Source organism: Mesorhizobium sp. LSJC280B00 (genome assembly GCF_000502835.1).
Classification (GTDB): Bacteria; Pseudomonadota; Alphaproteobacteria; order Rhizobiales; family Rhizobiaceae; genus Mesorhizobium.
The window spans coordinates 109,403-164,911 of record NZ_AYVL01000014.1; the positions used below are offsets into that span (position 1 = coordinate 109,403).

The 55,509-nt window shown below is 62.8% G+C and carries 59 protein-coding genes and 2 pseudogenes (2 of these 61 only partly in view); 24 read left to right on the plus strand and 37 right to left on the minus strand.

What is annotated here, in order from left to right; genetic code table 11:
• The 10 genes and pseudogenes from X773_RS58860 to X773_RS58900 all read left to right on the plus strand — a co-directional run.
• On the plus strand, positions 1–519 hold the 3' portion of the coding sequence (locus tag X773_RS58860; RefSeq protein ID WP_023677713.1) for a small ribosomal subunit Rsm22 family protein. 450 nt of this gene lie to the left of the window's left edge; only the last 519 of its 969 coding nucleotides appear in the window; its start codon lies beyond the left edge, outside the window; the stop codon is at positions 517–519.
• A gap of 206 nt (positions 520–725) precedes the next feature.
• Positions 726–2,216: a replicative DNA helicase gene (locus tag X773_RS58865; protein ID WP_023677714.1), complete on the plus strand. Its 1,491-nt coding sequence runs from the start codon at positions 726–728 to the stop codon at positions 2,214–2,216.
• Positions 2,217–2,237: 21 nt separating this feature from the next.
• Positions 2,238–2,843, plus strand: a complete 606-nt coding sequence (locus X773_RS58870) for a hypothetical protein (RefSeq protein ID WP_023677715.1) — start codon at positions 2,238–2,240, stop codon at positions 2,841–2,843.
• A pseudogene (gene radA, locus X773_RS58875) lies at positions 2,843–4,268 on the plus strand (DNA repair protein RadA). The gene X773_RS58870 and the pseudogene radA overlap by 1 nt, the downstream one beginning before the upstream one ends.
• 47 nt (positions 4,269–4,315) lie before the next feature.
• Positions 4,316–4,987, plus strand: a complete 672-nt coding sequence (locus X773_RS58880; RefSeq protein ID WP_023677716.1) for a CvpA family protein — start codon at positions 4,316–4,318, stop codon at positions 4,985–4,987.
• Positions 4,988–5,112: 125 nt separating this feature from the next.
• Positions 5,113–6,582 carry an amidophosphoribosyltransferase gene (gene purF / locus X773_RS58885; protein ID WP_023677717.1) on the plus strand — a complete coding sequence of 490 codons (1,470 nt, stop codon included), beginning with the start codon at positions 5,113–5,115 and terminating at the stop codon, positions 6,580–6,582.
• A gap of 26 nt (positions 6,583–6,608) precedes the next feature.
• Positions 6,609–6,899, plus strand: a complete 291-nt coding sequence (locus X773_RS58890; RefSeq protein WP_023677718.1) for a hypothetical protein — start codon at positions 6,609–6,611, stop codon at positions 6,897–6,899.
• Positions 6,896–7,642 carry an SDR family NAD(P)-dependent oxidoreductase gene (locus X773_RS58895; protein ID WP_023677719.1) on the plus strand — a complete coding sequence of 249 codons (747 nt, stop codon included), beginning with the start codon at positions 6,896–6,898 and terminating at the stop codon, positions 7,640–7,642. The genes X773_RS58890 and X773_RS58895 overlap by 4 nt, the downstream gene beginning before the upstream one ends.
• A gap of 144 nt (positions 7,643–7,786) precedes the next feature.
• Positions 7,787–8,092: pseudogene (locus X773_RS0138175) on the plus strand (hypothetical protein); the annotation flags it as partial.
• Positions 8,093–8,222: 130 nt separating this feature from the next.
• Positions 8,223–8,444 carry a hypothetical protein gene (locus X773_RS58900; RefSeq protein WP_023677720.1) on the plus strand — a complete coding sequence of 74 codons (222 nt, stop codon included), beginning with the start codon at positions 8,223–8,225 and terminating at the stop codon, positions 8,442–8,444.
• A 152-nt stretch (positions 8,445–8,596) separates the two neighbouring features.
• Here the strand turns inward: X773_RS58900 and X773_RS58905 are convergent, their stop codons facing one another.
• Positions 8,597–9,103, minus strand: coding sequence for an OsmC family protein (locus X773_RS58905; RefSeq protein ID WP_023677721.1), 507 nt, complete (start codon positions 9,101–9,103; stop codon positions 8,597–8,599).
• A gap of 340 nt (positions 9,104–9,443) precedes the next feature.
• On the opposite strand from X773_RS58905, the gene X773_RS58910 reads away from it, so the two are divergent.
• The gene (locus tag X773_RS58910; RefSeq protein WP_023677723.1) at positions 9,444–10,334 is read left to right on the plus strand and encodes a DMT family transporter; all 891 of its coding nucleotides are present in this window, start codon (positions 9,444–9,446) and stop codon (positions 10,332–10,334) included.
• A gap of 196 nt (positions 10,335–10,530) precedes the next feature.
• Here the strand turns inward: X773_RS58910 and X773_RS58915 are convergent, their stop codons facing one another.
• Positions 10,531–11,385, minus strand: a complete 855-nt coding sequence (locus X773_RS58915) for a LysR substrate-binding domain-containing protein (RefSeq protein ID WP_023677724.1) — start codon at positions 11,383–11,385, stop codon at positions 10,531–10,533.
• 114 nt (positions 11,386–11,499) lie between these two features.
• On the opposite strand from X773_RS58915, the gene X773_RS58920 reads away from it, so the two are divergent.
• Both X773_RS58920 and X773_RS58925 read left to right on the plus strand, forming a co-directional pair.
• Positions 11,500–11,907, plus strand: a complete 408-nt coding sequence (locus tag X773_RS58920) for a 4-oxalocrotonate tautomerase family protein (RefSeq protein ID WP_023677725.1) — start codon at positions 11,500–11,502, stop codon at positions 11,905–11,907.
• Between the two features lie 141 nt (positions 11,908–12,048).
• Entirely contained in the window at positions 12,049–14,271 is a 2,223-nt protein-coding gene (locus tag X773_RS58925; protein ID WP_023677726.1) for an AMP-binding protein, read from the plus strand.
• A 121-nt stretch (positions 14,272–14,392) separates the two neighbouring features.
• Here the strand turns inward: X773_RS58925 and X773_RS58930 are convergent, their stop codons facing one another.
• The 3 genes from X773_RS58930 to X773_RS58940 form a co-directional block, all read right to left on the minus strand.
• On the minus strand, positions 14,393–14,656 hold the full coding sequence (locus X773_RS58930; RefSeq protein WP_023677727.1) for a hypothetical protein: 264 nt from the start codon (positions 14,654–14,656) through the stop codon (positions 14,393–14,395).
• Between the two features lie 249 nt (positions 14,657–14,905).
• Positions 14,906–15,721: a phosphatidylcholine/phosphatidylserine synthase gene (locus tag X773_RS58935; protein WP_023677728.1), complete on the minus strand. Its 816-nt coding sequence runs from the start codon at positions 15,719–15,721 to the stop codon at positions 14,906–14,908.
• 3 nt (positions 15,722–15,724) lie between these two features.
• Positions 15,725–16,423: a phosphatidylserine decarboxylase gene (locus X773_RS58940; protein WP_023677729.1), complete on the minus strand. Its 699-nt coding sequence runs from the start codon at positions 16,421–16,423 to the stop codon at positions 15,725–15,727.
• A 263-nt stretch (positions 16,424–16,686) separates the two neighbouring features.
• Between X773_RS58940 and X773_RS58945 the strand changes: the two genes are divergently transcribed.
• A complete protein-coding gene (locus X773_RS58945) occupies positions 16,687–17,553 on the plus strand; it encodes an SMP-30/gluconolactonase/LRE family protein (RefSeq protein WP_023677730.1) in 867 nt (288 codons plus the stop codon).
• Positions 17,554–17,558: 5 nt separating this feature from the next.
• On the opposite strand, the gene X773_RS58950 is transcribed toward X773_RS58945, so the two are convergent.
• The 4 genes from X773_RS58950 to X773_RS58965 form a co-directional block, all read right to left on the minus strand.
• On the minus strand, positions 17,559–17,906 hold the full coding sequence (locus X773_RS58950; protein ID WP_023677731.1) for a hypothetical protein: 348 nt from the start codon (positions 17,904–17,906) through the stop codon (positions 17,559–17,561).
• A gap of 89 nt (positions 17,907–17,995) precedes the next feature.
• Positions 17,996–19,882 carry an ABC transporter ATP-binding protein/permease gene (locus X773_RS58955; protein ID WP_023677732.1) on the minus strand — a complete coding sequence of 629 codons (1,887 nt, stop codon included), beginning with the start codon at positions 19,880–19,882 and terminating at the stop codon, positions 17,996–17,998.
• Positions 19,883–19,902: 20 nt separating this feature from the next.
• Positions 19,903–20,277, minus strand: coding sequence for a metalloregulator ArsR/SmtB family transcription factor (locus X773_RS58960; protein WP_023677733.1), 375 nt, complete (start codon positions 20,275–20,277; stop codon positions 19,903–19,905).
• Positions 20,278–20,337: 60 nt separating this feature from the next.
• Positions 20,338–21,843 carry a LysM peptidoglycan-binding domain-containing protein gene (locus tag X773_RS58965; RefSeq protein WP_023677734.1) on the minus strand — a complete coding sequence of 502 codons (1,506 nt, stop codon included), beginning with the start codon at positions 21,841–21,843 and terminating at the stop codon, positions 20,338–20,340.
• Positions 21,844–21,957: 114 nt separating this feature from the next.
• Here X773_RS58965 and X773_RS58970 point away from each other — a divergent pair, with 114 nt between their 5' ends.
• Positions 21,958–22,569, plus strand: a complete 612-nt coding sequence (locus X773_RS58970; RefSeq protein ID WP_023677735.1) for a TIGR00730 family Rossman fold protein — start codon at positions 21,958–21,960, stop codon at positions 22,567–22,569.
• A 94-nt stretch (positions 22,570–22,663) separates the two neighbouring features.
• Here X773_RS58970 and X773_RS58975 read toward each other — a convergent pair whose 3' ends face one another.
• Positions 22,664–23,551, minus strand: coding sequence for a LysR substrate-binding domain-containing protein (locus X773_RS58975; protein WP_023677736.1), 888 nt, complete (start codon positions 23,549–23,551; stop codon positions 22,664–22,666).
• A gap of 117 nt (positions 23,552–23,668) precedes the next feature.
• Here X773_RS58975 and X773_RS58980 point away from each other — a divergent pair, with 117 nt between their 5' ends.
• Complete coding sequence (locus X773_RS58980; RefSeq protein ID WP_023677737.1) at positions 23,669–23,959, plus strand: muconolactone Delta-isomerase family protein; 291 nt, start codon at positions 23,669–23,671, stop codon at positions 23,957–23,959.
• A gap of 55 nt (positions 23,960–24,014) precedes the next feature.
• On the opposite strand, the gene rarD is transcribed toward X773_RS58980, so the two are convergent.
• The 7 genes from rarD to cysS form a co-directional block, all read right to left on the minus strand.
• On the minus strand, positions 24,015–24,947 hold the full coding sequence (rarD, locus tag X773_RS58985) for an EamA family transporter RarD (RefSeq protein ID WP_023677738.1): 933 nt from the start codon (positions 24,945–24,947) through the stop codon (positions 24,015–24,017).
• 83 nt (positions 24,948–25,030) lie between these two features.
• Positions 25,031–26,653, minus strand: coding sequence for a citramalate synthase (cimA, locus tag X773_RS58990; protein WP_198023571.1), 1,623 nt, complete (start codon positions 26,651–26,653; stop codon positions 25,031–25,033).
• On the minus strand, positions 26,650–27,606 hold the full coding sequence (pip, locus tag X773_RS58995; protein WP_023677740.1) for a prolyl aminopeptidase: 957 nt from the start codon (positions 27,604–27,606) through the stop codon (positions 26,650–26,652). Before pip ends, cimA begins: the two co-directional genes overlap by 4 nt.
• The gene (locus X773_RS59000) at positions 27,603–28,079 is read right to left on the minus strand and encodes a GFA family protein (RefSeq protein ID WP_023677741.1); all 477 of its coding nucleotides are present in this window, start codon (positions 28,077–28,079) and stop codon (positions 27,603–27,605) included. The genes pip and X773_RS59000 overlap by 4 nt, the downstream gene beginning before the upstream one ends.
• Complete coding sequence (locus X773_RS59005; RefSeq protein WP_023677742.1) at positions 28,076–28,567, minus strand: GFA family protein; 492 nt, start codon at positions 28,565–28,567, stop codon at positions 28,076–28,078. Before X773_RS59005 ends, X773_RS59000 begins: the two co-directional genes overlap by 4 nt.
• A 6-nt stretch (positions 28,568–28,573) precedes the next feature.
• A complete protein-coding gene (locus X773_RS59010; protein ID WP_023677743.1) occupies positions 28,574–28,960 on the minus strand; it encodes a VOC family protein in 387 nt (128 codons plus the stop codon).
• Positions 28,957–30,426, minus strand: coding sequence for a cysteine--tRNA ligase (gene cysS / locus X773_RS59015; RefSeq protein WP_023677744.1), 1,470 nt, complete (start codon positions 30,424–30,426; stop codon positions 28,957–28,959). The genes X773_RS59010 and cysS overlap by 4 nt, the downstream gene beginning before the upstream one ends.
• Positions 30,427–30,840: 414 nt before the next feature.
• On the opposite strand from cysS, the gene X773_RS74630 reads away from it, so the two are divergent.
• On the plus strand, positions 30,841–30,990 hold the full coding sequence (locus X773_RS74630) for a hypothetical protein (protein WP_023677745.1): 150 nt from the start codon (positions 30,841–30,843) through the stop codon (positions 30,988–30,990).
• 56 nt (positions 30,991–31,046) lie between these two features.
• On the opposite strand, the gene X773_RS59020 is transcribed toward X773_RS74630, so the two are convergent.
• The gene (locus tag X773_RS59020; RefSeq protein ID WP_023677746.1) at positions 31,047–31,808 is read right to left on the minus strand and encodes an SOS response-associated peptidase; all 762 of its coding nucleotides are present in this window, start codon (positions 31,806–31,808) and stop codon (positions 31,047–31,049) included.
• 123 nt (positions 31,809–31,931) lie between these two features.
• On the opposite strand from X773_RS59020, the gene X773_RS59025 reads away from it, so the two are divergent.
• The 4 genes from X773_RS59025 to X773_RS59040 all read left to right on the plus strand — a co-directional run bounded on the left by X773_RS59025 (position 31,932) and on the right by X773_RS59040 (position 34,301).
• Positions 31,932–32,357 (plus strand): NUDIX hydrolase, encoded by a 426-nt coding sequence (locus X773_RS59025; protein WP_023677747.1) that lies wholly within the window; start codon positions 31,932–31,934, stop codon positions 32,355–32,357.
• Between the two features lie 48 nt (positions 32,358–32,405).
• Positions 32,406–32,783: a TIGR02301 family protein gene (locus X773_RS59030; protein WP_023677748.1), complete on the plus strand. Its 378-nt coding sequence runs from the start codon at positions 32,406–32,408 to the stop codon at positions 32,781–32,783.
• A 374-nt stretch (positions 32,784–33,157) separates the two neighbouring features.
• Positions 33,158–33,415: a hypothetical protein gene (locus X773_RS59035; protein ID WP_023677749.1), complete on the plus strand. Its 258-nt coding sequence runs from the start codon at positions 33,158–33,160 to the stop codon at positions 33,413–33,415.
• Positions 33,416–33,497: 82 nt separating this feature from the next.
• Entirely contained in the window at positions 33,498–34,301 is an 804-nt protein-coding gene (locus X773_RS59040) for a hypothetical protein (protein ID WP_023677750.1), read from the plus strand.
• A gap of 34 nt (positions 34,302–34,335) precedes the next feature.
• Here the strand turns inward: X773_RS59040 and X773_RS59045 are convergent, their stop codons facing one another.
• A complete protein-coding gene (locus X773_RS59045) occupies positions 34,336–35,667 on the minus strand; it encodes a dihydroorotase (protein WP_023677751.1) in 1,332 nt (443 codons plus the stop codon).
• An 83-nt stretch (positions 35,668–35,750) separates the two neighbouring features.
• Between X773_RS59045 and X773_RS59050 the strand changes: the two genes are divergently transcribed.
• The 3 genes from X773_RS59050 to X773_RS59060 all read left to right on the plus strand — a co-directional run bounded on the left by X773_RS59050 (position 35,751) and on the right by X773_RS59060 (position 39,446).
• Positions 35,751–36,611: a folate-binding protein YgfZ gene (locus X773_RS59050; RefSeq protein ID WP_023677752.1), complete on the plus strand. Its 861-nt coding sequence runs from the start codon at positions 35,751–35,753 to the stop codon at positions 36,609–36,611.
• Positions 36,611–37,243, plus strand: coding sequence for an HD family hydrolase (locus X773_RS59055; protein WP_023677753.1), 633 nt, complete (start codon positions 36,611–36,613; stop codon positions 37,241–37,243). The genes X773_RS59050 and X773_RS59055 overlap by 1 nt, the downstream gene beginning before the upstream one ends.
• A gap of 64 nt (positions 37,244–37,307) precedes the next feature.
• Entirely contained in the window at positions 37,308–39,446 is a 2,139-nt protein-coding gene (locus X773_RS59060; RefSeq protein ID WP_023677754.1) for an EAL domain-containing protein, read from the plus strand.
• 129 nt (positions 39,447–39,575) lie between these two features.
• Here X773_RS59060 and X773_RS78150 read toward each other — a convergent pair whose 3' ends face one another.
• The 18 genes from X773_RS78150 to pyrE all read right to left on the minus strand — a co-directional run.
• Positions 39,576–39,749, minus strand: coding sequence for a DUF3303 family protein (locus X773_RS78150; protein WP_245274738.1), 174 nt, complete (start codon positions 39,747–39,749; stop codon positions 39,576–39,578).
• Between the two features lie 120 nt (positions 39,750–39,869).
• Positions 39,870–41,333 (minus strand): RimK family protein, encoded by a 1,464-nt coding sequence (locus X773_RS59070; RefSeq protein WP_023677755.1) that lies wholly within the window; start codon positions 41,331–41,333, stop codon positions 39,870–39,872.
• Positions 41,330–42,436, minus strand: coding sequence for a peptidase C39 family protein (locus X773_RS59075; protein WP_023677756.1), 1,107 nt, complete (start codon positions 42,434–42,436; stop codon positions 41,330–41,332). The genes X773_RS59070 and X773_RS59075 overlap by 4 nt, the downstream gene beginning before the upstream one ends.
• A 209-nt stretch (positions 42,437–42,645) precedes the next feature.
• Positions 42,646–43,440 carry an anti-sigma factor gene (locus X773_RS59080; protein ID WP_023677757.1) on the minus strand — a complete coding sequence of 265 codons (795 nt, stop codon included), beginning with the start codon at positions 43,438–43,440 and terminating at the stop codon, positions 42,646–42,648.
• Positions 43,437–43,955, minus strand: coding sequence for an RNA polymerase sigma factor (locus tag X773_RS59085; protein ID WP_023677758.1), 519 nt, complete (start codon positions 43,953–43,955; stop codon positions 43,437–43,439). Before X773_RS59085 ends, X773_RS59080 begins: the two co-directional genes overlap by 4 nt.
• Positions 43,956–44,116: 161 nt before the next feature.
• Positions 44,117–44,449, minus strand: a complete 333-nt coding sequence (locus X773_RS73705) for a DUF6572 domain-containing protein (protein WP_051406156.1) — start codon at positions 44,447–44,449, stop codon at positions 44,117–44,119.
• A gap of 36 nt (positions 44,450–44,485) precedes the next feature.
• Complete coding sequence (locus X773_RS59090; RefSeq protein WP_023677760.1) at positions 44,486–47,188, minus strand: DUF2339 domain-containing protein; 2,703 nt, start codon at positions 47,186–47,188, stop codon at positions 44,486–44,488.
• An 84-nt stretch (positions 47,189–47,272) separates the two neighbouring features.
• On the minus strand, positions 47,273–47,548 hold the full coding sequence (locus X773_RS59095) for a PaaI family thioesterase (RefSeq protein ID WP_023677761.1): 276 nt from the start codon (positions 47,546–47,548) through the stop codon (positions 47,273–47,275).
• On the minus strand, positions 47,545–48,333 hold the full coding sequence (gene recO / locus X773_RS59100) for a DNA repair protein RecO (protein WP_023677762.1): 789 nt from the start codon (positions 48,331–48,333) through the stop codon (positions 47,545–47,547). The genes X773_RS59095 and recO overlap by 4 nt, the downstream gene beginning before the upstream one ends.
• A 116-nt stretch (positions 48,334–48,449) precedes the next feature.
• A complete protein-coding gene (locus X773_RS59105; protein WP_023677763.1) occupies positions 48,450–49,538 on the minus strand; it encodes a porin in 1,089 nt (362 codons plus the stop codon).
• A gap of 360 nt (positions 49,539–49,898) precedes the next feature.
• On the minus strand, positions 49,899–50,603 hold the full coding sequence (locus X773_RS59110) for a hypothetical protein (protein ID WP_023677764.1): 705 nt from the start codon (positions 50,601–50,603) through the stop codon (positions 49,899–49,901).
• Between the two features lie 369 nt (positions 50,604–50,972).
• Entirely contained in the window at positions 50,973–51,899 is a 927-nt protein-coding gene (era, locus tag X773_RS59115) for a GTPase Era (RefSeq protein WP_023677765.1), read from the minus strand.
• Complete coding sequence (gene rnc / locus X773_RS59120; protein ID WP_023677766.1) at positions 51,896–52,621, minus strand: ribonuclease III; 726 nt, start codon at positions 52,619–52,621, stop codon at positions 51,896–51,898. Before rnc ends, era begins: the two co-directional genes overlap by 4 nt.
• Before the next feature lie 4 nt (positions 52,622–52,625).
• Entirely contained in the window at positions 52,626–53,375 is a 750-nt protein-coding gene (gene lepB / locus X773_RS59125; RefSeq protein ID WP_023677767.1) for a signal peptidase I, read from the minus strand.
• Between the two features lie 77 nt (positions 53,376–53,452).
• Positions 53,453–53,866 (minus strand): holo-ACP synthase, encoded by a 414-nt coding sequence (gene acpS / locus X773_RS59130; RefSeq protein WP_023677768.1) that lies wholly within the window; start codon positions 53,864–53,866, stop codon positions 53,453–53,455.
• Complete coding sequence (locus X773_RS59135; protein ID WP_023677769.1) at positions 53,863–54,444, minus strand: DUF2062 domain-containing protein; 582 nt, start codon at positions 54,442–54,444, stop codon at positions 53,863–53,865. The genes acpS and X773_RS59135 overlap by 4 nt, the downstream gene beginning before the upstream one ends.
• A gap of 230 nt (positions 54,445–54,674) precedes the next feature.
• On the minus strand, positions 54,675–55,085 hold the full coding sequence (locus X773_RS59140) for a VOC family protein (protein WP_051406160.1): 411 nt from the start codon (positions 55,083–55,085) through the stop codon (positions 54,675–54,677).
• A gap of 42 nt (positions 55,086–55,127) precedes the next feature.
• Positions 55,128–55,509, minus strand: partial view of an orotate phosphoribosyltransferase gene (pyrE, locus tag X773_RS59145; protein ID WP_023677771.1) — the 3' portion only. 197 nt of this gene lie beyond the right edge of the window; the window shows 382 of its 579 coding nt (coding positions 198–579); its start codon lies off the right edge, out of view; it ends in the stop codon at positions 55,128–55,130.

The following is a 55,509-nucleotide window of genomic DNA, read 5'->3' on the forward strand; positions in this document are numbered from 1 at the left end:
GCCGAGCTGGTGACTTCAGCCTATGTGCTGGATGAGATCGCGCCGGCATCGCTGGCAAAACTCGTCGACCGGCTCTGGCAGCTGACCGCAGACACGCTGCTGGTGGTCGAGCCGGGCACGCCGGCCGGCTGGCAGCGTATTCTTGCCGTGCGGCGGCAGTTGATCGAGGCGGGCGCGCACGTGCTTGCGCCCTGCCCGCATGAGGCGCCCTGCCCGCTCGTCGCCCCCGATTGGTGCCATTTCGCCCGCCGCGTCGCCCGCTCGCGCCTGCACCGTCTGGCCAAGGATGCCGAGGTGCCGTGGGAGGACGAGAAATTCATCTTTGTCGCGGCCTCCCGCCATCCGGCCGCTCCGCTTCGAGCGCGAGTGATCGCACCGCCGAAGTCGGGCTCCGGCAAGGTCTTGCTGAAGCTTTGCCAACAGGATGGGGGTGCTGCCGAGCGACTGTTCACCAAGCGCGACGGCGAGACGTTCAAGGCCGCGCGGCGACTGGATTGGGGTGATGCCTTGCCGGAATGACCGGCAGCTATTTTCCTGTTTTGTTCTCGCCCGAGAACGGCTAGGCTCGCCATCTTGATTCGAGTCAATCGAGATTCTTTCCACCGGAAGATCCTGGCTGTGAATCGCGGGCATCAAAGTTGGTTGGTTGGGGACTGATGCAGATAAGTCATCACCGACTTGTCTCGTTCTGATATCGAGAGACGGGGATCAGGACCGGGGACATCATGGCAGAGGCAGCACGAAAATTCGGCGTGGCGGAAACACCGCTCTATCGCGAGGCGCCGAACAACATCGAGGCCGAGCAGGCGCTGCTCGGCGCCATACTGGTCAACAACGATGCCTTCTACCGCGTCTCCGACTTCCTGAAGCCCGGCCATTTCTACGAGCCGCTGCATAGAAAGATCTTCGAGGTCGCGGCCGAGCTCATCCGCATGGGCAAGATCGCGACGCCGATCACGCTGAAGACCTTCCTGCCGGCCGACGAGAAGGTCGGCGACATGACGGTGGCGCAATATGTCGTGCGGTTGGCGGTCGAGGCCGTCACCGTCGTCAACGCCACCGACTATGGCCGCGCCATCTACGATCTGGCGACGCGGCGCGCGCTAATCACTGTCGGCGAGGACATGGTCAACATCGCCTATGACGCGCCGGTCGACATGTCGCCCTCCGACCAGATCGAGGATGCCGAGCGGCGCCTGTTCGAATTGGCCGAAACCGGCCGCTACGATGGCGGCTTCGAGAGCTTCACCGATGCCGTCAAGACCGCCGTCGACATGGCCAATGCGGCTTATATGCGCGACGGGCATTTGTCGGGCGTTGCTACCGGCTTGCGCGATCTCGACCGCCGCATGGGCGGCCTGCAGTCGTCCGACCTGATCATCATTGCCGGCCGCCCCGGCATGGGCAAGACCTCGCTCGCCACCAATATCGCCTTCAACATCGCCGAGGCCTATGTCCCGGCGCAGCAGGCGGACGGCTCGTTCAAGGCGGCCAATGGCGGCGTCGTCGGCTTCTTTTCGCTCGAAATGTCATCCGAACAGCTGGCCACCCGCATTATTTCCGAACAGACGGAAATCCCGTCGTCGAAAATCCGGCGCGGCGAGATCAGCGAGATGGATTTCGAAAAGCTGGTCGCCTGCTCGCAGACAATGCAGAAAATCCCGCTGTTCATCGACCAGACCGGCGGCATTTCCATCGCTCAGCTGTCGGCCCGCGCGCGTCGCCTGAAGCGCCAGCGCGGCCTCGACGTCATCGTTATCGACTATATCCAGCTGATGCAGGGATCGAGCGCGAAATCCTCGCAAAACCGCGTCCAGGAAATCACCGAGATCACCACCGGCCTCAAGGCACTAGCCAAGGAGCTGGCGGTGCCGATCATCGCGCTGTCGCAGCTGTCGCGCCAGGTCGAGAGCCGTGACGACAAGCGCCCGCAGCTTTCGGATCTGCGCGAATCGGGCTCCATCGAGCAGGACGCCGACGTGGTGCTGTTCGTCTACCGCGAGGAATATTATCTGAAGAACCGTGAGCCGAAGCCGGGCACCGACGAATACATCAAGTGGGAACACGAGATGAACGAGATGCGCGGCAAGGCCGAGGTAATCGTCGCCAAGCAGCGCCACGGCCCAACGGGATCGGTCAGCCTCGCCTTCCAGGGCGAATTCACCCGCTTCTCGGACCTCGCCGAGGAGCATCATTTGCCGGATCGGTTCGAGTAGGCATTGTCGCGGAGCAGCCGATTGGACTTTAGCGATATCTACCAAAGGATAAAATTCGAAGAGTATGACATCTCCGAGGATGAACGCGCGCAACTCACTGAATATTTGAGATCTGCCGGGTCAATTTCTCGCACGGAATCGCACGCCGGTTTGCTGGTGTTCTGCTACTCGAGCGAACCGACGCCCGAGAACGTTGAATTGGTGAGGAAATTCCTTGCCAAGCATGTCGAAGACTATACGCGAAGCGCGGCAGTGACCGGCCTCTATCGGATTTGGAAGCTGGGAACGACTCGCGACATCGATGATCTTCTGGGCCTTTTGGCACTTTGGTCAGGGGACTCTCGGCAGAGTACGTCTGTCGCTGCGATCGGGTGTGCATTCCTTCTCATGCATCGGCTTCAGGACCGCCGCCTCTCGTTAGCGCTCAGGCGATTGTTCGAAACGCTGCATGAAGAAGTCAGGCGAGACAATGATTTGGCGGTAAATTTGTTCATCTATGCATGTTGGTCGGCATACGACAATTGGGCTCAGAGCAACGGCCAGCGCCGCACTCATTTCGATACAGTCGAAAATGCTTTGCCGATTTACTGGGATCGTTCCAAATACCTCTTGGAACCAATAAACTGATGGCCAAGTCCCGTATCCAGTTCATCTGTCAGAATTGCGGATCGGTGCATCAGCGCTGGGCCGGCAAATGCGATGCCTGCGGCGAGTGGAACACGCTGGTCGAGGAAGGCACGTCAGGCGGCATAGGTTCCGGCCCGGCCAATACGCGCAATGCACGCAAGGGCCGCGCGGTGGTGCTGACCAGCCTCTCCGGCGACATCGAGGACGCGCCGCGCATCGTCTCCGGCATCGGCGAACTCGACCGCGCCACCGGCGGCGGCTTCGTGCGCGGCTCGGCGCTGCTGGTCGGCGGCGATCCCGGCATCGGCAAGTCGACGCTGCTCACCCAGGCCGCGGCCGCGCTGGCGGCAAAGGGCCACCGCATCGTCTATGTCTCGGGCGAAGAGGCGGTCGCGCAGATCAGGCTGCGCGCCCAGCGGCTCGGCNCTCGGCGTCGCCGACACCCCGGTCGAGCTCGCCGCCGAAACCAATGTCGAGGACATCCTCGCCACCATCGCCGATGGCAAGCGGCCGGATCTGGTCATTCTCGATTCGATCCAGACGCTGTGGACCGATATGGCCGATTCGGCGCCCGGCACGGTAACCCAGGTGCGTGCCGCCGCCCAGGCGATGATCCGCTACGCAAAATCCACAGGGGCAGCGATCGTTCTGGTCGGCCACGTCACCAAGGAGGGCCAGATCGCCGGCCCACGGGTTGTCGAGCACATGGTCGACGCGGTGCTCTATTTCGAGGGCGAAGGCGGCCACCACTACCGCATCCTGCGCACGGTCAAGAATCGCTTCGGGCCAACCGATGAGATCGGTGTCTTCGAAATGTCGGACAAGGGCTTGCGGGAAGTCGCCAACCCGTCCGAGCTTTTCCTCGGTGAGCGCCATGCGAAGTCGCCGGGTGCTGCGGTTTTCGCCGGCATGGAAGGCACACGGCCGGTGCTGGTCGAGATCCAGGCGCTGGTGGCGCCATCGACGCTGGGCACACCGCGCCGCGCCGTCGTCGGCTGGGACGGTGCCCGGCTGTCGATGATCCTGGCGGTTCTGGAAGCCCATTGCGGCGTCCGTTTCGGCACGCACGACGTCTATCTCAACGTTGCCGGCGGCTACCGCATTTCGGAGCCGGCGGCCGACCTGGCAGTGGCGGCGGCACTGGTTTCCTCGCTCACCGGTCTTGCCCTTCCCGCCGATTGCGTCTATTTCGGCGAAATCAGCCTTTCGGGTGCGGTGAGGCCGGTTGCGCATGCGCAGCAGCGCCTCAAGGAAGCCGAAAAGCTGGGTTTCGGACGCGCGGTTCTGCCCTTGGGCAGCGAGGAACTTGTTGGTGGTAATGGGGTCGGGGGGATCGGAGCCGGCGCTTTCCAGCCCACCGAGCTTGCCGATCTCGTGGCGCGCATAGCCGGCTCTCGGCGCAGCCGCGCCGACGAGCAAGAGTGATGCGGCTCGTCGAGTCGTGAAAAAGAGATCGGAGTGGGGCGAAAAACATGCCGATTACGCTGCTTGACGGAATTCTCGTCGGCTTCACCCTGGTCTCGGCGATGCTCGCAATGGTTCGCGGCTTTTCGCGCGAGATCCTGTCGATCATCTCCTGGGCAGCCGCCGCGGCCGCCGCCTTCTTCTTCTACAAGCCGGTGCTGCCTTACATTCAGCCCTATGTCGACAACGAAAAGGCCGCCATGGCGGCGGCCGCCGGTATCGTCTTCATTGTCGCGCTGATCGTCGTTTCGGTCATCACCATGAAGCTCGCCGACTGGATCATCGATTCCAGGATCGGCGCGCTCGATCGTACACTTGGCTTCCTCTATGGCGCGGCGCGCGGCATCCTGGTCGTCGCTGTCGCGCTGCTTTTCTTCAATTGGCTGGCCGGCGCCAAGGCTCCAGGCTGGATTGCCAACGCCAAGTCAAAGCCGTTGCTCGAATCGATCGGAGCCAAGCTCGAAAGCCTGCTGCCCGAGGATCCGGAAAACGCCATCCTCAACAAGCTCAATCCGAATCAGCCGGCCACCGAGACGCCTCTGGCCCCCGACGCGCCTGCAGCGGAAGCCCCTGCCGCCGGCGACGACGCCACTGCTCCGGCACCCGACGACAGCGATGCGCCGCCGGCCGACAATGCGCCCGCGACGCCGGCACCTGCAAACCCGGCGCCGGCAAACTGATTTCGACAGACTTGCCAGGCTCAAGACTGTCGATCATGTGAACGCCGCACGACGTGCGTTGCTTTCGATGCGCTATGACCTTATATGGCGACTTTAGCGGAGCTTGAGCCCCAATGGCAGCCTCAGTGGCAGACGCAGACGACGTGCTTTCCGCCGAAGCCGACGACCATTTCCACGACGAATGCGGCGTGTTCGGCATTTTCGGCCGGCAGGACGCCGCAGCCATCGTAACGCTCGGTCTGCATGCGTTGCAGCATCGAGGCCAGGAAGCGGCCGGCATCGTTTCCTATGACGGCACCCAATTCCATGTCGAGCGCCATGTCGGCCTGATCGGCGACACCTTTACTAAGCAGCGTGTCATCGACAGCCTGCAAGGCAACCGTGCCATCGGCCACACACGCTATGCCACCACCGGCGGCGCCGGTCTGCGCAATATCCAGCCGTTCTTTGCCGAACTTGCCGATGGCGGCTTTGCCGTCGCCCATAACGGCAATCTCACCAACGCCATGACCGTTCAGCGCGCCCTGCAGAAGCAAGGCGCCATCTTCTCTTCCACCTCCGACACCGAAACGCTCCTGCACCTGGTTGCCACCAGCAAGGAGCGCGACCTGAATTCGCGCTTCATCGATGCGGTGCGCCAAGTCGAAGGCGCCTTCTCGCTGGTGGCGATGACGTCCAAGAAGATGATCGGGTGCCGCGACCCGCTCGGCATCCGCCCGCTGGTGCTCGGCGATCTCGACGGCGCCTGGATTCTCGCCTCCGAGACCTGCGCGCTCGATATTATCGGTGCGCGTTTCGTGCGCGACCTGAAGCCCGGCGAAATGGTCGTCGTCACCAGCAAGGGCATCGAAAGCCTGTTCCCGTTCGAGCCGCAGAAGACCCGCTTCTGCATCTTCGAATATGTCTATTTCGCGCGGCCGGATTCGTCGGTCGAAGGCCGCAACGTCTATGAAGTGCGCAAGCGCATCGGCGCCGAGCTGGCGCAGGAAAGTCCGGTCGAGGCCGACATCGTCGTGCCGGTGCCGGATTCGGGCACGCCGGCGGCGATCGGCTTTTCGCAGGCCGCGGGCATTCCGTTCGAGCTCGGCATCATCCGCAATCACTATGTTGGCCGCACCTTCATCCAGCCCGGCGATTCGATCCGCCACATGGGTGTCAAGCTCAAGCACAACGCCAACCGCCGCATGATCGAAGGCAAGCGCGTGGTGCTGGTGGACGATTCGATCGTGCGCGGCACCACCAGCCAGAAGATCGTCCAGATGGTGCGCGATGCCGGCGCCAAGGAAGTGCATATGCGCATCGCTTCGCCGCCGACGCGCGCCTCCTGCTTTTACGGCGTCGACACACCGGAAAAGTCGAAGCTGCTGGCGTCGCGCATGTCGGTGGAGGAGATGGCCGAGTTCATCCGCGTCGATTCGCTCGGCTTCCTGTCGATCGACGGGCTCTACCGCGCCGTCGGCGAGGCCGGCCGCGACAACGAGCAGCCGCAATTCTGCGACGCCTGCTTCACCGGCCAGTATCCGACCCGGCTTGCCGACTTCGAAGGCTCCGACAATGTGCGCACGCTGTCGCTGTTAGCGGCCGGCGGGTCTTAGAATTCCGATCCGGACGGGGGTAAGACATGAGCGCTCGACGAGGCTTATGGCAAGCCCTCAAGGATTCACTCTCATTTGCAAAATCCTTGCTCAAAGATCAGATTAGATCTGAGGTCGATATCGATACGCCTCTCGGTAATGGATTTCTTTTTTGCCAAGCTAGAGAGGCGAGGGAGACTCAGGACAAGTATGTCGTCGTCAAAGCCATTGGTGGTGATGCAACGGTTTTTGCCCCTCTTGACGAGAATTCCGCCAAACAATTGATTGCCTTCATTCAGCTGTCGTTCTTAGACCAGCAACCCAAGAATAGCTCATGACCCCTCCCCTCGATCTCTCCGGCCGCGTTGCGGTCGTCACCGGCGCCTCGCGCGGTATCGGCTATTTCGTCGCCAGGGAGCTTGCCGCGGCCGGTGCGCATGTGATTGCGGTTGCTCGCACCGTCGGCGGGTTGGAAGAACTCGACGACCAGATCAAGGCAGGTGGCGGACAGGCGACGCTGGTACCGCTCGATCTTGCCGACATGGCGGGGATCGACCGGCTGGGCGGCGCCATCCACGAGCGCTGGGGCAAGCTCGACATACTGGTCGCCAACGCCGCTGTGCTCGGCGTCATCGCCCCGATCGGCCATGTCGAGGCCAAGACCTTCGAGAAGGTGATGACCATCAACGTCACCGCAACATGGCGGCTGATCCGCTCGGTCGACCCGCTGCTCAGGCTTTCCGATGCCGGCCGTGCTATCGTGCTGAGCTCCAGCCTTGCCCACTCCGCACGCGCCTTCTGGGCGCCTTATGCGGCGTCGAAGGCGGCGGTCGAGGCCATGACGCGTTCATGGGCGCATGAGACCGAAAACCTGCCGCTCAGGGTCAATGCCGCCGATCCCGGGGCAACGCGCACCGCGATGCGGGCGCAGGCCGTACCCGGCGAGGATCCTGAAACACTGCCGCACCCTTCGGAGATCGCCAAGCGTATCGTGCCGCTGGCCAGCCCTACGCTCAAGGAGACCGGGCTGATCTTCCAGGCCAAGCACAATCGCTTTGTCGCCTACCGGCAGCCGGAGTAGCCACATATCGCATTTTGCCGGAAGAATTGCGCCGGCACCAACGTTGTTCGGGTGCCACAATTCGAGAAACGGAGGACCATATGCGGAGGCTGCTTCTCTTGACTGCCGCCGCGCTGCTTGCAGTAATCGGCGCCGCGTCGTCGCAGACAGACGGCACTCGACGAAAAGGGCCAAATGGTCAACGGCCGCGGCGACACGCCCAACCGGCACGACGTGTTGACCGGCTCCAAGCCGGATGGCACGAAAATAGCCGACCAGACCTGCGGCGACTGGACGCTGAGCGGAGCAGAAGGTGTGGCGATGATGGGTCATCACGATCGTACCGGCCTCGATGATTCGGCAGCCGCCAAATCGTGGAATTCCTCGCATGCGTCACGCGGTGGCTGCAGCCAGGAAGCGCTGAAGGGCACCGGCGGCGACGGCCTGTTCTATTGTTTTGCGGTGAACTGAACCAAAACGACCCGCCATCACGTGGCTGTGATGCCGTGGCTTAACGCCGCGCTTTGGCCCAGCTTTCGCCGCTGGGCCGGAGTTGCTAGGATCGTGCGACTCCCAAAACAAGCAGAGCGAGGAAATACTCATGGCGACACCGAGCGTAGCGTTAGTCTGGTATCTGGTGATCGCCGGCCCGCAAGGCGGCATGGTCGTGCTGCCCAGCACATTCGACACCCGCGAACAGTGCGCCTTCGCCATAACCGAATACCAGAAGCAACCGACGCCGGCCGGCTGGTCGGTGCAGTGCGTGCCGAGCGCCTCGCCCTTCGCCGACGAGGGCGACGCCGAGGAGCCGTCGGCGCAGTAGGACAGCGTGATCTCGCCCCTTGAGGGGGAGATGGCCGACAGGCCAGAGGGGGTTGGTCCCACCGGGCTCGGCCTGCTGCAGCGGTTGGCGTTCACGCGAGACAACCCCCTCTGTCGCCTTCGGCGACATCTCCCCCTCAAGGGGGGAAATCGTCAGCGTCGCGCGCTTACCGTCAGCTCCGGCTTCTGGCTGATGGTCTGGAACACGACGCAGTAGCGCTCGGTCAGCTTGAGCAGCGCATCGATGCGCTCCTGCGGCTCGTCGGTGTCGAGGCCAAATGTCAGCCGGATGGCGCGGAAGCCAACCGGCGCATCCTTTGCCACGCCAAGCGTGCCGCGAAAGTCTAGGTCGCCTTCGGCTTCCACCGTGGCGGCCCCAAGCTTGAATTCCAGCGCCGTCGCTACCGCCTTCAGCGTGACGCCGGCGCAAGCCACCAGTGCCTCCAGCAGCATGTCGCCGGAGCAGAGTTCGAGCCCGGTGCCGCCGGTCGCCGGATGCAGCCCGGCAATGGCGATCGCCCTGCCTGTCTCGACCTTGCAGGCGATCGATTGGTCGTCGATCGAGCCTTTGGCGCGGAGAGTAATCAGCGCGCGCGAGGCGTCGTCGCGATAGGCCACCTTCAGCGGCGTCTGCATGGCCTTCAATGCGATCGCGTCCATTTCGTTTTCTCTCCCACAGTTGCCTGGCTTCGCTGCCTAACGGCGATGCCGCCTGCCCAAACGCAAGTCGCCACGGGCGTAGCGCTTGGCAGGGTTTCGCCCGTATAGCCTGACGATACGGGGAGCATCCAACGCCTTCACACCGTCTCTCGCAACACATTCGTAAGGCCGCCGGACATATGGCCGATATCGCCATCGTGGAAACCCGCGAACGGGTTCTTGCCGGAATCCTGTTCACCGGGGCTGCCTACCTGCTGTTTTCGATGCAGGACGCCTCAAGCTGACACTATGGTGTCAGGAAGGGGCAGCGTAGGCTGGTGAGATGACGGGATCGCTGGACATGCCATGCACAGTGGAAAGCGCCCGCGAGCGTACCCTCGGCATCATCCTGGTCTCGGCATCGGCGGCCGTCTTCGGCCTCACCGGCGTGCTGACCAAATCGATCCATGCCGACCCGCTGACCATTACCTGCTGGCGCGGCTTCGTCGGCTCGATCCTGATCAGCCTCTATGTCCTATGGCGCCGCCAGCGCTCCGGCGGTCGCGACAGCTTGCGGCTCGGCTGGCGAGGCTGGCTGCTGGCGATCGAGGGCGCGCTCGGGAGCATCGCCTTTATCTCGGCGTTCAAGTTCACCTTTGTCGCCAATGTCGCGATCATCTATGCCACGGTCCCGTTCGTCACCGCGCTGCTGGCCCTCCTGTTGGTCCGCGAGCCGTTCCGGCTGCAGACGCTTGCCGCCGCTGCTGTGTCACTATGCGGTGTGGCAATCATGGTCTGGTCCGGCTTCGGCACCGGCCATTTGTTCGGCGACGGGCTGGCGCTGCTGATGACGATCGGCAGCGCGCTCTACATGATCATGGTGCGCGCCTTCCGCGACACGCCGGTGGTGTGGGCGGGTGCGGTGTCGGCATTCCTTCTGTTCGTGCTCGGCTGGTTCGTCGCCGATCCGCTGGCTGTCTCGGCCAGGGACGCTGTGCTTCTAGCCACCTTCGGCGCCTCATTCGCGCTGGCTTCGATCCTGTGGACGGAGGGCACCCGGCTTATTCCGGCGGCCGAGTCCGGATTGCTGGGTTCAGCTGAAGTGCCATTCGCGATCCTGTTTGCCTTCCTGTTCCTGGCGGAGATCCCGCCGGCAGCCAGCATGGTCGGTGGCGCCATCGTGCTTTGCGCGGTGTTCGCTCACGCCGGCCGCGACTGGCTGATGGCCAGGCAGCGCGCAGCGGATGCATGACCAATCCTCGCCGCGTCCGAGCGCGAGTTGGTGGTCCGATCACGAGAAATCCGGTCCTGAAAATTAATTTGAAAAGTCATGGAACCATCATAGGGCTCAGGCATTATGGCTGCGACGGGCCACCCCAAGTCCCCCCAAACCCCTCGGCCCGTCCTACTTAGAAGCCGACCGCAAGGTCGGCTTTTTCTTTGCTGGCTCAATTGGCCAAGGCCAGGTTGCCGCTGAACAACGCTGCCAGATCCTGGGCCGGCCGGTCGGCATCCTCACGCAAGCGGACGGCGAATTCGGCGACCGGCACCGGCGGCAGATCAAGATCGCGCGGCGCCTCGACGATGCCGGAATGCGCGAAGCGCGCCGTCCTCAACGTCAAGGCGATGCCGGCGTGCACCGCCGTGCGCAGGCCGGCGAGGCTGGCACTGCCGGCAGCAATGCGGTAGCGACGGCTGGCCGCATCGAGTGCACTGGTCGCCGCTTCGCGAAACCCGCAATGGGGATCGAGCAGCGCCAAGGGCAGTTCGTCGTGGCGGGTGGCCAACCCGTTCTGTGAGCAAAGCCAGATCATTGGTTCCTTGAGCACACCGACTTCGTCCCGTGTCGGCACCTGCCGCATGGCAATGGCCAGATCAAGGGTGCCGGCCTGCAAAGCCTGCGCCAGTTCGGCGGAACGGCCGACGCGCAGTTCGATCCTGACGCGCGGATGGCTGACAGCAAAAGCCCTGAGAAGCTGCGGCAAGCCGCTGTCGGCGAAATCCTGCGTGGTGCCGATGGCGACGCGCCCGTCGGCGTGCGCGCCTTTGAGGGCCAGCCACGCCTCGCGGTGCGCGGCAAGGATGCGACGCGCGTGAACGATCAGATCCTCGCCTGCCGACGTCAGGCCGCGCCCTCGCCCCTGCGGCACCAGCAGCGGTTCGCCGACAACATCCTCCAGCCGCTGCATCTGCGCGGTCACTGCGGACGGCGAGCGACCGACGATCGACGCGGCCCGCGCCAGGGAACCGCCGTCGACGAAAGCGAGGAAAGTCTTGAGGAGGTCGGGATCGAACATCTGCATAATTCGACACTATCAAAGTGTTTATCAAAAACAATTCGATTTTTTTGATCAAAGGACGATGGCATGATTTTCTCGACGGCGAAGAGGCGCCGCTTGAAACCGAGGAGAAGAAATATGCCGATCATCAATGTCAGCGTTACCGGCAAGCCCGATGCCGCTTTGTCCGCCGCCATTGCCAAGGAAGTGACCGAACTGACGGCCACGCATCTGCGCAAGGACGCGACGATCACAGCTGTTGCCATTTCCTATCACGACCCCGAGCACTGGTTCGCCGGCGGCAAGTCGCTGGCCGAGCATGGCACCAACACGGCCTGGCTCGACATCAAGGTTGTCGACGGCACCAACACCAAGCTCGAACTGGAGGCGTATCTGCAGGCAATTTTCGCGGCATTCGGCCGGCTGCTGGGTAAGGTGCATGAGGAAAGCTACGCCCTCGTGCATGAAGTGCCTGCAGCCGCCTATGGCTTTGGCGGCAAGACGCAGGAATTCCGGTTCATCAGCGGAAGGATGAAAGCGGCGTAGCTGCGATAGGCAGCCGAGCCGAATCAAACATAGAAGAGAAGGAAAAATGGAGCCGCATTGACGTTGATCCAACTTCGGCTAGGTTCTCACCCGAAGCGGCCACTGAAGAGCCGTGACGTGAGATCGTTGGGAGATGCGGCGATGATCCTGACACTGGCGCTGCTTGCGGGTCTTGTCGCGGCCTGGCTGCTGATCGGCGTGGTGGAGAAGTTCCGCCTCGGCCTGCGTTTGAGCCAGGCGCTGCTCTACGTGCCGTTCAAGCTCGCCTACCGGATCAGCGACGAGCGCATCAAGATTGCGCGCAGGTCGGTGGCCCCGGTCATCTATGTCATCTGGCATCAGTCACGCATCGAGCCGGCGCTGATGCTGTCGCTGCTGCCGGAGGACACGCTGCACATCCTCGACCAGGCTTCGGCCAGATCGCCGTGGCTGGAGCCGTGGCGCGAGCTCGGCCGCACAATCGCCTTCAACGCCGAGCATGTCTTCGTCAGCCGCAGATTGGTGCGGGTGCTGAAGGGCAAGGGCCGGCTCGCCGTTTACCTGCCGGATGCGGTCGAGCCAGACGTCAAGTCGTTTCGGTTGTTTCGCGCCATCACCCGTATCGCCATGCAGGCCGACGCCCGTATCGTGCCGGTCTTCGTTGCCGGCGCACGCAGCCTGCCGGCCTCGCTGACGCCGGCGGACAAGGCGCCGCGCCATTGGTTTCCGCAGCTGTCGATCAGCGCGCTGGAGCCGATGACCATCGCCGAGCTGGTGGCGCGGAACCCAGATCAGGCCTCCAATACCAATGCGCTGTTTGATCGCTTCGCCGAGGCCAGGCTTTTCGGCAGTGATCTCGACCGAGGGCTGTTCCTCGCCATGCGCGATGCGGCCGACCGTGTTGGCGCTTCGCACCCAATAATCGAGGACGTCATTGGCGGTGCCCTGAGCTACCGGAAAGTGTTCATCGGCGCCAGGGTTTTGGGCCGACGGTTCGAGGCAATAACAGCGCCGGGCGAAGCGGTTGGGCTGCTCCTGCCCAACGCCAATGGCGTCGTGCTGTCGTTCGTCGGACTTTTGTCGGCTGCGCGGGTGGCAGCAATGATCAACTATACCGCCGGCCCGGCCAGCGTCACCGCCGCCGTCCGCACGGCGATGATCCGAACCGTGGTCTCCTCACGCGCCTTTGTCGAAAAGGCCAACCTCGCCGACATCGTCGAGGCGGTGGAAAAGGGCGGGGCGAAACTGCTGTGGCTGGAGGATGTCCGCGCAAGCGTGACCGTGCTGGACAAGGCCGCAGCCGGCTTGCTGTGGCGCTGGCCGTTGCAGCGCCAGGATGCAGCCAAGCCGGCGGTGATCCTGTTCACCTCCGGCTCGGAAGGCACGCCCAAGGCCGTGGTGCTGTCGCACCGGAACCTTCTTGCCAATGCGATGCAGGCGGAAGCTCGCATCACCATCTCGCCGGCCGATATCCTGCTCAACGTGCTGCCGGTGTTCCACTCGTTCGGGCTGACCGGCGGCACCATCCTGCCGCTGGTCACCGGAGTAAAGCTGTTCCTCTACCCGTCACCGCTCCACTACAAACTTATTCCGGAGGTGGCGCGCAAGGTCCGGCCGACGGTGATGTTCGGCACCGACACGTTCCTCGCCAACTATGCCCGCACCGCCAAGGACGGCGATTTTTCCAGCCTGCGCTTCGTCGTGGCCGGTGCCGAGGCGGTGAAGCCGGAGACGCGCCGGGTTTACCGCGAGCGCTTCCAGGCCGAGATCATCGAAGGTTTTGGCTTGACCGAGGCCGCACCAGTGGTTGCCGTCAACACCGCCATCCACGGCCGCGACGGAACGGTCGGGCGGCTGCTGCCGGACATGCGCATGAAACTCGAACCGGTCGAAGGCATCAGCGACGCCGGCCGGCTGTGGCTCGACGGGCCGAACCTGATGATGGGCTACATGACCGGCGACCGGCCTGGCGAGCTGCAGCCGCTCGAAGGCTGGCACGACACCGGCGATATCGTTTCGGTCGATCGCGAAGGCTTCATCACCATTCGCGGCCGCGCCAAGCGCTTCGCCAAGATAGCCGGCGAGATGGTATCGCTTGGTGCGGTCGAGATGCTGGTGCAGTCGCTGTGGCCGGAAGAGCATCACGCCGTGGTAGCGGTGCCGGACAAGCGGCGCGGCGAGCGCCTCGTTCTGGTCACCACCGCCGACAATGCCGATCCCCACGAATTGCGCGAATTCGGCAAAAAAGCCGGCGCGGCCGAACTGATGGTGCCGAACGACATCGTCAAGGTCGAGGAGATCCCTGTACTGGGCTCCGGCAAGACCGACTATGTCTCGACTAGAAAGCTGGCACTCGAGAGGCTGGGACTGAGCGCAGCCGCCTGAGGTTTGCTGTCGAGAACTCTAAAGCGCGTCGCGTTCGACCGGCCTTGTGCGACGCGCTTTAGATTCTTGCTTTTATGCATGCCGTTATCGCAAAACCGCTGCACACTTTTGCGCGAATGCATTAGAAGACCACCACCGACAACAGCAGAATGGCGCCGACCGCCATCATCAGCAGGCCCGGCCAGTTCTGCGACAGGCCGAGAAAACGGAGCCCGCGCCGCCGCGGCTCCAGGGTCGGACCTGGTGTTGCGAGATAAGGCGTCGGACTGTCCGGCGCGGTGGAGACAGCGGCCGGTTCACTAAGCCGCCCGCGCATGATGGCTGCTACCGCCATATAGACGAGGCCGGCGACAGTCAGTAACACGCCGATGAGGATGACAGCCATTTCTCCTCGTTTCCGATGGTTCTGAGCCCGATGCGGCAGCTTGCGCGACGTAGATGACGTACCACGAGCAGCCGCTCAGACGGACCTACCAAACACAAACGGTCTAGCCGCCCAGCAAGTTCCGAAACCGGTGTTTTTGAGGTGCATTCCACAGCGCCGCGCGCTGTGTGAGCCGGTCCTGAGTCTAAACGGACGACCCTTTTCGGAATCATGCACTGCCAGGCGCAACGCGAACTGGCACCAAATCTGTCAACCAATATCCGAGGACGGCACCTTCTCGCCTTCGCGCTTGGCGCGTCTCGAATAGGCGCGCACGCTGAACGGCAAGAAGACCAGATAGCCGGCAACCGAGGCCGTCAGCGTATACCAGGGATAGGTCATCAAAAGCAGGACGTAGAGGACGACTGCGAGGATGATCGGCAGCACCCTGTCGCCCGGTATCCTGACGCTCTTGCCGGAATAGACGGGCAGTCTGCTGACCAGCAGGAACGCCACCAATATTGTAAAGCCGGTGGCAATGAAGGCTGCCAGGCGGCTGGGTTCAAGCCCAAGCCTGAGGAAGAACAGATAGAGCGGCAGCATCACCAGCACCGCACCCGCCGGCGCCGGCACGCCGACGAAATATTCGGTCTGCCACTGCGGACGGTCGAGCTCTTCGTCGAGCACGTTGAAACGGGCAAGCCTCATCCCACAGGCGATGGTGAACAGCAGCGCGGCGATCCAGCCCGGCGAACCTGCCCTGTCGAGCAGAAAGGCATAGAGCACCAGCGCCGGTGCCACGCCGAAATTGACGATATCGGCCAGCGAATCCATCTGGGCGCCGAATTTGGAAGTCGCCTTCAGCATTCGCGCCAGACGGCCGTCGATACCATCGAGGAAGGCCGCGAGCAGCACCATTACCACCGCTGGCTCGAAGCGGCCCTCGAAGCCGAAGCGAATACCTGACAGGCCGGCGCAGATGGCGAGCACCGTGACCAAATTGGGCAGCACCATGCGCATCGGGATTTCGCGAATGCGCGGGCCACCGCCGCCATGCGCCTCGAATTTCTTGAACGGCGGGGCCACCGGTCAGGAGATCCGCACGAGCGGCGTTGCGGCAACGCCGCCGAATTCCGCCAGCACCGTCTCACCGCCAACCGCGGTCTGGCCGACGGCGACACGCGGCGTCGCGGTCGAGGGCAGGAATACATCGACGCGCGAGCCAAAGCGGATCAGCCCGAAGCGCTCGCCGGTGCCGATGGCGCCGCCGGGCTCGGCCCAGCAGACGATGCGCCGCGCCACAAGGCCGGCGATCTGCACCGCGGCGACCGTTCCATTGGGGCTTTCGATGACCAGCCCGTTGCGCTCGTTCTCGGTGCTCGCCTTGTCGAGTTCGGCATTGAGGAATTTTCCTGGCCGATGCTCGATCCTAGAAATGCGGCCACGCACCGGAGAGCGGTTAACGTGGCAGGAAAAGACGTTCATGAATACCGAGATGCGGGTCATTTCGCCGCCGCCGAGGCCAAGCTCGCGCGGCGGCACGGCCGGGCCAACCGCTGAGACGATGCCGTCGGCCGGGCTGACAACCAGCCGGTCGTCGATCGGCGTGACACGCTCGGGATCGCGGAAGAAATAGGCGCACCAGGCCGTCAGGATGAGACCGATCCAGAACAGGGTCGAGGAGAAGTAGCCAAGAAAGAGCGTCGCCGCGCCGAACGCAGCGATAAAGGGATAACCCTCGCGATGGATCGGAACGAACGCATTCTTGATCGTGTCAACGAGGCTCATGGGATGAGGGCAACCTTGGTTCCAAGTCCGGCCTCAATAGCGGAAACACCCCGCGGTCGCAACGCGACAATGAGAGCGCTCGGGGGGTGGCGGTCGCCGCCGTTTCAGGATGCCGTTAGCAGCATCCGGACCGCCGAAGCGATCAACCGGAAATGTTCATTGCGATTGTCGGAACGCAGCACTCTCGCCCGTCCTTGGCAAGACAGCGCCTCTCATCGGCCTTTCGGCCATGACGATTTGCGCAAACCCGAGGTTCTCGGCCCATGCAGAAATCAGCAGCTAGGCAAGTGCAAGTGGTGATGAACGGCTTGGCCTTCGGCGAGTCACCGCGCTGGCACGACGGCCGGCTGTGGTTCTGCAACTGGGGCACAGGCCAGATCATCGCCGTTGACGCCCTGGGCAACAGCGAGATCGCGCTCACCGTGCCGGCCACCCTGCCCTATTCCATTGACTGGCTGCCGGACGGGCGCCTGCTTGTCGTCTCCGGCTGCGAAGGGCTGATCCTCAGGCAGGAGGCAGACGGGAGGCTGGTCACCCATGCCGATCTGAGACACCTGTCGAAGAGCCCGTGGAACGAGATCGTCGTCGATGGACGCGGCAACATCTATGTCAATGGTGGTGGGCCTGCTCCGGGTCCCGGCCAGCATTTCGGCCCCGGCGCCATCGTGCTGGTCGCGCCTGACGGCTCGGTTCAGCAGGTGGCTGAGAACCTCGCCTTCGCCAATGGCATGGCGGTGACGCCTGACAACAAGACGCTTATCGTTGCCGAGTCCCACGCCAACCGGCTGACCGCCTTCGACATCGCTGCCGATGGTGGCCTTTCCAACCGGAGGGTCTGGGCCGATCTCGGCAACGGTTTTCCCGACGGCATCTGCCTCGATGCCGAAGGTGCGGCGTGGTACGCTGACGTTCCCAACCGGCATTGCGTGCGGGTGCGCGAGGGCGGTGCAATGCTCGAAAGCGTCGACGTCGATCGCGGCTGTTTTGCCTGCATGCTCGGCGGCAGCGAGGGAAAAACGCTGTTCATCGTCGCCGCCGAATGGCGCGGCTTCGAACATATGATCAGCGATGCCCGTACCGGCCAGGTGCTCAGGATCGAGGCTACCACGCCGGGCGCCGGCTGGCCGTAGAGAGCTTACATCCCGGGAATCCGCTGATAGTTGGCAATATCGGCCTTGACGCCAAGTCGCGCGATGGTCTCCTGAGGCTTGAAGCCGCTGCGCTCATGCGCGGCCTTGATGATCGGCACGACCTTGTCGACGGCGGCCTGCCCTTCCCATTCGACAATGGTCACGAGGTTGAACTCGCCCGGCCCCGAGAATTGCTCAAGCAGGAAATCCTGGACGAACCCTTGCTGCTGGCGCAGCAAATCATGCGTCATCCGGACCTTGGCAAGAATCTCCTCGCGGGCGTTGGCCGGAACGACAAACTTGTCCACCCGGAATATACTGCCGCCACTAACTGCCTGATTTATCCCATTCATATCGATTGTCTCCGTTTTTGAACGACGCATCTTGCTGCGATCCAAAACGGCCTACGATCTCAACTTAAGTTGAGGTCAAGCACGAATTTTCAGCTCACCTCCGAGGTGCGGCGGCGGACGACGACGCCGAACTCGTCGCTTTCGCGGGCAATGCGCAGCCGCTCCTCGGCCTCGCTTGCCTCGCGCTGGCGGTCCCACATTGATGCATAAAGGCCGCGCTTGGCTATCAAGGCGACATGGGTGCCGCGCTCGGCGATCTGGCCATCCTGCAGGACGATGATCTCGTCGGCCGAAATCACTGTGGACAGCCGATGGGCGATGACGAGGGTGGTGCGGCCCTGGCTGACCAGGTCGAGTGCCGCCTGGATCTCCTGCTCGGTGTGGCTGTCCAGCGCCGAGGTCGCCTCGTCGAGCATCAGGATCGGCGGTGCCTTCAAAATGGTGCGGGCAATCGCCACCCGCTGCTTCTCGCCGCCGGACAGTTTTAATCCGCGCTCGCCGACCATTGAGCGATAGCCGTCGGGCAGCCGCTCGATGAACGGTCCGATCTGGGCCAGTTCTGCCGCCTTGCGCACATCCTCCTCGCTGGCGCCGACGCGGCCGTAGCGGATGTTGTAGGCGATGGTGTCGTTAAACAGCACCGTGTCCTGCGGCACCATGCCGATGGCAGCGCGCAAGCTCTCCTGCGTCACGTCGCGAATGTCCTGGCCGTCGATTAGAATCTTGCCGCGCTGGATATCGTAGAAGCGAAACAGAAGCCGCGAAATGGTCGACTTGCCGGCTCCGGAGGGGCCGACGATGGCCACCGTCTTGCCGGCTGGCACCTCGAAGCTGATGCCCTTCAGGATCTTGCGGTTGGGGTCGTAGGAAAAATGTACGTCGCGGAACTCGACCCTGCCGGCATCGACGACCAGCGGCTTGGCGCCCGGCCGATCGACGATCTCACGCTTGACGTCGAGCAGATCGAACATATTTTCGATGTCGGTCAGGCCCTGGCGAATTTCGCGGTAGATCATGCCGATGAAATTCAGCGGCACCGAAAGCTGCATGAGCATGGCGTTGACGAAGACGAAATCGCCGACGCTCTGTGTGCCCGCCTTCACCTCGAGCGCCGACATCACCATGACGACGGTCATGCCGATACCGAAGATCACACCTTGGCCGAAGTTCAGCCAGCCAAGCGAGGTCCAGGTCCTGGTCGCCGCCAACTCATAGCGCGCCGTGGACCGGTCGAACCGCTCGGCCTCCATGGCTTCGTTATTGAAATATTTGACTGTTTCGTAGTTGAGCAGCGAGTCGATCGCCTTCGTGCTGGCTTCATTGTCGCTTTCGTTCATCTCACGGCGGATCGAAATACGCCAATCGCTCGCCCTGACGGTGAACCAGACATAGAGCCAGACCGTGACCGCGATCACCAAGACGTATAGCCAGCCATAGGTGACGGCGAAGATGCCGGCGGTGAGCGCGAATTCGACGATTGTCGGCGCCGTCGCCAGCATGGTGAAGCGGACGATCGTCTCGATGCCCTTGGTGCCGCGCTCGATGACGCGCGACAGTCCGCCGGTGCGCCGTTCGAGGTGGAAGCGCAGCGACAGTTCGTGCATGTGCACGAAGGTGCGGAAGGCGAGCCGGCGCACCGCATGCTGGCCGACCCGTGCAAACAGGGCGTCGCGCAACTGGTTGAAGCCGAGCTGCACCAGCCGCACGGCATTGTAGGCGACGACCAGCATGACCGGCGCCAGCAGCAGGGCCGGCAGCGGCGGCGGCGATTTGCTATCGCCGGCCAGTGCGTCGGTCGCCCATTTGAAGAAATAGGGTCCGGCCACCAGGGTCAGCTTGGCGACAACCAGCAGTACGGTTGCCCACACCACGCGCGCCCTCAGGTCGGCACGGTCGGCCGGCCACATATAGGGCCAGAGATTGCGCAACGTTCTGAAGGTCGAGCCGGAATCTGCGGAAACGGTTTTCTCGGCCATTCTTGTTTACCTTTATGATTTTAGCGGCCGGAGCAGCAGGAATCGACCAGCGCGGCCAGCGATGCCGAAACATCGGCGAGCGCGGCGCGGTCGAGCTCATAGCGCGAGCGCTGGCGGTCAGGCTCGAAGCGGATCAGCCCGGCCTCGACCAGGATCTTCAAATGCTGGGAAACGGTGGACTGCGCCAGGTCGAGATGCTCGACGACCTCGCGACAGCAGCAGGAACGGCTTGCGGAAAGGTGTTTGAGAATTTCGATCCGCGCTGGATGCGAAAGGGCCGCGAGCCGGACCGCGACAGCGCGGCTATCCGGCGTGCAGTTGGCCGGCGTGCAGTTGGCCGGCGCGCGTTCATCTGCCGCGCGGCTTCGGTCCGTTACGAGGGGGGATTCGGTCATCGTCCATCGGCGATAAACGATGACTGGCCCTGCCGCAAGCTATCCTGATGGGCAGAACGGCTACTCGGTCTTGACTGGCGCCGTCGTCATCTGGTCGCCCATTGCCTTGAGATCGGCGGGCTCGCCTTCCTTCGATTTCTCCGGCACCTTGAACACCTGCCCCGGCCAGATGCGGTTCGGATTGCTGATCTGGTCCTGGTTGGCGAGATAGATGGTCGAGTAGCGCATGCCCTGGCCATAGACCCGCCGCGAAATCCGCCACAGCGTGTCATGGCGGCGGATGATGACTGCGCCATCGGCATGTTCGAGCTTTGGCGCCACGGTCTCGGGAGTTTCGCCCGGAGGCGTTGCGACAGCCATTTCGGCCGGGGCCTCGGTTGTAGGAGTGGGGGCAGTTGCGGGCGTTTCGGCGGCCGTTGCCGGTGCGGCTTCGGTCGCCGGAGCATTCGGCTCGGCTTGTTTTACCACGGCAGGCTTCTGCTCGGCCGGCGCCACGGCCGCAACCGCCTCACCAGGCTCGCGCTCGAACGGCACAGCCGCACGGGCCACCACCGTCACGCCGTCGGCGTCGAGCGCATCGACGTGGATGGTGTAGGTGCCGACCGGGATGTCGCGTGTCGCTTCGACCAGGAAGTGGCGGTCGGGCGAGGTCTTCGCGTCACCGAGCAGGATATCGTTGGCATAGGCACGCACCTTGCGGCCGGGATCGGCGAGGCCGGCAACGAAAATCTTGTTGCCGTCGATTTCGACAGCTTCGACGACGATCTTCGGCTCCACCGCGGGAGTAGCGGGCGCTGCCGGTGTGGCGGGTGCTGCCGGAGCCGGCGCGGCTTCAACAGCGGCCGGCGCGGCAGGAGCAGGCGCTGCTGGAACATCAGCCGCCGGGGCGGCTGGCGCCGGCGCTGCGGCAGCCGGCAATTCGGTGCCGGTGGCGGGTGGCTGAACGGCCGCCTGTTCGCCGACAGGCGGCGAGGCGTCAGATTTCGCCTGAGGGGCCGGAATAGTGAGCAGTTCGGACGGCTTGCCCGGCTCCTCGACCATTGCCAGCACCTGGCCGGTGGAATTCTGGGGGATCGAAACGACGGCGGTCTGCGCCGAGGCGGTCACGACATTGCCAGCCGTAGAGCGCAGCGTGATCGTATAGTTGCCGGGCTTCAGCGGATCGTCGAGAATAATGGCAAAGGCGCCGTCAGGGCCGGCGACCGTCGAGCCGAGCACAGCCGAACCGTTGAGAATCTCGACCTTGGCGTTGGGCGCCGAATTGCCGGCGACGACGATCGAGCCGTTGCTTTCGACGCGCACGATGTCGAAGGTCGGCACGATTGCACCTGCTGCGGCCGGCGCCGCGGGCGCTGCGGCATCGGTGGACGCGGCGGGCGCAGGCGGCAGCCGGCCCTCGGTCGCCGGAGCGGCCGGTTTCGAAGCCGGCGGCGTCAGCGCCGCGACCTCCGCAGGCCGGGTAGAATTGAGATACGGGTCGAGCGCGCCCGATACATAGGCGGTTCCCGCCGCGGCGACAGAGCCGCCAGCCGCGAACAAAAACGCCTTCAATGGATTAATTGCCATGTTTCCCTGCCCCTTAGCCACCTAATTTCGGTCTAGCCTGTTTTACCAAAGCCGACAAGAAAAAGCCCGCCCCAGGGCTTGACCATGCCAATAGTCCCTATCACCAATCATAACATGAACACGATTCGATCTGTCTGCGTCTATTGCGGCTCGTCCCCGGGCCGAGATGAGACCTATATCAAGGCCGGACACCTGCTTGGCCGCTCGATCGCCAAGTCCGGCCTGCGTCTGATTTATGGCGGCGGCACTAAAGGGATCATGGGTGCCGTCGCTGAAGGGGCATTAAAGGCCGGTGGCAAGGTAACCGGCATAATTCCACGTTTTCTGATCAACCGGGAGGCGACCGAAACCGCGCTTAACCGGCTCGACGAGCTCGTCATCACCGACAACATGCACCAGCGCAAGCACAGGATGTTCGAGAAATCTGACGCCTTTGTGGCGTTGCCCGGCGGCATCGGCACCGTCGAGGAGATCGTCGAGATCATGACTTGGGCACAGCTCGGCCATCACCGCAAGCCGATCGTCTTCGGCAACGTCGGCGGGTTCTGGGATCCGATGCTGGCGTTACTCGACCACATGGCAACGGAGGGCTTCATCCACACGGCGCAACGGGTCAAGCCGCTGGTGGTCGAGGATCCGGAAGCAATCGTCGCCGCTATCATGGTGGCAGGATCCTCCGTCGATGCACCGACGGAGGGCGTGCAGTCGGTGATTGATAAGATGTAGAGTGAATGGTGAATGGTGAATGGTGAATGGTGAATGGTGAATGGTGAAGTAGAAGACTTTCCAAACCGGCGCCTGTCTATTCACTATTCACTATTCACTCCTTCCCTACTGCCTTCCTCAAGTCTCCGATGACCGCACGCTTATCCTGACGCCGCCAGGCGAGATGGATCGAGACGGTGCGTTCGAACCACGGCAGATCGCGAAACACGATCTGAGGCGGGGCGGCACTCCGCAGGCTGGCCTGCACCGTCGCCAGCCCAAGCCCGGCGCTGACCAAGCCCAACGACGTCAACGGATCGGTCGTCTCATAGGCTATGTCGGGCAGGAAACCGGCCTTCGCACAGGCGGCGAGAAATTGGCTGCGGTTGGTGTCGTCAGGCTGGCGCACCACCGTTATCCAGGTACGGCCGTCCAGTTGCTGCGGCAGTATCTCCGCGATTTCTGCCAATGGATCGCCTTCCGGCATCGCCAGAACCAGCGGCTCGCGCATGATGAGCATGGCGACGATGTCGGGATCATCGGCAGAAGGAGGCGTGTAGACAAGGCCCAGATCGAGCGATCGTTCGCGCAGCGCTTCGATCTGGGCGGCGGAACGCTGACCCTTCAGTTGAAGATGAAATTCGGGCCGGTCGCGGCGAAACTGGCGCAGCATCCGAGCGACAAGCCCGGCATGGACCGCACCTTCCACATAACCGATGGCGAGACGGCCGACCGTACCGCTGGCGAGATTGCGGCCGAGCTCCTCCAGCCGTCTTGCATGGGCCAGCAGCGCACGCGCCTCGGCAAGAAAAGCGCGGCCCTCGGCATTGAGATGAACACGCTGCCTCGCCCTCTCGAACAGTGCGACGCCCAGCTGCTCCTCCAGCTGAATGATCTGACGGCTGAGCGGCGACTGCGAGATGTGCAGCAATTCGGCGGCACGCCCGACGTTGCCGGTTTCGGCCACCGTGATGAAATAGCGGAGCTGGCGCAGGTCGAACATTGTTGCTTCGATGCTCAAGTCCCGTGAGGTCTCAAATTTAGCCTAATCAGTCTTGGACTGTCTGGCCAGCAGAAGCGAATATTTCCGCATTCCAACGGCCAACATCAGGAGATTCCGATGCAGTTCTTTGCCCTTCTTGCGCGCAACACCGAAAAGTTCACCGACGCCGATTTCGCGCCGCTGCTGCCTGGCGAGGCCGAGCAGCGCCGCACGCTCTATGCCGAAGGCGCCATGCGTCAGGTGTGGAATCGGGGCGACATTCCCGGCAGCGGCATGATGTTCGAAGCCGGCAGCGATGCCGATGTGCGCCACCATCTTGCAACTTTACCGCTGGTCAAGGCCGGCATGATGGATATTGCCGCCATCGTGCCGCTGCAGCCATATCCCGGCTTCGGGCCGAAGCGCTGAGCGCTCGTGAAAGACGCGGCTGCCGGCATTAAGACCGGCCAGCCGCCTTTCTTCGTTACGCGGCTCGAGCTGATGCGGAAACGGTCTTGCGCGCCGAAGAAAACATCGACCAGGAGTACATCGCCAGTGCCGCCCAGATCAGCCCGAAGGCTATGGCCTGAACACTGCCGAAGGGTTCGCCGAAAATCAGCACCGCGATCAAAAAGACGATCGTCGGCGCGATATATTGCATGATGCCGATGGTGGAGAGGCGCAGCAGCCTGGCTCCGAACGCAAACAACAGCAGCGGCACGGCGGTGACCGGACCGCAGCCGATCAGCAAGGCGGTGTCGTTCAGCGAGCTGGAGACGAAATGATCCTGTCCTGTGGCGATCAGGAAGATGATGTAGCCGAGTGCCGGCACCGACAGCAGCAGCACTTCAAGCAGGAAGCCCTGGCTCGGGCCGATTGGCAGCGTCTTGCGGAAGAAGCCATAGGCGGCAAAGGAAAAGGCTAGCACCAGCGACACCCAGGGCAGTTTGCCGGCGTCGATGGTCAGCACCGCGACCGCGATTGCCGCCAGCACCACCGCCGCGATCTGCAGGCGGTCGAGCCGCTCGCCGAGGAGCAGCGCGCCGACAACGACGCTGACCAGCGGGTTGATGTAGTAGCCGAGCGCGGTCTCGATGGTGCGGTCGACCGCGATCGCCCAGACATAGATGCCCCAGTTGACCGAGATCAGCGCCGCCGTCAGCACCGCCATCGAAATGATGCGCGGCGAACGAACTGCCGCTTTGAAATCGGCAGTGCGACCAGCCCAGACCAGGACAGCGGCCGCGATCGGCACCGACCAGACGATGCGGTGGGCGATGACTTCGGCCAGCGGCAGATGCGCGACAGCCTTCATGTAGAAGGGCAGCAGCCCCCAAAGCAGGTAGGCGCCGAGCGCCAGCAGGAAGCCGCGACGAGCTTTGGTGTCGGCCTCGATGTGAAGTGCTTGGGTAGTCATGGCCCAAGGCTATGCGCCAGCGGCTTGCCCAAAACCATCGCAAATTGCTGATGGATCAATGGAGTCTTGCTGATGGTTCAACGCTACTCCGCCGCCGCCAATCCCGCCATGTCGCGGTTCTTCATCAGCTTGTAGACGATCGAATCCATCAACGCCTGGAAGGAAGCGTCGATGATGTTTTCGGAGACACCGACCGTCCACCAGCGCGCACCGGTGCCGTCATGCGATTCGATCAGCACGCGGGTGATCGCCTCGGTGCCGCCATTGAGGATACGCACCTTGAAGTCGGCCAGCTCGAGGTCGGCGATCTCGCTCTGGAATTTGCCGAGATCCTTGCGCAGCGCAATGTCGAGCGCGTTGACCGGGCCATGGCCTTCGGCGACCGACATCTTCTCCTCGCCCTCGACCAGCACTTTCACGATCGCCTCCGAGACCGTCTTCAGCTGGCCGTTGGCGTCGAAGCGGCGCTCGACCATGCAGCGGAACGAGGTGACGCGGAAGAATTCCGGCAGGCCATGCAGCATCTTGCGCGCCAGAAGCTCGAAGCTGGCGTCGGCGCCTTCGTACGCGTAGCCCTCCGCCTCACGTTCCTTGACTACAGCGATCAGCGCATCGAGGCGATGGTCATCCCGGGGCATGTCGATGCCGCGCCGCTTCAGCTCGGCGAGGAAATTGGCCTTGCCACCTTGGTCCGAAACCATGACGCGGCGGCGGTTGCCGACAGTCTCTGGCGGCACATGCTCGTAGGTCGCCGGCTCCTTGGCCAGCGCCGAGGCATGGATGCCGGCCTTGGTGGCGAAAGCGGAGGCGCCGACATAGGGCGCTTGCGCTTCGGGCGCGCGGTTCAGCAACTCGTCGAAGGCGCGGGACAGGCGCGATATACCGGTCAACGCTTCTGCCGAAATGCCTGTAGCAAAGCGGCCCGAAAAGGCCGGCTTCAACGCCAATGTCGGCACGATCGAGATCAGGTTGGCGTTGCCGCAGCGCTCGCCGATGCCGTTCAGCGTGCCCTGGATCTGGCGCACGCCGGCCTCCACGGCGGCAAGCGAATTCGCCACCGCCTGGCCGGTGTCGTCATGGGCGTGGATGCCGAGATGATCGCCCGGTATGCCGGCGGCGATCACCTTTTCGACGATGGCGCGCACCTCGGAGGGCTGCGTGCCGCCATTGGTGTCGCACAGCACCACCCAGCGCGCGCCGGCATCGTAGGCCGTCCTGGCGCAGGCCAGCGCATAATCTGGATTGGCCTTGAAGCCGTCGAAGAAATGCTCGCAGTCGACCATCGCCTCCTTGCCGGCAGTGAGCGCCGCCTCGACCGAGGCCTTGATCGCCTCGAGGTTCTCCTCATTGGTGCAGCCGAGCGCGACGCGGACATGGTAGTCCCAACTCTTGGCGACGAAGCAGATGGCATCCGACTTCGACTGGACCAGCGCGCCAAGCCCAGGATCGTTCGAGATCGACACTCCTGCCCGTTTGGTCATGCCAAAGGCAACGAACTTGGCATCGGCCGTGCGGCGCTCGGCAAAGAAGGCGGTGTCGGTTGGATTGGCGCCGGGGTAGCCGCCCTCGACGTAGTCGATGCCGAACTCGTCGAGCAGCTTGGCGATGGCGATCTTGTCCTCGACGGAGAAGTCGACACCCGGCGTCTGCTGACCATCGCGCAGCGTGGTGTCGAACAGATAAAGGCGCTCGCGAGCCATGGTCATTTCCCGGCAAACATGTCCGTTGCGCGGATCAGCCTGTCGAGGATGCCCGGCTCCGAATAGGCGTGGCCGGCGCCTTCGATCAGATGGAAATCCGCTTGCGGCCACGCCTTGTGCAGCGCCCAGGCGTAGCGCGCCGGGCACGGCATGTCGTAGCGGCCGTGAACGATGGTACCCGGGATATCCTTAAGCTTCCATGCATCGCGCAGCAGCTGTCCCTCTTCCAGCCAGCCGGCATGGACGAAATAGTGGTTCTCGATGCGGGCGAAAGCCAGGGCATAATCATCCTGGCCGAAGGGACCGCTGGTTTCCGGTTCCGGCAGCAGCGTGATCGTCTCGCCCTCCCACAGGCTCCAGGCGCGGGCGGCCTCGACCTGCGCCACAGGATCGCTGCCGACCAGCCGTTTGCGGTAGGCGGCCATCATGTCGCCGCGCTCGGCCTCCGGGATCGGCGCCAGAAACCGCTCCCACTTGTCGGGGAACATCTCCGACACGCCGAACTGGTAGTACCATTCGAGTTCGGCGCGGGTCAGCGTGTAGATGCCGCGCACGACCAGTTCGCTGACCCGCTCGGGGTGGGTCTCGGCATAGGCCAGCGCCAGCGTCGAACCCCACGAACCGCCGAACACCAGCCATTTGTCGAAGCCGCACATTTTTCGCAGGCGCTCGATGTCGGCGACCAGGTGCCAGGTGGTGTTGGCTTCAAGCGAGGCATTGGGCGTCGATTTTCCGCAGCCGCGCTGGTCGAACAGGATGACATCGTACAGCTTCGGATCGAACAGCCGCCGGTGCTTTGGCGAAATGGTGCCGCCCGGCCCGCCATGCAGGAAGACAGCCGGCTTGGCCCCTCTGGTGCCGGAGCGCTCCCAATAGACCTGATGGCCATCGCCAACGTCGAGCATGCCGGACTCGAAAGCCTCGATCTCGGGATAGAGGGTACGGAATTCGCTGCTCATAATTTCAGGCCCTGCTGCGGCCAGTTGGCCGTCTCGTGATCGGGATGCTGGAAGGAGATGATGGATTCCTGTCGCGCGTAGAAATCCGGGTCGTCATGGATCGGCGCGTCGAAGATCGTCTCGACCCAAGGCAGCCTGGCGGCGTAGTTAACCTGGATCTGCGGCGCCAGATCGGAACGGTCGTCGAAGGCGCCGATGGCGATCTCCAGCGCGCCGGGCTGGCGGTAGGTCAGCGGTGTGCCGCAGCGGGCGCAGAAGCCGCGATCGATGTTGACCGACGACTGAAAGTAACTCGGCTCCTCGCGCACCCATTCGACGCCGTCGCTCGGCACTGTCACCAGCGCGCCGAAAAACGACCCGAACTGTTTCTGGCACATGCGGCAATGACAAATGGACGGACGGCCGAGCGCCCCGTGGATGCGGAAGCGCACGGCGCCGCACTGGCAGCCGCCGGCACGAACGGTTTCGGTCATGATTTTTCCTCCGGCGGCCATTGTTCGGTGTCGTGGTCGGGATGTTGGTAGGAGACGAGATCGGCGAGATAGGAGGCCGACGAGACGTCGGCCATCGTTTCCTCACCTGGCAATTCGTGGACGTGATCCACGTACGGGAGCTTGGCTTCGACACCCCATTGGATGGTCGGGGCGATCTCCTCGGGGTGGTCGAATGTGGCGATGGCGAGGGCCACCCCGTCGGGCGCTTCGAAGGTCAGCGGCGTGCCGCATTCGGCGCAGAAACCGCGCAAAGCCGCGTTGGACGAGCGGAAGCGTTTGGGCTCACCGCGCGTCCAGTCCAGCCTTGCGCCGCGCACCGAGACCAGCGGCAGGTAGAAATTGCCGCTCGCCTTCTGGCACATGCGGCAATGGCATACGGAAGCATCACCGAGAGCTCCTTCGACGCGGAAGCGCACCGCGCCGCACTGGCAGCCGCCTGTATAGACCGGTCTGTTGTCGAGGCTCATCGCGCACTACTCCGGGGCATGGCAAACCGCCTCGACATTGTTGCCGTCGGGATCGAAAACAAAGGCGCCATAATAGTTCGGATGGTAGTGCGGGCGCAGGCCCGGCCCGCCATTGTCCTTGCCGCCGGCGGCAATCGCCGCGGCGTGAAAGGCATCGACCTCGGCGCGGCTGCGAGCGGTGAAGGCGACATGCTGATGATCCTTCGGCTTGTCCTTGCCGGCATGCAGCCAAAACACCGGCCGGTCGCGGCCGTAGCCGCCGACCTTGGCGCCGCCGGTATATTCCTGCGGCACCATGTAAAGCAGCGAGGCGCCGAGCGGCGCTATCGCCCTGTCGTAAAAAGCCTTCGACGCGTCGAAATCCGAAACGGTGATGCCGAGATGATCGATCATCTTTTTACCTCCCAGGTGGTGATGCGTTCGCCGGTGACGGGGTCCTTGCCGTCCTTCAACTGGATGCCTTGCGTCAGCAACTCGTCGCGGATGCGGTCGGCCTCGGCCCAGTTCTTGGCGGCGATCAGCGCGAGGCGTTTGGCGATCGCCTTGGCAATGGCGTCTTCATCCACCTTGGCTGTTGCGATGTCGAAGCCGAGGAACAGAAGCGATGCCTTCAGTGAAGCGGCAGCATCGTTGTCTTCGGCGGCTGCGTTGCCGCTACCTGCGTTGAAATCAACAGCATCACCAGCCAACTGCGTCAGCAACTGGAATGCGGCATAGGTGGCAAGGTCATCCGACAGCGCTTCGATCACATCCGCCGGCACCGGCTTTGCCGTCGGCGGCGCCAGATCGGCCGCCCGCTTCCATTTGCGCAGCGTATTCTCCGCCTCTTCCAGCTTGCGCACGGAAAAGTCGATCGGCTCGCGATAGTGCGTCATCAGCATCGCCAGCCTGAGCACCTCGCCCGGCCATTTGCGGCCGCCAAAGGTATCCGTTTCCAGCAATTCGGTGATCGAATAGAAATTGCCCAGGCTCTTGGACATCTTCTGGCCCTCGACCTGCAGGAAACCGTTGTGCATCCAAATCTTGGCCATCGTTTCGGTGCCGTGGGCGCAACGCGATTGCGCGATCTCGTTCTCGTGGTGCGGAAAGATCAGGTCGATACCACCGCCATGGATGTCGAACACCTCGCCGAGATAGGCGGCCGACATCGCCGAGCACTCGATGTGCCAGCCGGGCCGACCCCTGCCCCACGGGCTGTCCCAGCCCGGTTCCTCGGGCGAAGACAATTTCCACAGTACGAAATCCTGCGGGTTCTTCTTGTGCGAATCAACGGCGACGCGGGCGCCGGCCTGCTGCTCGTCGAGATTGCGCTTCGACAACTGCCCGTAGTCCGGCATGGAAGCGGTGTCGAACAGGACTTCTCCAGCCGCGACATAGGCATGGCCGCGTTCGATCAAGCGTTGAATCAAGAAGATCATGTCGACCTTGCCGTCGGGCCTGGGCTCGACGAACTCGGTGGCGCGCGGCTCGACCGTCGGTTCCAGGCAACCGAGCGCCGCAACGTCCTTGTGGAACTGACCGGCGGTCTTTTCGGTGACCCGCCTGATCGCTTCGTTCAGCGACAGCTTGCCAGAGGCAATCTCGCCGCCGAAATCGCGCAGTGCGCGGGCGTTGATCTTGTCGTCGACGTCCGTAATGTTGCGCACGTAAGTGACGTGCGCTTGCCCGTAGAGATGGCGCAGCAAACGGAACAGCACGTCGAAGACGATCACCGGCCGCGCATTGCCGATATGGGCGAAGTCGTAGACCGTCGGGCCGCAGACATACATGCGCACGTTGCGCGGATCGATCGGGAAGAAATCGTCCTTGCTCCGCGTTAGCGTATTGTAGAGGCGCAGGCTCTTCGATGCGTCAGACATACGTGCGTTCCCGGTGCGTTACTTTGGCATGATCTTTTGGGATCGTGCTCTGGATGGAGTCGGTTACGCCGAGGCGCAAATCGGGGTCCAGCCTGCTGGCCGGGGCGTTTGTCCAATCTGGGAGGAGATGAGGCGAAAACGTCCAGGACCAGCGCGAGGCTAGCCGATAATGCAAATGCCACAAATGGCGAAAGACGTTTTCATGGCCGGCTTTATCGCCTTGCCCGGTGTTGCCGTCAAGTCGCTACCTTCGCCAAAAATATCGTTGGCTCACAGGAATTGAGCCACTGAAACATTTTATTAAACAGGTCGGCACTGTGATGAAACATTCGCCGGCTAGATCAGCAAGCGTCACGATTTGGTCGGATTCGGCCAGCAAACGCAGACACGAAGACGTTACCAGGGAAGAGAACAATGCCTAAGCAAGAATCCAACCGCGCCAAGCAACCGGCGCTCGCCAGCCACTACCGGGCGATCGGCCCGGCAGCAATCGTCGCAGCTCTTCTGCACACCGCGAAGAAGAAGAAGCCGGCGCAGAAGATCGTTTCGCCGCGCGCTGCCTGAGAATGCCGTCGGGAAGGTTGAGGCGCTCACGGCGCACCCAGCAATAGTAGCTTTTGCTAAAATAAATTCATCTGACTGTCGTTCGCGCCGGACTTCTGGCGCCTGACCTTCTTAGGCTCAGGCTCGACGACGCCCTTCTCCTGAATCTCCGGCCCGGTATTGGCGACCTTGTTGACGAGGTCGGAAACCGGGATCGCTTCGAAGAAATCGGGCTGGGCGGGTCTCAGCAGATGGGCCACATCGCGCGGCTCGAGCGTGCTGCAATCCAGCCAGCGCGCGAAATCTTCGGGATGGATCACCACCGGGATGCGGTCGTGGATATGGGCAGTATCGGCATTGGCGTGGGCGGTCAGAATGGCGCCGGTGTCCATTTCCGAGCCGCCCGGCTCGGCATAGGTCTCAATCAGCCCGGCGAAGGCGACAAGCCCGCCACGCCTTGGCCGCACCCAATAGGGCTGCCCTCTTCTGCCACCGGTTTGGTGCCATTCGTAGAATCCCGAAGCCGGTACCAGGGCGCGGCGATGGCGCATGGCAGCGCGAAACGACGCCTTTTCCGAAGCCCCCTCAGAACGCGCGTTGAACAGCAGCGGGAAGTTACGCGTATCCTTGACCCAGGCCGGGATCAGGCCCCAGCGCACCAGCATCGAGCGGCGGTCGGGCAGGTTCGAGCCCGGCGCCTGCGGCAATCCGGCGAGCGCCATCAGCACCGGCTGCGTCGGCGCGATGTTGTAGCGGGCCGGAAACTCCTCAAGTTCCGCCAGGCTGAGAAAGGCGGCGGTCTGGTCCGGAGTGGCGGTCAAGGCAAAGCGTCCGCACATGAATTCAGCTCTCGAATTGGTGGCATGTGAAAGTGGCCATGGAACCCGCCTTTCGCAACCGCTAAAGCTGTTCGCCGACGGCCGGTCCACAACGGGCTATGCCAATCGAGCGATCCGAAGCCCATGGAAGCACGCAAGATCATTCCGGCAGTCTCGGTCTGCGTCGTGCGCGAGAACACGGTGCTGCTGGTCAAGCGGGCCAGGCCGCCCTCGCAAGGCCTCCATGCCTTTCCCGGCGGCAAGGTCGAAGCCGGCGAGACGCTGGAACAGGCAGCACGGCGCGAATTGCTGGAAGAGACCGGATTGCAGGCGCGCAGCTATCGGCCGCTGCGGGAAATCCACATCGACGGCAGCGGCGACGGGCATCCGGTCGACTACTGGCTGACGGTGTTTGGGGCCGATTATGCTGGCGGCGAGGCGGTGGCCAGCGACGACGCCGAGACCGCGGCTTTCTATACGCTGGCCGAAATGACAGCGATGCCGCTCGCCGATGCGGTGTTTGAAATTGCGGACGATCTACTCGGTCCCAACAAAGACGGCGGGACCTGAGCCAGAGAATCGCCTTGCAGGCGACAAATTGTTTCAGCACAAGGACTCATGAGCCGCACGTCTTCGTTTCTCGCCGCATGCCTCGCCGTCAGTGTGGTTGTCGGTGCGCGCCCGGCGATTGCCGCCGAAGCACCGTTCGAGCCCGGGCTGATGCGGCTGGCGGAAGTGCTCGGCTCGCTGCATTTCCTGCGTAATCTGTGTGGCGAGAAGGGCGATCGGTGGCGAGCCGAGATGGAAAAACTGATCGCATCGGAAAATCCGAACCCGGAGCGGCGCGCCCGCTTCATCGCCAGCTTCAACCGCGGCTACCGGTCGTTCGGCGGTACTTATACGCAATGCACCGCCTCGGCGACGGAAGCCATCAGCCGCTACATGAAGGAAGGCGAGACGCTGTCTCGCGACATCGCTTCGCGCTACGGAAACTGACGACGGCAGCTGCCGTTCCGGCAAACCGGCATCAACCGCCGGCGCTGTGGGCGGCGGACGCGTTCGACACTTCTCCGCTTGCCTCGGGTGAGGTCTTGGTGCAAACCTGATGTTGCACTTTTGCAACTATGTTAACGAAACGTTAGCGCGCGAATGTGAAATTAACTCAAACTGAAGGTTTCCGTCCCCTTGGCCGGCCTAATCGGCTAAGTTTGAATCGGATCGGACGCAGGTTTGCTGGACGCGACGGAATTTGTAGAAGACGACCAAAAAAATGTCGTATTTACAAATACTTACTGCGCCTGCGTGTAAAAGGGACAACTCAAGCTTGATCCCTGTCCAACGGATCACCGCTTGAAAGGGTGGAAATCGCAATGGAACATGGCGTCAACGACATCGACGCGCTGGTCAGGGAAGAAAAGCGCCTGACCGCCGTGGAAAGCCACAGCGAAGCCTGGGCAGAAGGATTGTCGGCCGGGATCGAGCCGGAAATCATCGCCGAGGCAGCCCTCGAAACGGCATTCGGCGAAATGCTGCGCACCAATGGCGAGACCTCGGCGCTTGCCCTGCTCGATCGCATGCGTGAAAAGGTGATTGCCGGGGCCTTCGAGCCCGAAAGACTGCGGCACTGACCCCGGTTCTTTGACGACGGCGCGCCGCCCGGACATCATATCCGGGCACATGGACGGGCCTGGAACCAGGGAGTAGCAGGCGGTGAATTTTTCGATATCAGGCAAGCCGCACGGCCTGGTCCTCAGCATTTGGCTCACCGCTTCCTGCGCCATGATTCCTTCTGCACTGTTTCTTGCGAGCAGTCCCGCTCACGCCCTCAGCGAGATCAAGCGCGAAGACCTGCCCTCGCCGGTCACGCCGCCGCCCGACGGCGACGTGTCGCCGCGTGGAAGTACCGTGCCGATGCCCGGCCCGCTCGGCACGACGCCACCTGCAGCCAGCCAGCCGACTCCGTCCGACGAGCCGGAACAAACCGAACCGATAGGGCCGGCCAATGATGGCGGCGTGGCCAATCCGCATGTCGATCCCGACGCGCCTGTGCCCGAAGTCGTCTACGACCTCGCCAAGTTGCCGGAACCGGTCAGGCGCATGCACGATCTGATCGTCGAGGCGTGCAAAAGCGGCGACATCGAAAAGCTTCGGCCGCTGATCGGCACGGGAGACATGATGACCCAATTGTCGCTGGGCGACATGGAGGGCGACCCGATCGCCTTCCTGAAAGGCCTTTCCGGCGACACGGAAGGCCAGGAGATCCTCGCCATCCTGGAAGAGGTGCTCAATGCCGGTTTTGTCCATGTCGATGCCGGCACGCCGCAGGATCTCTATGTCTGGCCCTATTTCTTCGCCCTGCCGCTGGACAAGCTCGATGCCAGGCAGCGGGTCGAGCTGTTCAAGATCGTCACCGCCAGCGACTATGACGATATGAAGCAGTTCGGTGCGTACATCTTCTACCGAGTCGGCATCACGCCGACCGGACAATGGACGTTCTTCGTCGCTGGGGATTGAGTGATTTAGCCTGGCCCCTATGGAGGCAGGGAGCTTAGCCCGCCAACGCCTCGGAAAACTCCACCGCCCTACCCTGGCCCGGCGCGACGATCTCGCCTTCCCACATCACGCGCCGGCCGCGAACGATGGTGCCGACCGGCCAGCCGGTCACCTGCCTGCCGTCATAAGGCGTCCAGCCGACCTTGGAGCCTTGCTGGGCGTTGGCGATGGTCTCGCGGCGCTTCAGATCGACGATGGTCAGATCGGCATCGTAGCCGGCGGCAATACGGCCTTTCCTGGCGATGCCGAAAATACGCTGCGGGCCGTGGCTGGTCAGGTCGACAAAGCGCTGCAACGTCAGCCGGCCGGCGTTGACATGATCCAACATGATCGGCACCAAAGTCTGCACCCCGGTCATGCCGGACGGCGACGCCGGATAAGGCTTTGCCTTCTCGGCCAGCGTGTGCGGCGCATGGTCGGAGCCGAGCACATCAACGATGCCTTGCGCAACGCCGTACCAGACCCCGTCGCGATGGCGCGTGGCGCGCACCGGCGGGTTCATCTGGATCAGGGTGCCCAACTGCGCATAATCATCGGCGCTCAGCGTCAGATGATGCGGCGTCGCCTCGCAGGTCGCGACATCCTTGTGCTGTTCGAGGAAGCCTATCTCCTCGGCGGTCGAGATGTGCAGCACATGGATCCGGGCGCGGACCTGGCGCGCGATTCGCACAAGGCGCTCGGTGCAGCGCAACGCAGCGATCTCGTCGCGCCACACCGGATGTGAGGACGGATCGCCCGCGATGCGCTCGCCAAGCCGCTCGCGCAGCCGGAACTCGTCCTCGGAGTGAAAGGCGGCGCGGCGGCGTGTGTTCCTCAGGATCGAGGCAACGCCTTCGTCGTCCTCGACCAGCAGGTCGCCGGTGGACGAGCCCATGAAAACTTTTATGCCGGCCGCACCTGGCAGCCGCTCGAGATCGCCAGCGTCTTTTGCATTGTCGCGGGTCCCGCCGACCCAGAAGGCAAAGTCGCAATGCATGCGGCCGGTGGCACGCCGCACCTTGTCGGCAAGGGTTGCCTCACTGGTGGTCAGCGGATTGGTGTTCGGCATCTCGAAGACGGCGGTGACGCCGCCGAGCACCGCTGCCCGCGAGCCCGTCTCCAGATCTTCCTTGTGCTCCAGGCCCGGCTCGCGGAAATGCACCTGGCTGTCGACGACGCCCGGCAGGATGTGCAGCCCACGGCAGTCGATCGTCTCACCGGCCGACGCCTCGCGGAGGTCGCTGATGGCAGCGATGCGCCCACCATTGATGCCGACGTCGCGAAAACCCTGGCCGTCGTGATTGACCACGGTGCCGCCTGTCAGGATGAGATCGTAGATGGGGGCCATACGGATCCGGTCTCTTGCGGGGGAAGTGCCAGCGGCTTACGTAATGACCAATAGTTTTGCAAGATCAGGCTCGTTTTCCCACCATGCCCTTTGCCTCGCTCAGAGATCGCGCACTCGTTTCCGTGTCCGGGCCGGATGCCGAGCACTTTTTACAGAACATCCTGACCACCGACCTCGACGTGCTCGGCAGCAGCGAAGCAAAGCCCGGTGCGCTGCTAACGCCGCAAGGCAAGATCCTTTTCGACTTCCTGATCTCGCGCGCCGGCGAAAATGCTTTCCGACTTGAATGCCGTACCGAGACCGCCGATGATTTCATGCGACGGCTGACGCTCTACAAATTGCGCGCCAAAGTCGAAATTGCCAAGCTGGATCAGCCGGTTGTGGCCGTCGCATGGGGAAGCGATTCAACCATTTCGCAATTTGAATCAGCACCGTTTGCTGATGCGCGGTTTGTCGATACTGCCGTCAAGCGCTTCTATGATGACACCGCAGATGGCGGCGACCTTGCCGCATGGCAAGCCTTTCGCATCGCCCATGGCATTGCCGAAAGCGGTGCGGACTACCAACTCGGCGACGCTTTTCCGCATGACGTGCTGCTCGACGAGATCGGCGGTGTCGGCTTCAAGAAAGGCTGCTACGTCGGCCAGGAGGTCGTCTCGCGCATGCAGCATCGCGGCACTGCCAGGCGTCGGGTGTTGATTGTCTCGGCCGAACGCACCCTGCCCACTTCGCGCGCAGAGTTGACCGTGGAGGGGCGACCGGTCGGCACGCTTGGCTCGACCGCGGCCAGGACAGGCCTTGCCATTGCCCGCATCGACCGGGTCAAGGCAGCGCTCGACGCCGGCCTGCCGGTCCTGGCGGAGGATGTCGCCGTGTCGCTCGCTATCCCGTCCTGGGCGAAATTCAGCTTTCCGCAGGAAGCCATCGGCGCGGAGGACGCCTGATGGCTGCAGATCGCGCCGGGGCGCCGCCGCGCGCCTGGCAGCGCATGCTGTCCGGCCGACGGCTCGATCTGCTCGATCCCTCGCCGCTCGACATCGAGATCTCCGATATTGCCCATGGCCTTGCCCGCGTCGCACGCTGGAACGGCCAGACCAGAGGCGATCACGCCTTTTCGGTCGCCCAGCATTCGCTGCTGGTCGAAACGCTTGTCGGCGAGCTGATGCCGGATGCCGACGCCGACGCGCGGTTGGCGGCGCTGCTGCACGACGCGCCGGAATATGTCATCGGCGACATGATCTCGCCGTTCAAATCCGTGATGGGCGGCAGCTACAGGGATTGCGAGATCAGGCTGCAGCGCGCCATCCATCTGCGCTTTTCACTGCCGGCCGAACTCGACGCGGGACTGCGCAAGGAGATCAAGCGAGCGGATCAGATCGCCGCTTATTTCGAAGCAACGCTGCTTGCGGGTTTTTCGACGGCAGAGGCGACGGAGTTCTTCGGCAGGCCGCGCGGCTTCAATGCCGAGCGCTTCGACGTCACGCCGCGCTCGGTGACTTGGGCGCAGAATGCCTTTCTCAAACGCTTTGCGGCGATCGAAAAGTCTCGACGCCAGACTGCCGTTCCAGCCGGCTGAAAACGGTAAATTAACCGGCAGGGACAACAGTGCCATGGTTAACCATGGTCCATAGGCTTGCCTCATGCCCGTTGCCGGTATCAAGGCTGGTTCGTCCGTCCGCCGACGGAGGGCCAAAGGCGTTGGTCAGCCGCAACCTATTGAAGACGAGCTGCGCGAACAGAACGAGCGTTTTTCGGCAGCGGTCGAGAACATGTCGCATGGCCTGTGCATGTTCGATGCCGATGAACGGATGATCATCTGCAACAGGAACTACATCAGCATCTTTCGCCTCGACGCCGAAGTGGTGCGGCCCGGCATCCGGTTTTTCGACATCCTCCAGCACAGCGTGGATATCGGCATCGCCTCGCAAAGCGCTGAGCAACTCTATGCCATCCGCAAGCCCTATATCGACCAGGCAAAACCTTCCACCTATGAGGAAACGCTTGCAGACGGGCGTATCGTCAACATTTCGCACCGGCCGCTGGCGTCAGGCGGTTGGGTATCGATCTACGAGGACATCACCGAGCAACGGCGCGCCGAGCAGGAGTTGAAGGAGCAGCACCGCCGTTTCGACGCGGCACTTGCCAACATGTCGCAAGGCCTTTTGATGTACGATGCGGATGGCAAGCTGATCGTCCGCAACGAACGTTTCCTGGAACTTTATCATGTCAGGCCGGCCGACTTCCCGCTTGGCATGAGTCACCATGATGCGTTCAAGCGGCTGCTGGAACTGGGCATTTATACAAAGCTCGACCCCGACAGCGAAATCTCGCAAATCGAAGCCTGCCTGCGGGCGGGGAAAACACACGTAACGCATCGCCATCTCGCTGACGGCAGGACGCTGCTGGTTGCGCGCCGGCCGATGAGCGGCGGCGGCTGGGTCGCGACGTTCGACGACGTCACCGAGCGCAGGCGTGTGGAAGAGCGCATGACCCATCTTGCGCACCACGACACACTGACGAACCTGCCCAATCGCTCGATGCTTCGCGAACGGCTCGACCAAGCCCTGAGTGAGACGAGAGACGGATCGCTGGCGATATTCTCGCTCGACCTCGATCACTTCAAGGCGGTCAACGACACTTGGGGCCATCCTTCCGGCGACTGGCTGCTGAAATGCGTGGCCGAACGGCTGCAACGGTGCCTGCGCAATGAAACGGACGTTGTCTCCCGCTTCGGCGGCGACGAATTCGTCATCATCCAGTTCAATCTCAAAAGCCCGGGCGACGCGGAAAAGCTGGCCAAACGCATCGTCGAGATCATCGGAAAGCCGTTTCGCGACAAAAGACACGACATGCGTGTCGGCATCAGTCTCGGCATCGCGCTGTTTCCGAATGACGGCAAGGACGCCGACACTTTGCTGAAAAATGCCGATATGGCGCTCTATCGGGCAAAGAGCGAAGGGCGCAACCTGTACCGCTTCTTCGAACCAGCCATGGACGCGATGGTGCGGGCACGCCGGGCGCTCGAAATCGATCTCAGGGCAGCGCTGTCGCGCCGGGAATTCGAGCTGGATTTCCAGCCGATCATGAACATCGCCTCCGGCGAAATCGTCGGTGCCGAAGCCTTGATGCGCTGGCGTTCGCCGGTGCGCGGCCTGGTACGGCCGGACGACTTCATTCCGGCCGCCGAGGAGACCGGGCTGATCGTGCCGCTTGGAGAATGGGCGCTGCGAAAAGCCTGCACGACCGCGGCAGGCTGGGCGGCTTGGCGGATCGCAGTCAATGTCTCCGCTGTGCAGATCAAAAGCGGTACCTTTGCCCGCAGCGTTATCTCGGCACTGGCGTTCTCGGGCGTGCCGGCCAACCGGCTTGAACTGGAAATCACCGAAACCGTGCTGATGGACGAGAGCGATCTGGTGCTCAAGACACTCAGGCAGCTACGCGATCTGGGCGTCCGCATCGCGCTGGACGATTTCGGCACCGGCTATTCGTCGCTGGGCTACCTCAGGCGCTTTCCCGTCGACAAGATCAAGATCGATCGCTCTTTCACCCGTGACATCGACAGTCGCGATACCGCGGCGATCGTGCGCACCATCATCGGGCTTGGCGCACAGCTGGGCATCACCGTCACCGCCGAAGGTGTCGAGACCGAAGCGCAGCTTGAATTCCTGCAAAAGGAGGGTTGTGTCGAGGCCCAGGGCTATTTGATCGGGGTGCCGTCAAAGGCGTCGGACATTAATCGGCTGCTGAAGTCGAGCGCGACGATCCGGCAGTCCGGCTAAGTGCGACAGTCTCGCGGAAGCGCGGGCAACCGCCTTAGATCTCCTTGAGATGACGCTCGATCCGCGTGTTAATTCCTTGATAGGAGAAGGCGGCATTCAGGTGTGGCGAACCAGGAGGTTCCCAACGGGTCAGAGATGTCCGCTCAATGCCTCCACCATATCCTTGTTCGTCGCCACGGGAACAATCTCGAATTCGACCAGATCCGCCCATTCGATGACCCACCGCTGCAGGAGCGTGACGTCATCGGCCTCCACCAGCAGGAAGCAGCGGCTCATATCCGCTGCGATCCAGCTGTGGTGCACGAGAAGCGCGTCCGGCTTCAGGCGGCCCTGGTCGCGAAACGGCGGTAGATCTCCTTGCGGTCGCAGCCGCGAAAATCCTCGGTTACGAAGAACAGCATCTTTTTCCCCTCAGTTCGGATATTATCGCCCCGGCCGGTCCAGCCGCTCCAGGAACCACTGCGTCAGCCGCACCCAGACCTCGTCTTTTTCGCCGGAGTCTTCCCAGCCGTGGTCGAGGTTGGGGTTGTCGTTGACCTCGATGACGAAGACGCCGTCCCTGGTTTCCTTGAGGTCGACGCCGTAGAGGCCGTCGCCAATGCAGCGCGCCGCGCTCACCGCCGTCTCGACGACATGGGCCGGTGCTTCCTTCAGGGTGAAGGTCTTGATGCCGCCCTGGTCGGGCTTGCCGTTGGCCTTATGATTGACGATCTGCCAATGTTTCTTGGCCATCAGATAATGAACGGCAAACAAGGGCTGGCCGCCGAGGACACCGACACGCCAGTCATATTCCGTCGGAATGAATTTTTGCGCGATCAGGAGGTCGGAATCCTCCAGCCATTCGGTTGCGAGCGTCTTCAACTCTTCAAAGGTGCCGCATTTCTTGACGCCGCGCGAAAACGAGGAGTCCGGGATCTTCAGCACCAGCGGGAAGCCCAGCGTCTGTGCCGCAACGTCCAGGTCCGAGGTGCCGGCAATCATCACCGTCGGCGGCACCGGTACCTTGTTGTAGGTCATCAGCTCGTTGAGATAGACCTTGTTGGTGCAGCGGATCATCGACAGCGGATCGTCGATGACCGGCATGCCTTCCTGCTGGGCGCGGCGGGCAAAGCGGTAGGTGTGGTTGGAGATCGAAGTGGTCTCGCGGATGAACAGCGCGTCGTAGTTGGCGAGCTTGGCCAGATCCCGCTTGGTGATCGGCTCGATTTCGACGCCCATCTTTTCAGCGATCTTGGCCCAGTGGCGCAGCGACGAAATCTCCGACGGCGGCAGTTCCTCATGCGGATCGACCAGCGTTGCGAAAGTGTAGCGCGCCGGCGTGCGGCCCTTGGTGTCGCGCCACTCGCGATTGGTGTAGGTCTCCAGGCACTGGAGAAAGTGCGTTTCCTCGTCCTCGGTCATCCTGGCCAGGGGATGGAACCCGATCTTGCGGATCGAGGCCCATTCGGCGCTGTCCCTGATGTGGAGCTCGAGCGCCGGGGCACGGAACCAGTCGAACAGAAGTTTTGCGAAGCGGTCCCATATCCTGGATGGTCCGATGCCGAAGAAGATGCAGACCTTCTGCGGAAAAGCGCCACCCAGGTCCTTGCGGCACTTGTTGAGTGCGAGTTCGAGTTCCGGCAACGCGTGCTCATAGAGCTTGCGTTCTGACAGGTCGATCATCGTTTCGACCGTCGGGATGACCTTATGGCCGCGCGAACCGGCAAGCAGCGACGCGTAATAGCCGCGGCTCTGGTAGCCATAATTGTTCGACAGGTTGATGACCTTCGGCCGCTGACCGCGAAACAGTGCCGGATGGGCAAGGTAGTCGCGATTGGTGATGATCTTGTGCGGCGTCGCCACCTGGTCGAGATCGTTCTGCCGGCCGGTAAGGATGACCCAGGTCATTGGCTGTCGCGCTTTCCGAGAGTGATGGCGGCGCGCAATCCGTCGCGGCCGAATTGCGCCATGTTCATGAAGATGCCGTAAGGCACGGGAATGTTGGCAGCATCGAGGATCGTCTCCTGCCGCTCGTCCTCGACCCAAGGGTCGTGGATCAGGATATGATCGCCGTCGTCACCGATGGCCAATACCCAGTGCGGAACCTTCTTGCCGAACATCAGGAAGCCGCTGATCAGGACCAGCACCAGTTTTCCCTCTGCGATCGCGGTGCGAATGTCGTCAAGCCCGAATGAACGGTAATTCACCGGGATACCGTAAAGTTCCGCGCGGCGGCGAAAGTCGACCTGCGCCAGCTCCATGACCCGGCGCTTGTCCTCGCTGCGCACCGACTGCAGGAACAGCGCGCCGTAGAAGGAGACATAGATCTCAGCAGCAAGCCCGCTCTCATAGCCGGCGACGGCCAGCCCGAACGGTTCGCAGCCGCCCGGCCCCGACATCATGAAAACGGTCGTCGCCTCACGCCACAGCCTGATTTCCATAACAGGGTCCGGCACGAATCCGGGGTCGAAGTTAGCCATCGCCATCATCAGGCAGCATGGTCCGCAGGTGAATTCGCAAGTCTGCTGATAAAACGGCACTTCGGTGGCGACCGGAATGTCGCCGCGCAAGGTCTTTTCATAGCGCAGCGCCGTGGCGCCGTCCTCGTAATAGTCCGGTTCGCGGCCGATCTTACGGTAGCCGCTCTGCTCGTAGATCTGGATGGCGCGCGGATTGTCTTCGCGGACTTCCAAACGAAGCATCATGCGGCCGTGCTCGAAAGCGGCGGCTTCAGCCTCTTCCAGCAGCAGGCGGCCAACGCCGCGGCCGCCGAAAAATGGACCGACGGCGATCGAATAGAGCCGCGCGACGCCGCTGCCCTTACGAAACAGCACGACCGCATAGCCGGCGACGTGGCCATCGTTCTCGCCAACCAGCAGTTCGGCGGTGTCGCGTTCGATCAGTTGGCGAAAGGAGCGGCGAGAAATGCGGTCGCTCGAGAAAACAGCTTTTTCGATGGCGGCGAGGTCATCGACGTCGGACGCGCGGGCCTTGCGAATCTCGGCAGGCATGCGGGCTCAGAAAACCTCGATTGGGTTGTGGAAACGGCCCTAGTCTAAACATCGGTCACACCAGCCGAAGTGCCAGCATTCAGCAAGCGCTATCGCACCTCGATTAGGGCCGAATTGTGACAGTTTTTAAGGCAGCCAGGTCGCGCAAAGGCTTTGAAACGACCTTCGTGTTTCGGCATCGGCGCGGCTATAGAAAAACGAGATCCTGCTCAGCTTTTCAAGCCCGCCAGAAGCTGGCCATAGGCGCTCTTGGCCACCGCGGCCAGCTGCTCGTGCGGCAGCGATCCGACGACGGCGCAGCCATAACCCTTGTCCAGCCAGTAGACGGCCTCAGGACCATTTTCCTCCGACCCATAGGTGCCTTTGGCCTTGGCCGCCGATTCGGCGATTACGAAGAGCGAAATGCGCTCGCCCTTGTCGTCCTCGTAAAGCAGCATCGCGGCCTTGCCCTGGCCGGCAGGCAGTAGCCGGCCACCGACCAGTTGGAATCCCTGCGCCGCCAGATCCGGCGCGACCAGCTTCAAACCCACCTGGTTAGACAGCCAGTTCTGCAAATGATCCTTGTCTCTTGCCGGCACTTCCACAGCATGCCGCTTTTCAGCGGCATAGATGACGTGGGCGGCAATCGCCTCTTCGGCAAGCTGGTCCTCGGCCGTATTTTCCAGGCCGAGGCCGCCGATGCCGGCAAGATAGCCGCCAGCACCGCCAATCACCAGGATGGCGGCAGCGGCGGCCGCAAGCCACCAACGCGTGCGCGACGGCGACGCTTTGACCACCGGCGCCTCGCCGAGCACCACCTTATTCAGCCGCACCGGGATGGGTTCGTCCAGCACGCCGTTAAAGGCCGCGCGCAACGCTGCCCGGTCGGCGGCGTAGCGTGCGCTCTTGGCCTTCATCTCGGCATTGGCCTCGAGCCATGCCTCATAGGCCGTCCGCTCGTCGCCTGGCAACTCGCCATCGAGAGCCATGTGGATATCGCGTTCGGAGAAATCGCGCCGGCTCATTTCTCGACGATCCTTATCGAGCGGCGGCGCGCGGTGTCGTCCAAAAGCCCGCGCAACTCCTCACGCCCGCGCGCGATGCGCGACATCAAAGTGCCGGCGGGGACTCCAAGGATGTTGGCGGCTTCGGCATAGGAAAACCCTTCGATGGCGACCATCACAAGGGCCGCGCGCCGGTCTGGGCTGATCGCCTGCAGAGCCTCGACGATCTCGCGCGAGGCGATGCTCTCGACCTGCTCGGCGGGTGCTGCCTGCGCCTCGCTCGCCTCCAGCGGCAGCATCGCTGCCTCGCCACGCCGGTTCACCTTGCGCATCTGGTCGATGAATAAATGATGCATGATCGTAAACAGCCATCTCCTGGGGCTTTCTCCTGTCTGCCAATTGTCGAGCCGCACAAGTGCCCGCTCGAGACAATCCTGGACGAGATCGTCGGCGGAATCGCGGTCGCGCAACAGCGAGCGTGCATAGCGGCGCAGACGCGGTATTTCACCAAGGATTGCTGCCTTCTTTTCGTCCATGACCGCTGGTTCTGGAGCCCTGTCCATGGTGATTGAACGCGCCTTCGCGGCGCGGCGCAAGCGGCCAGCGCGAAGCGGTCCGCCGCCCCGGTCACCCAAGCAACTGAATAACGCTGCCAGTGGCAGGTTTATTCCCGGCCGATCCCCACCTGAAGACCCCTCTACAAATTCCCCTTCGAGAGGTGCTGAACTTCAAATTGCAATCCGGCCTTTTCGACTGATACCGCAGCTGCGGTAAAGAACCATTGTACCTCGGCTGGCATAATAGACAACAATGCCACCGAAATCATAACGGGTCGCCCCACAGCATCCGGATGTTCTTTGTAGAATTGCCCTTCTAAAACGAAAACACAATATAGATTCAGTTTATTCTCTAGAAGCTCAAGATGATTTTCTACATCATCCCAATCGAGATCATCTACAATGCTGAGCAAATATTCACCATTTTTGCCTTTTGCGACAATATCCACGACGTCCGTATGCTGAACAGCCATCTGTCAATAGCCTTTTCCCGTGATCATAGACTCACACTAATTTACCTCCCTCGCCGCTCTTGTCAGCAGCCGCTGATAAAACAAGCCGATGCCGATGAGCACCGCGCCGAGGCCGATGAAGGACAGCGCCCGCAACACACCTTCCAGCTCCGACATGTCGAAGACGAAGACCTTGAGCACGGCGACCGAGATCAGCGCCGCCGACGCAATGCGCAGCACCTGCGACCTCAGCCAGACACCGGCGGTGAGCAGCACCACGCCGATGACCAGCCACAGCGCCGAATAGGTATAGGTCTCGAGTTGGCCGAGGCCGCTCCACAGGCCGATGAACTCACCCTTGAACAGCCTCCTGACCGACAGAGTCGCATAGGCGAAGGCGAGCACCGCCGCCATAACCGCCAGCATGGCCGCATACCATTTCGGCCGCTTGTCGCGGGTATAGAGCGCCAGTGCGCCTGTCGCGACTGCCGGCAAGAGGTAGGCGAGCAACAGAAGGTTGAACACCGGAATGCTGCCGGTCGATTCATCCGTCAGCAACGGGTTCAGCGCCAGAAAATGCTGGAGGACGATGAACGCGACCGAGACCACGCCCGCTGCAATCGAGCCGTAGCGCAGCACCGAACTTGGCGAGCGCATGTCGATGGCGACCAGGATGGCACCGCCACCGATCGCGATCAGCGTGTAGATCGCCTGTTCGGCAAGCGTCGCAGCAGCGGTATCGATGACGCCGCCATGCATGGCATGGCGCACCAGCATGGCGACGGTGAGCAGGGCGAACAGCGCGGCGCCGGCCTCCATTGCGAGGCGCGGCCGGCCATTGGTGGTGCGGGCGAGTTGCCAGGCGGCAAAGCCGAAGGCGAGCGCCGGCACGCCATATCCAAGCAGCAGCCAGTTGAACACCGGCGTCTTCGACAGGAACTCGGCACCGACGATGGTCGGGTCGAAGGCAGCGCGGCCGAGCACTGCAATCACCACACCAACGGAAATCCAGCCAAGCACCGGATAGCTGCGCCAGCGCGTCGCCAGCGCTGGCACAACGGCGGCTGCTCCGAGCAGGATGGTTGTCCAGCCGGAACCAAAGGCCATGTGCAGCATCAGCAGGCCGGCAATCGCCGCCCCGCCGAGCGCGAAGGAGACAGCAGTGCCGCCGGTTAGCGGCGGCGCTTCGCCGCGCGCTATCCACTCGCCGCCGGCGACGAAGACGCCGACCAAAACGGCTGCGACCGCCGCATAAGCAAGGTCTCGGTCGAGATTGCCGAAGGTAGACCAGAGCGCCAGCAGGATGACCAGTGGCGCGACAGCGCTCCAGGCCGCCCATGCGGCGGCGCGCAGCCAGCCAGCGGCCGCAAAACGGCGCGCCGCCCAAAAGCCGGCGCCGATGAAGACCAGGCCGAGCGCGATGCCGACCCTGAGCATCAAGGCATCGGACGCCACGACCGGCATGCCGTCGACGCCGAGAGCGCCACCCGAAAAATCGGAAGCGATCGTGGTCGGCGGAATGATGCCGAGATAGACCAGTACCGTCGCCAGCCCGGCGGCGTGCAGCAGTGCAAGCGCCCGCGGCCGGTAGAGCGCCACCGCCACCAGGGCTGCGACAAGGGCGGCCCCCGGCAATGCACCGCGGATGGCGGCGAAGGCCGGATCGACAAACAGGGCCAGCGCCGAAAGGCCGACGAAGAAGCCCGGCGCGATCGACGGCCAGTCGAAGCCGCTGCCGGCGACCGCTTCGTCGCGGCGGCCAAGCCAGACGAAGGCGAGCACGGCCAGTGTCACCCCGTCGATAAAGAGGATGACGGCAAGGTTCGCCCCCGGCGCGTCGGTCATGTAGAAGATGGTCCAGATGCCCGTGGCGACGAAGGCTGCGGCCATCAAAAGCCTCCAGTCGCGGATGCGGGCAATGACGCCGGTGGCGGCGAGCACAATCGCCAGATAGCCAAACAGCGCCCACGGATTGGGCGCCTGCGAGGCGACCAGCAGCGGCGTCACCATGGCACCGAGCAGGCCGACGCCGGCCAGCGCCTGACCGTGGACCAGGCTTGCCGCGATCGTCGCCACCCCGATGGCGCCGAGCAGCGTGAAAGCGAGCGTCGGGCCGATGAAGCCGTAAATGCTGTACGCGGCGTAGACGGTACCGAACAGGATGAAAGCGCCGGCCGCCGTCAGGATCGCCGGGATATAGGCACCGGCGGCACCTTGCACCGGCACCCTGAAGCCGGTGCGCCGGATGAACTCGCCGCCGGCGACCAGCACCAGCCCGAGTGCCGCCGCCATGACAAGCCGCACGCGTGGCCCGAAAATGCCGGCCTCGATGGTGTAGCGGATCAGAAACAAGCCACCCAGCGCCAGCGCGATGCCGCCGACCCAGACCGCCCAGCGGGTACCGAGCGCCGTTTCGACGTCGGACTGGCGAGCTGCCTTCGCCGCTGCCGCCGGTTGCGCCGACTCCGGCGCGGACGGCGCCGTTGTATCGGCATCGGCCTCTGTAGCTGACACGACCGCTGCGGGCCGTGGCGATACGGCCATGTCGGCTGCGGCCGCAAGCGGGATTGCGGCATCCGCCGGTTTGCTGTCGTTTGCAGCCGGTTCCTTGGCTTGCGGCGGCAGCGCGGGCGTGCCCGAAAGCACAAGGCTGCGCAAGGCGCCAAGCTCGCGCTCGATCAGGCCGATGCGGCTCTGCTGGCGTGAAATGATGACGAACAGCGCAATGATGGCGACGAGGCCAATCAGGCTTTCAAACATGGCGGTTCCCCCAAACCAGGCCAGTTGTCACTGACATTCAATGTTCAGTGACATTCAAATGCGGCGGCCAAACGGCCGGTCCATTCAACGTGCCGCCAGATTGGCCGGAAAGATCGAGCATGTTTCGGTGCCGAAAGCCAGCAGCTTGCCGTTGGCGTCCTTCAGCGCCGCTTCCGAAACCGTCAGCGTGCGGCCCTTGTGCACCACTTTGCCCTCGCACACCACCTCGCCCGTCCTTGGCGTGATCGGCCGCGTCAAATTCACTTTGAACTCGGCCGTCGCATAGGCCTCGCCCACTTGCGAAATGGTGCCAAGGCCGAGCGGCGAAACGTTTTCGGGATCAGGTTCAACTTCGCTCATCTGGTGGTTTCCCCGGTGGCGGCTTCCCCGGCGCTTGCCTTGCCGGATTCATGGCCGGGTGAATGATGCCTGCGCAAGGCGGCGAGAAACCCGGCACGGGCGCCGGGAGGCTCGATGCCGCGCGGTTCGTAGACATGGCGGGTCAGAAAGAAGCCGGTCAGCCGGAAGGCGTCCTCGATCGCCGCCGGATCGGCGCGCAGCCCGGAGCCGCGCTGCAGGAAGGCAGGCAGCGCCAGCATCTTGTCGCGCCACGGCGCGCCCGCCGCCCGCGACACGGCGCGGCCGGATTTCGGCGAGACATAGGCAAGGTCCTGCCTGGTGCCGGTCGCCGCACACTGGCTGAGATCGAGGCCGAAACCGAGTTCGTCGAGTACCAGCAGCTCGAAGCGGGCCACCAGCTCGCCGGCGGCATCGGCATCGTCGAGATGAGCGATCATCACCGCAAGCGTCTCGTAAAGGCCGCCATGGGCGTCACGCTCAGGCAGAAGACGCAAATGCGCGGCCATCGTCTGCAGGCCGTAGACGGCAACGGCGCTGTCCATCAGCCGGGCGGCGTTCATCTCGATAGCCTCGACCTGGAAGGTGCCGAGATGCTCGTCGAGCCGCGCCCGCCACAACAGGTCGACGCGATTGCCGGGCTGCAAGACAGGCTGCTGTTTGCGCGAACGGCCGCCGCGCACGAGACCGAGATGGCGGCCATGCGCGCGCGTCATCACCTCGAGAATGGCGCTGGTTTCGCCATGCTTGCGGGTGCCGAGAATGATTCCCTCGTCGCGCCATTCCATGACGAGAGCTTGTCACCGGTTGGATGGCGAAATCAAGATGAGCGACGTATCCGCCGCAAACCAAAACGGCCCGTAGCGTATCGCTACGGGCCGTTTTTTGCGAGATCGTCGTTTGATCAGAACGAGCGCTGGAAGCGGAAGATGCCGCCGATTGTGTCGGCATCGTCGGCATCGAAATTGTCGTAATAATCGACTTCGGCGGTGATCGTGTAACCAGGAACGATGGTGTAGGCGACATTCGCCGCAACGGCGAAGTCTTGGTCGTCGGTATAGGAGACCTGGGCGTTCAAAGACGTCTTCTTGTTGACGGCATAGCTGCCGCCGCCCCAGACGGCAAAGTTGCCAGTCCACGGCTTGTAGAAGTTCTTCGCGACGTTGTCGTCGCTGCCGTAGCCCGCCATCACGAACAGGGTCAGGTCAGTAATCGGCTTGACGTCGAGGCGAGCTTTGCCGGCCCATTCTTCCGACGTGCTGTTATAGGCGCCGACCGCAGTGATCGCACCCCAGTCGCCCTTGTATTTCACGCCGCCGACGACAAACGGAACATAGCTGTCGATCGACTGGTCAGCGCCGGAGCCCGTTTCGACCGAGGCGACTGCCGTAAAGCCATTACCGCCGTCGAAGTAGTAACTGATCAGGTTGGTGTCCTTGGTGCCGTAAGGAATGATAGTGTCCTGGACGACGCTGCCGGCGTAGCCGATGAACGAATCATAGACAGTTTCATCCTTACCGACGCGGAAACCTCCAAGCTGGATCCAGGCGAAGTTCAGGGTAACCGCCTTGTTGTCCTGCACGCTGAAATCAACACCGCTCACGCTGCGTTTGGTATTGCCGAAGTTGAAACGGGTCTCGGTATAGGTCTTCAACGTGCCTAGCTCGGTCTCCTGGCCGGTCCACGTCTTCAGATTGAAGCGGGCATTCTTGTTCCAGGTCTGCTGCTCGTCACCGTCCATAAGGTCATGTGTCGTCGCGCCATCGAAAACGCGGCCGGCGTCGCCGAAGCTGGCGTCATAGCGGACATAGCCGCCGATGCGCAGGCAGATTTCGGTGCCGGGGACGTAGTAGTAGCCAGCGCCGTAGACGTCGCAGATCTTGACGTATTCGGCGGGTTCCGGCTCGGCGACCACAACAGCGTCGGCGGCACGCGCGCCGGAGACCGCGACGAATGCCGCGGCTGAGCCGAGAAGAAGGCTCTTGATATTCATTTTCTGACCTCTCCAGTCAAAGTTAAAAATGGCTTTGGATTCATGGGTTGAACGGCTGAACGCCTCACCCACGTCGAAAAAGGCGCGCACCGCACCCCCTCTTCAGGCGGCGAACATACTCATCCGCATTCCAGTCTCAATGACGATTCCAAAAATAATCGTTGTTTGCATAACAGAATAAATCCATGTTGCACAAATATCACTTCATATTTTCTTCACATTTGCCTCGGCGCAAACGAGACACTGTCACAATTATACAAAATATACTTATGCCATTAGCCGGCAAACCGATCGAAATCCGACATGCATTCCTTCTACGTGTTCTTTTTTTGGAATAGACTTCTAACGTTGGCAGCGAGATCAAGCCGACTTCGCCATCGCTGCGTTCTGTGCGGCAAGAACGACTTCCGCCACCAGATCCCGTTTGAGCATTTCAATGGGAATACGTCCGGCGAGGCCGGGCGCGGGGCCGATCAGCCACGACCAGGCATGCCGTGGATCGGGCATCGCGGATAACACTTCCTTGATACCCGGCGCCGGCCTGCCGTCGATGAAGTGGGCCAGGGGAAATACATGTTTGCGGCCACCGGTGCGCAACGCAACGACCGTGCCGCTCCGCTGCCAGCGATGCAGGGTCGAGCGCGATATGTCGAGATTTTGCTGCAGGAACGTCGACCCGGCGACCCGACCGGCCCAGTCCTCGACCCGCATCGAGTCGAGGTCGCCCGTTCCGGCCAGGCGTTGGATGTCTGCCCCTTGGCCTTCGTGCGCCGTCGACAGATGCGTCCGGGCACGGCGTTCCGCCGCTTCGGCTGCCAATATCCGCACGAAACGCGACGCCATGCCGGGTAATCTTTCCTGCATGGTGTCGATCGCACTGATGTCGGTCGGCGCAAGCAAAGCGACGGCGGCGGCAACGGCGCCGGCGACCCTGCCCGCTGCAACGACTGCATCGCTGTTCGTCACCTTGCCTTGCCGCGCCAGCACGCGCTCGATCTCAACAGCGACGGCGTTTGCAAACTCGATCTGACGGATGGGGTCGATGCGATTCCAAGTCCTGGTCATGTCCTGATCTGGCTGCTTGCCCGCCTGTTCCGGTTTGCTCGGAAGCGGGTCTTTCGCACAGCCTATAGGCAGGGTGTATGACGGAGAGACGACAAACGGTAACCATGCTCGATCGCAGTATCGGCAGGAGTTCCAGCCGGTCAGCTGGCCTGTTTTGCATGAAGTATCGGAAATTTCTCAGAAACCGCTCAGGATTTCCCGTCGCGCCGGTACCCCCAAGGAACGGGTCGGCCCGAGATGGCCGGCGCATGGCCTCCCGGAATGATTCGGCCGGCTGTTCAATATGCAAGTCGACCAATCGGGCAGCCCGGCGACCGCTCAGAATCCTGAGGCGGCCAACAGGCCGCTCTGCGGATCGCCCAAACAGGCTCAGTGCGGAAATTCGAGCCCCATTTCACGGTAGCGCTCGGGATCGTCGCCCCAGTTCTCGCGCACCTTGACGAACAGGAAGAGGTGCACCTTCTGCTCGAGTATGCCTGCGATTTCCATGCGCGCGGCCTGGCCGATGGCGCGGATCGTCTCGCCCTTATGGCCGAGCACGATCTTCTTCTGGCTGTCACGCTCGACATAGATTGTCTGGTCGATGCGCACCGAGCCGTCCTTCTTCTCTTCCCATTTCTCGGTCTCGATGTGGGAGGAATAAGGCAGTTCCTGATGCAGCCTGAGATAGAGCTTTTCGCGGGTGATCTCGGCCGCGAGCTGGCGCATCGGCAGGTCGGAGATCTGGTCCTCCGGATAGTACCAGGGGCCGGCCGGCAAGGTCTCGGCGAGATAGTCGAGCAGGTCCTTGCAGCCGGACCCGGTCAGCGCCGAAACCATGAAGGTGCGCTTGAACGGCACCCTTTCGTTGGCTGCCGCCGACAATGCCAGCAACGTCTCGTGCTTGACCCGATCGACCTTGTTGAGGATCAACACCATCGGCTGCCGGACATCCTTCAGCCGCTCGAGGATGGCGTCGGCATCGCCCCGGATGCCGCGCTCGGCATCGATCAAGAGCAGCACGATATCGGCGTCCTTGGCACCGCCCCACGCTGTGGTCACCATCGCGGTGTCCAGCCGGCGCTTCGGCTTGAATATGCCCGGCGTGTCGACGAAGACGATCTGCGCGTTGTTGTGGGTGGCAATGCCGCGCACGATAGCGCGCGTGGTCTGCACCTTGTGCGTCACGATCGACACCTTGGCGCCGACCAATTGGTTGACCAGCGTCGATTTCCCCGCATTGGGCGCGCCGATCAGCGCGACGAAGCCGGAGCGGGTAGCGGGAGCTTCTGTTGCCGGAGCTTCGGTGGCGGTCATGCGGCACTCCCTTGATCGAGCCAGACGCCTTCCCGCTGCAGAAGTGCCGCGGCTGCAGCCTGCTCCGCCTCGCGCTTGGAGCGCCCGCTGCCGGTCGCCGGCGGATAGGCGCCGACCTTGACACTGACGGTGAACAGCGGATCGTGGTCCGGTCCCTCGCGGCTGTCGATTATGTAAACCGGCACTGCGCCTGCCGCCTGATGCGCCCATTCCTGGAGTTCGGTTTTCGCATCGCGACGGGCGGCGTCAATGGCTTGCGAGCGCGGCTGCCAGTATCTGTGGATGAAGGCACGGGCCGCTTCCAACCCTCCGTCGAGATAGAGCACGGCGATCAGCGATTCCAATGCATCGGCGCGCAGATTGACGCGCTTGCGCCCGTCGAGGCCGCGTACGTCCGAACCGGCGCGAATAAGTTCCGGCAGGCCGATCTCCTCGGCAATTTCCGCCAGGGCTTCAGCGTTGACCAGAGCGTTCAATCTCAGCGACAGCTCACCCTCGGCGGCGTCGGGAAATGCCGCCAGCAGCATATCGGCAACGACAAGGCCGAGAACGCGGTCGCCCAGGAATTCGAAACGTTCGTAGTCGATGCCGGCGTGACTGCCGCGAGCGCTGGCATGGGTCAGCGCCCGCTGCAGGCGCTGATGGTCGCCAAAACTGTGGCCGGTGCGCTCCCTGAGCGCCTCGGCGAGCGCATCGGCGGTCAGCCGTTTCGTCGCCGCCATGGCCCTAATTGACGAAATCGAACAGGCGCGAGGCGCGCATCAGTGACGGCCATTTCCAGATTTCGAGCGGGCTGGCGCTGCCGCCGATCGAGAAGAAAATGAGGTTGGCGCGGCCGACCAAATTCTCGTCCGGCACGAAGCCGACGGTGAAGCGGCTGTCCGACGAGTTGTCGCGATTGTCGCCCATCATGAAATAGTGACCGGGCGGCACCTTGAACTCTTTGGTATTGTCGCCGATCGAAGCCTGCGTCAGGTCGAGCGTGTCGTAGCTGACGCCGTTCGGCAGCGTCTCGCGATAGACATCGACCGGCCCGTTCTCCTCGGTGATGTCGCGGTTGTCGATCTGCCCGACCTTGACGCGCGGCACGCCCACGTCGTTGATGAAGAGCTGGCCATCCTTGACCTGGATCTTGTCGCCCGGCAGGCCGACGACGCGCTTGATATAATCGACAGAAGGATCCGGCGGAAACTTGAACACCACCACGTCGCCGCGCTTCGGCTCTGAGCCCCAGATGCGGCCCGAAAAGATGTTCGGCCCGAACGGCAGTGAATAGCGGGAGAAGCCGTAGGACCACTTGGTGACGAAGAGATAGTCGCCTTCGAGCAAAGTCGGCCGCATCGACCCGGACGGGATCGAGAACGGCTGGAACAGGAGCGTGCGGATGACCAGCGCAAGCAGCAGGGCCTGGACTATGACGCTGACGGTTTCGCCAAGTCCGCCGGATTTCTTCTGGGTTTTTTCAGCCACGCTCATGTCGTCCTCGATTGTGCGTTGGATGGTATAGAGTCTCGGCGCGCGCTGGGCAACGTCATGCCGGTGGTCAGATGCAATCAATGTGGCGCTTCTTCGACCGGCAACGCTTCAATGATCACAAAGGCTTGAGCGAGCGGAAAATCATCGGTGATGGTGAGGTGGAGCACCGCGCGGTGCCCTTCAGGCAGAATTTCGTCCAGCCGCGCTGCCGCCCCATTGGTCAGCGCCATGGTCGGCTTGCCGCTGGCCAGGTTGACGACCCCCATGTCGCGCCAGAACACACCCTGCGCCAGACCGGTACCCAATGCCTTGGCGCAGGCTTCCTTGGCAGCGAAACGCTTGGCGTAGGAGGCCGCACGCGCCGCGCGGTTTTCGGAGCGCGCCTGTTCGATCTCGGTGTAGATGCGCTGGATGAAGCGTTGGCCATGGCGTTCCAGCGACTTCTCGATGCGTCTGATGTCGATGAGATCGCTGCCGATACCGATAATCATTCGGCAGGAACTTCCGGCCCGGTTTTTCCAGCCTTTGCCGCTCTTTCGGCCAGCCGCTTGCGGCGCTGCTCGTGGAAAGTGACCATGCCCCAGCGGGTGATACCGTAAAACAGCAGGCCGAAAACCAGGCCGAGCGGTATTGCGCCGATCGTCATCGGCTTCAGCACCGGTCCCCACAATTGCGCAAAGGAAAGATTATGCAGCATGTCGCCGAGATGCGCGGGCGGGCCATGCGCCGGCAGGTGTTCATGCAGGATCAGCTTGCCGACCTCCCAGGAGGCGGCCCATAGCAGCGGAAAGGTCAGGGGGTTGCCGAAGACCGTGCCGAGTGCTGCCGCGACCAGATTGCCGGCGATCAGCCAGCACAGGATGGCAGCAATGATGAAGTGAAAGCCAAGCGGGAAAAACGACGCGAATACGCCCGCCGCAACACCGGCGGCCACGGCATGCGGCGTGGCCCTAAGCCGCAGGATGCGTTTGGAAAAATACCGCAGCGAGCGCGAGAACGAGCGGCGCGGCCACAAATAAGTACGCACCCGCTCGAAAAAACCATCAGGCTTGCGCCGTCGAAAAAGCACTCTGTTCCTGTTCCTAGTTCCATCGATGGCTTCACGCCGGCCTTTCCAGCCAGGCGCGACAGCCTATGCTGCGCTCTGCGGTCGCCGAAAAGCAACTACGACTTTGATATAGCGATGCGCTGGCCGAAGAACAACGAGGCCGAGGGCATCCGCTCGGTGGCCGGTCGCGCCAGCCTTGGGTATCGCCGTTCTGAACAGGGCATGATCGCGGCGAATTTAAGGAGCGTCACTTAGGATCGATATTCGCTGACCTCGACGAGGTTGCCGTCCGGATCGCGGAAATAGACCGACATCATCGCGCCCCGGGCGCCGACACGCTCGACCGGGCCGACCTCTATCACCACACCATTGGCGGCGAGGTTGGCACATATCTCGGCGAGCGGCCGGGCAGCAATCAAGCAGAAATCTCCGGAGCCCGGCGTCGGCGCCTTGGCCTTCGGCTCGAAGGTACGCCCGACCTCATGCACATTGATCTTCTGCGTTCCAAACAGCAGCGCCGTTGGTCGGTCCGGCTCGTCGAGGCGCTTGAAGCCAAGCACCCGCTGATAGAAGGCGCAGGTATCGTCCACCGAACGAACTGTCAGCACGAAATGATCGATGCCGGCAATCACGGAAGCGCCTCTTGACTTGTTTTTATGCATGTCGTTGTCCCAAAACCGCCGCACACTTTTGGGCGACATGCATTAGATATTGCGGCTGCCCGGCTTGATCGCCGGTATGGCGGCGAGCTCGGGCGGCAGCCTGTCGGCCGGATAGGCCGGAACTTCATATTCGGCGAGCGCGATCAGCGGCACGCCGACATCGGTCTTGCCGGCCGAGCGGTCGATGATGCATGCGGCGGCAACGACTTCGGCGCCAAGGCCGCGCAGGCAGTCGATGGTCTCGCGGATCGACAGGCCGGTGGTGACGATGTCCTCGACAATGACAACGCGCGATCCCTTGGCGATCTCGAAACGGCGCAGCCTGAACTCGCCCCCTTCCCGCTCGACCCAGATCGCCGGCGCACCAAGATGGCGCGAGGTCTCATAGGCCGGGATCAGCCCGCCGATCGCCGGGCCGACGACG

What these genes read in the sequence shown, in the direction of transcription:
- X773_RS58915 (WP_023677724.1), bottom strand. Translation starts at nt 11,385, where the DNA reads ATGCAGATGTTCGATCCCGACCTCCTCAAGACTTTCCTCGCTTTCGTC.
- era (WP_023677765.1), bottom strand. Translation starts at nt 51,899, where the DNA reads ATGACCGCCACCGAAGCTCCGGCAACAGAAGCTCCCGCTACCCGCTCC.
- X773_RS59020 (WP_023677746.1), bottom strand. Translation starts at nt 31,808, where the DNA reads ATGTGCGGACGCTTTGCCTTGACCGCCACTCCGGACCAGACCGCCGCC.
- X773_RS58920 (WP_023677725.1), top strand. Translation starts at nt 11,500, where the DNA reads ATGCCGATCATCAATGTCAGCGTTACCGGCAAGCCCGATGCCGCTTTG.
- X773_RS59005 (WP_023677742.1), bottom strand. Translation starts at nt 28,567, where the DNA reads ATGAGCCTCGACAACAGACCGGTCTATACAGGCGGCTGCCAGTGCGGC.
- X773_RS58865 (WP_023677714.1), top strand. Translation starts at nt 726, where the DNA reads ATGGCAGAGGCAGCACGAAAATTCGGCGTGGCGGAAACACCGCTCTAT.
- X773_RS59060 (WP_023677754.1), top strand. Translation starts at nt 37,308, where the DNA reads ATGCCCGTTGCCGGTATCAAGGCTGGTTCGTCCGTCCGCCGACGGAGG.
- X773_RS59140 (WP_051406160.1), bottom strand. Translation starts at nt 55,085, where the DNA reads ATGCATAAAAACAAGTCAAGAGGCGCTTCCGTGATTGCCGGCATCGAT.
- X773_RS58965 (WP_023677734.1), bottom strand. Translation starts at nt 21,843, where the DNA reads ATGGCAATTAATCCATTGAAGGCGTTTTTGTTCGCGGCTGGCGGCTCT.
- X773_RS58880 (WP_023677716.1), top strand. Translation starts at nt 4,316, where the DNA reads ATGCCGATTACGCTGCTTGACGGAATTCTCGTCGGCTTCACCCTGGTC.
- X773_RS58950 (WP_023677731.1), bottom strand. Translation starts at nt 17,906, where the DNA reads ATGAATGGGATAAATCAGGCAGTTAGTGGCGGCAGTATATTCCGGGTG.
- X773_RS59105 (WP_023677763.1), bottom strand. Translation starts at nt 49,538, where the DNA reads ATGAATATCAAGAGCCTTCTTCTCGGCTCAGCCGCGGCATTCGTCGCG.
- X773_RS59045 (WP_023677751.1), bottom strand. Translation starts at nt 35,667, where the DNA reads ATGGCCCCCATCTACGATCTCATCCTGACAGGCGGCACCGTGGTCAAT.
- acpS (WP_023677768.1), bottom strand. Translation starts at nt 53,866, where the DNA reads ATGATTATCGGTATCGGCAGCGATCTCATCGACATCAGACGCATCGAG.
- X773_RS74630 (WP_023677745.1), top strand. Translation starts at nt 30,841, where the DNA reads ATGCCTAAGCAAGAATCCAACCGCGCCAAGCAACCGGCGCTCGCCAGC.
- X773_RS58890 (WP_023677718.1), top strand. Translation starts at nt 6,609, where the DNA reads ATGAGCGCTCGACGAGGCTTATGGCAAGCCCTCAAGGATTCACTCTCA.
- X773_RS59010 (WP_023677743.1), bottom strand. Translation starts at nt 28,960, where the DNA reads ATGATCGATCATCTCGGCATCACCGTTTCGGATTTCGACGCGTCGAAG.
- X773_RS58980 (WP_023677737.1), top strand. Translation starts at nt 23,669, where the DNA reads ATGCAGTTCTTTGCCCTTCTTGCGCGCAACACCGAAAAGTTCACCGAC.
- X773_RS58905 (WP_023677721.1), bottom strand. Translation starts at nt 9,103, where the DNA reads ATGGACGCGATCGCATTGAAGGCCATGCAGACGCCGCTGAAGGTGGCC.
- X773_RS59080 (WP_023677757.1), bottom strand. Translation starts at nt 43,440, where the DNA reads ATGAGCCGGCGCGATTTCTCCGAACGCGATATCCACATGGCTCTCGAT.
- X773_RS58975 (WP_023677736.1), bottom strand. Translation starts at nt 23,551, where the DNA reads ATGTTCGACCTGCGCCAGCTCCGCTATTTCATCACGGTGGCCGAAACC.
- lepB (WP_023677767.1), bottom strand. Translation starts at nt 53,375, where the DNA reads ATGAGCGTGGCTGAAAAAACCCAGAAGAAATCCGGCGGACTTGGCGAA.
- X773_RS73705 (WP_051406156.1), bottom strand. Translation starts at nt 44,449, where the DNA reads ATGGCTGTTCAGCATACGGACGTCGTGGATATTGTCGCAAAAGGCAAA.
- X773_RS59095 (WP_023677761.1), bottom strand. Translation starts at nt 47,548, where the DNA reads ATGAGCGAAGTTGAACCTGATCCCGAAAACGTTTCGCCGCTCGGCCTT.
- recO (WP_023677762.1), bottom strand. Translation starts at nt 48,333, where the DNA reads ATGGAATGGCGCGACGAGGGAATCATTCTCGGCACCCGCAAGCATGGC.
- X773_RS59000 (WP_023677741.1), bottom strand. Translation starts at nt 28,079, where the DNA reads ATGACCGAAACCGTTCGTGCCGGCGGCTGCCAGTGCGGCGCCGTGCGC.
- X773_RS59085 (WP_023677758.1), bottom strand. Translation starts at nt 43,955, where the DNA reads ATGGACGAAAAGAAGGCAGCAATCCTTGGTGAAATACCGCGTCTGCGC.
- X773_RS58930 (WP_023677727.1), bottom strand. Translation starts at nt 14,656, where the DNA reads ATGGCTGTCATCCTCATCGGCGTGTTACTGACTGTCGCCGGCCTCGTC.
- X773_RS59055 (WP_023677753.1), top strand. Translation starts at nt 36,611, where the DNA reads ATGGCTGCAGATCGCGCCGGGGCGCCGCCGCGCGCCTGGCAGCGCATG.
- X773_RS58960 (WP_023677733.1), bottom strand. Translation starts at nt 20,277, where the DNA reads ATGACCGAATCCCCCCTCGTAACGGACCGAAGCCGCGCGGCAGATGAA.
- X773_RS58970 (WP_023677735.1), top strand. Translation starts at nt 21,958, where the DNA reads ATGAACACGATTCGATCTGTCTGCGTCTATTGCGGCTCGTCCCCGGGC.
- X773_RS59025 (WP_023677747.1), top strand. Translation starts at nt 31,932, where the DNA reads ATGGAAGCACGCAAGATCATTCCGGCAGTCTCGGTCTGCGTCGTGCGC.
- X773_RS58940 (WP_023677729.1), bottom strand. Translation starts at nt 16,423, where the DNA reads ATGAGCCTCGTTGACACGATCAAGAATGCGTTCGTTCCGATCCATCGC.
- rnc (WP_023677766.1), bottom strand. Translation starts at nt 52,621, where the DNA reads ATGGCGGCGACGAAACGGCTGACCGCCGATGCGCTCGCCGAGGCGCTC.
- X773_RS58925 (WP_023677726.1), top strand. Translation starts at nt 12,049, where the DNA reads ATGATCCTGACACTGGCGCTGCTTGCGGGTCTTGTCGCGGCCTGGCTG.
- cimA (WP_198023571.1), bottom strand. Translation starts at nt 26,653, where the DNA reads ATGACCATGGCTCGCGAGCGCCTTTATCTGTTCGACACCACGCTGCGC.
- rarD (WP_023677738.1), bottom strand. Translation starts at nt 24,947, where the DNA reads ATGACTACCCAAGCACTTCACATCGAGGCCGACACCAAAGCTCGTCGC.
- X773_RS59110 (WP_023677764.1), bottom strand. Translation starts at nt 50,603, where the DNA reads ATGACCAGGACTTGGAATCGCATCGACCCCATCCGTCAGATCGAGTTT.
- X773_RS58895 (WP_023677719.1), top strand. Translation starts at nt 6,896, where the DNA reads ATGACCCCTCCCCTCGATCTCTCCGGCCGCGTTGCGGTCGTCACCGGC.
- X773_RS59035 (WP_023677749.1), top strand. Translation starts at nt 33,158, where the DNA reads ATGGAACATGGCGTCAACGACATCGACGCGCTGGTCAGGGAAGAAAAG.
- X773_RS59030 (WP_023677748.1), top strand. Translation starts at nt 32,406, where the DNA reads ATGAGCCGCACGTCTTCGTTTCTCGCCGCATGCCTCGCCGTCAGTGTG.
- X773_RS59090 (WP_023677760.1), bottom strand. Translation starts at nt 47,188, where the DNA reads ATGTTTGAAAGCCTGATTGGCCTCGTCGCCATCATTGCGCTGTTCGTC.
- X773_RS58945 (WP_023677730.1), top strand. Translation starts at nt 16,687, where the DNA reads ATGCAGAAATCAGCAGCTAGGCAAGTGCAAGTGGTGATGAACGGCTTG.
- X773_RS59070 (WP_023677755.1), bottom strand. Translation starts at nt 41,333, where the DNA reads ATGACCTGGGTCATCCTTACCGGCCGGCAGAACGATCTCGACCAGGTG.
- X773_RS59050 (WP_023677752.1), top strand. Translation starts at nt 35,751, where the DNA reads ATGCCCTTTGCCTCGCTCAGAGATCGCGCACTCGTTTCCGTGTCCGGG.
- X773_RS58910 (WP_023677723.1), top strand. Translation starts at nt 9,444, where the DNA reads ATGCCATGCACAGTGGAAAGCGCCCGCGAGCGTACCCTCGGCATCATC.
- X773_RS59075 (WP_023677756.1), bottom strand. Translation starts at nt 42,436, where the DNA reads ATGCCTGCCGAGATTCGCAAGGCCCGCGCGTCCGACGTCGATGACCTC.
- X773_RS58955 (WP_023677732.1), bottom strand. Translation starts at nt 19,882, where the DNA reads ATGGCCGAGAAAACCGTTTCCGCAGATTCCGGCTCGACCTTCAGAACG.
- X773_RS58900 (WP_023677720.1), top strand. Translation starts at nt 8,223, where the DNA reads ATGGCGACACCGAGCGTAGCGTTAGTCTGGTATCTGGTGATCGCCGGC.
- cysS (WP_023677744.1), bottom strand. Translation starts at nt 30,426, where the DNA reads ATGTCTGACGCATCGAAGAGCCTGCGCCTCTACAATACGCTAACGCGG.
- pip (WP_023677740.1), bottom strand. Translation starts at nt 27,606, where the DNA reads ATGAGCAGCGAATTCCGTACCCTCTATCCCGAGATCGAGGCTTTCGAG.